Genomic DNA, 56,063 nt, shown 5'->3' with positions numbered 1-56,063 from the left:
CCAGGTGAAGTTCGACGGGGTCGCCGAGGCGGCCTGGGTCGGCCTGCCCGATTTCCACCTCGCCGCAGTCGGCGACCCGGTGGCCTGGGGCCTCGTGCCGATGTTCCTGCCCGTCGTGCTGGTGCTCATCGCCGAGAACGTCGGACACGTCCGTGGCGTCGCGACCATGACGAACGATCCGTCGATTAACACGCACACCGGCCGGGCCCTCGTCGCCGACGGCGTCGCGACTGCCCTCGCCGGCGGCTTCGGCGGCTCGGGGACGACGACCTACGGGGAGAACATCGGCGTGATGGCGGCGACCCGCGTCTACTCGACCGCGGCGTACTGGGTGGCCGGCATCGTCGCGATCCTGCTCGCCTTCTCGCCGAAGGTCGGCGTCATCTTCAACACGATCCCCGCCGGCGTGCTCGGCGGGGTGACCACCGCCCTGTACGGCCTGATCGGCGTCATCGGCATCAAGATCTGGGTGGACAACCGCGTCGACTTCTCGCGCCCGGTCAACCAGTACACGGTCGCCGTGTCGTTCGTCATCGCGATCGCCGGCTTCGCGATGAGCTGGGGCAGCTTCCAGCTCGGCGCGATCGTGCTCGGCACGGTCGCAGCCCTGCTGATCTACCACCTGGGCAACGCGATCGCTCGCTGGCGCAAGACCGGCGCCGATGACGGCGGCCCGATCCCGGCTGTGGGTCCTCTCGGCGGAGACCCGGCTTAAGGTTCGCAACGGCGACAGGGCCCCGGATGCCTTCGGCCGAGGCATCGGGAACTTCCCGTTCTCAGAACCCGGCTGAATCCGCGGCGCGGGGTCTCGGCTCGGCCCCTGGAACAGGTTTCTGCCCGGGGGCGAGCGGGAGCGGCTCGTGCGGTTGGGGCAGACCGTAGATCCGGTAGACCCATCGGCGGGATGCTTCCAGCGGGTAGGTGTGCCCGTAGACCGCGTACTTCACGATGATGCCCTCGAGCGTGGTGCGCAGCATGATCTCCTCGACGGCAGGGTCGTCGTCGCCGCGCTCCCGGAAGATCCCGCGCACGGTGTCCTCCGCCGTGTGCACCGCTGCAGCGTGCCGTTCCTCGGATTCGGCGAAGAGTCGATGCGTAGACGGCTGCTGCTGCATCGCGAGAACGGCGCGCTGCAGCGGCAACACGAAGGCCGTGGCCATCAGTGCGCCGTCGATCACGCCGGCCAACCGCGCATTCGCATCGCCTTCGACCTGGGAGAGCCCGAGGACCATCTCGAACCAGCGGTCGATCACGGCGGCGACCAGCTGCTCCTTGCCGCCGAAGTAGTAGTTGACCAGGCCCTGGGCGACGCCGGCTCTACGCGTGATCTCGGCGATGCTCGCCCCGTCGACGCCGCGTTCGCTGAACAGATCGATGGCCGCCGACAGAATGCTCTCGCGAGAACGTTCGCGCGCCAGACGATTCTGCTCTTCGGAGCGGACCATGCGGCATCCTCCTCTGCGAGTCGCCGGGGCTTCTGGAACGGGTTCCCTCCGTATAGATTACTCATTGAATAGCCATTCAATCTAAGCGCGAGTTCCGTCCTTCCCTCCCCAGGAGCACCATGCACCCCTTCGCACGCGTCGATTTCAACGACATCGGATCGATCATCGGCTGGCTCATCGGGCAGTGGTGGGTATGGGCCATCGTCGGTGTCGTCGTGCTGTTCTTCCTCGTGGTGTGGATCCTTCCTGATGCGAAGGTGAAGGGGTCCGAGGACTACTCGACCACTGACACAGAGGCGAACGAGATCGCCCTCGGCTTCCTGCAGATCACGAACCTGCCGTCCGGCCCCTGGAACGATCCGACCGCATCGGGGCTCAGCGACCGCGAGAAGAAAACCCTCGTCGATCAGTGGGGCGTCCAGACGCGTGCCGAGTGGCTGGAGGGCATCGAGCGCCTGACGACCGTGCGCCGTCGTCGCGAGGTGTGGTCGTTGTACCTCGCTGTGCGCGCCGAACTCGCCGAACGCCTCGGCCGGATTCCGAAGGCGAAGGAATGGCTCGCCGCGATCACCGCGGAAGGCGGAGACAAGCGCGACGCACGCTCTTTCGTGACCGCGATCGAGTACATCGAGCAGGAGACACGCAAGCACGTGGGGAAAGACGTCATCACGCCTTCGGTCTTCGTGAAGTCCCTCGACGGCTACGCGCTGGGCCAGGCCGTCGCGCTCACGACCTGGGGAGTGGCACTCGGCCATGCGGACACGGCAGAGGCCCGGTCGATCATCCGAGGCATCAACGCGGATGGCCGGCCCGGATTCTCGTCCTGGGCCGAGTTCGGTCTCAGCTACATCGCCGGTCGCGTCATGCACTGGAGCGACGGCAAGGTCGATGAGAAGTCCTACGAGAAGTACGGAGACGGCTGGTCGGACTTCAAGGCGGCGACCTCGGCGAAGCGCCTCGGCCCGTGGGCGACGCTGTCGTGGAGCCTGTAGCGTTCGATCTGGATCCCCTCCGCCGATCGGCCGGTTATCGGGACATCCTCGCGTACGAGCGCGCGTGCGGCATCCCTGTGCACCGGCGCTTCCTCACGGTCCTGATCGGGGTCCTGCTCTTCGCCGCAGCGATGCTGGTCGCGCTGTGGTGGCTGGGGCGTAGCGACATCCTCGCGGTCGCCCCGATTCTCGGCGTCTTCGTCCTGGGGTACCCGCTTCTCGCGGCGATCGGCTTCGTCTGGTTCGCCGTCGACCTGAGCCGGCGTGCGAAGGTCGCGGCCTTCGCCTGGCGCAACGGCTGGGCGTACGCCGACACTCTGGAGCACACGCGCCGCCCCGGGGCCGCGTTCACCCGCGTTCTGCATGGCCGTGAGCGAGCCGTCGTCGCCGGTGACGACCCGCGTATGCCGTTCGAACTCGGCAAGCACCACTCGATCGCGCGCGGACAGGACCGTGCGACCGTGCAACGGCCGTTCGCTTTCATCGAGCTGCCGCTGCCCACCTCCGTACCGCACATCGTGCTGGCGAACCGGAAGCGTAGCATCATCCCCACCCTCGGACTCGGCCGGGGCGCCGCCCGGATGGAGCTGGAAGGCGAATTCGCCCGGGTGTTCCGGCTGATCGTTCCTGAGGGCTATCAGCAGGACGCGCTCTACATCTTCACGCCCGATCTGATGGCCCGCGTCATCGACCTCGGATCCGGCGCCGAGATCGAACTCGTCTCCGATCGCCTCTACGTGTACCTGCCGTACAGCACCAGGTTCGACCGACCCGACACCATGGCGGCGGCACTCGTCCTCGCCGAGGAGTTCCACCGTCGCTTCGCCGCGCGCACCGAGCTCTATCGCGACGACAAGCCGGGAGCGGCCGCCATCCGAGCGGGTGTGTCGGTCGGACTGCGTGGACAGCGCCTGGCCGGAAGCGGCATCTCGGTGATGGCGGTCGCCGGCACCGCCGGTGTCGTCCTGCTGTCAGCCGGGGTCACGGCGTTCAGCCTGTTCGGCGGCGACATGCTCCGGCTGCTCGGCGGCTGACTCTCAGACCCACGATCGCGGACCCGCGAAGGGGAGCAGCGGGCCCGCGATCGTGTTCCTCTCAGCCGGCGCTCGAGCAGAATGAGATCATCGGACGATGACCCACTCTCCTGAACCGGATGAGCTGGCGATCCTGCGAGCGCGTGCATACGGGCGCAACGCCGATATCCACACCGACCCGCAGTCGCTGCGGCGGCTGCAAGAGCTGGAGGGAGACACGAAACGGACGCCGCCGGCGGATCCTGCGGTGGTCACCGCGCCGCCGCAGTCGCTGTCCGAGGCGATGGAACTGTTCGAGTCGATCGATCTGTTCGAACCTGCCGAACCCGCCGAACCCGCCGTTCAGACGACCCGGCCGCCACGCTCCGCTCGCGCGATCGCGCTCGCCTGGATCTCCACCGTGGTGGCAGCGGGCCTCCTGGGCGCATGGATCGGCTGGACCGCCGCGCGGCACGATCCGACGGTGATCGCCACGCTGACCGAATCGCGAGAACTCGATGTGCCCGCGGAATTCTCAGGCCCGCAGTTCCCTGATCCGGTCCGATACCAGGACTACCTCGGGGTGCAGGTCATCACCTACACGATGCCCGAAAGCGCCGACTTCCCGAGCCAGAATTGCATCGCGGTTCGCCTCGTGGCCGGCGAGGGGCGCGGCGGATGCAGCGAAGGAGGCTTCGATGCGGCGGCGACGTTCATCGTCGAGGTGGACAGCCCGGAACCACTCCGCGCTCGTCACCCTGTGGGTACCGTCATTCGGCTTCAGCAGGACGGGAACCGGATCGAGGTCCGATCGAGCGACGGCTGACCCGGCTTCGACGAGACGCAAGGAGGAAGATGTCGATCTCCGCACTCCGAGGCCGACATCTTCCTCCTCCCATCCCGCCGCGTCCACGAACGACGGCCCGCAGGCTCGTTGTCACGCCGAGGCGCGCACCACGAGCTCGGTCGGCAGGATCGTCGTGTGGGCCGGCTCGAGCCCGGCGAGGACGTCGAGCAGCACGGATGCCATGGTCTCGCCCTGCGCATACATGGGCTGCCGGATCGTGGTCAGCGGCGGATCGACCGCGACCGCGACCTGCGAGTCGTCGAAGCCGATGACGGCGATGTCGTCCGGGATGCGGATTCCTGCGCCGCGGAGCACCTGCAGCACGCCCCGCGCCATCAGGTCGCTGGCCACGAACAGCGCCTCGGGGAGGGCCGCGCCCGATGCCAGCATCCGGCGCGCGGCATCCGCGGCGGCCTCCTCGCTGAACCCGCCCTCGACCTCGACCACCGACTCGAGGCCGGCGGCGGCGAGTCCGTCCCGGAAGCCGTGAAGACGATCCACGGCCGCGGGCATCGTCAGGGGGCCGGTCACCGTGCCGATACGGCGGTATCCGCGGTCGATGAGGTATTGAGCCGCGTCGCGTCCGCCGAGCACGTTGTCGACGTCGACCACGTAGTCGCTCGCGCGTGCCGTGAACGGACGGCCGCCGAACACGACCGGAACCGATTCGGCGATGCGGTCCACGAAGGAGTCGCTGGTGTGGTGCGAGACGATGATCGCGCCGTCGACTCCGCCGTTGCGGACGAAGCTCGTCGTCTTCTCGCCCGGGTCATCGCTGGCGATGAGAAGGTTCAGCACGTAGTCCGACCGCGTCATCCGCGCACTGATCCCCGCGACGACGGCGGCGAAGAACGGATCGCCGAAGAAACGCGTCGTGTCCTCCGGGACGATCAGCGCGATCGCATGCGTCTGCCTGCTGGCGAGGGTCCGCGCCGCGCGGTTCGGTACGTAGTTCAGGCGCCGGATCGCCTCCTGCACGGCGCTGAGGGCCTCCGGACTCACAGCCGTCGAACCGTTCACGACCCGCGACACCGTGGAGCGCGACACTCCTGCGGTCGCGGCGACCTCTTCGATCGTCGCCCTCGTCATCAGCGTCCTCCTGTCGCGCAACTTCCCGGTCCACCTGCCGGAACGATCACGGCGGCTGATCGCCCGGGCTCACACGGCGCGCGCTGCGATGATCCGAGCGTACTCCCGGCCGCTGTCCTTCACGGTCCGCTCCTGGGTGTCGTACTCGACGCGCACGATGCCGAAGCGCTTCTCGTAGCCCCATGCCCACTCGTAGTTGTCCAGCAACGACCAGTAGAAGTAGCCGCGGACGTCGACGCCGGCGTCGATCGCGTCGGCGACCGCCTTCACATGCTCGACGAGGAATGTACGGCGTTCCGAATCCGGAACGGTGTCACCTTCCCGAACGTCGTCGTACGCGGCGCCGTTCTCGGTGACGTAGAGCGGGATGCCTTCGGCGTAGTCGTCCGAGACGCGCTGCAGGAGGCGGGAGAGGCCCTCCGGCTGCACCTCCCAGTCCATGGCGGTGCGAGGCAGTCCCCGTTCGACCCAGTGGATGCCGTCGGTCGACGGGAACGGCGACGCCGTCGCCCGTTCGGTGGGTGCGTCGCCGCCCGGCGCCTCCTCCTCAGGAGCGGTGCCGCTGAGCATCTCGCCGTGGTAGTAGTTGACGCCCAGGGCGTCGAGCGGGGTGGAGATCGCGTCGAGATCTCCCGGCTGCACGGCCTGCTCCCAGCGGGCGACGGCATCGCTGTCCACCTTGCGGAAGTCGCGGATGACGTCATCGGGGTAGACCCCGCGGAAGATCGGGTCGAGGAACCAGCGGTTGAACTGCCCGTCGATCCGCCGGGCGGCGTCGATGTCGGCCGGAGCGTCGGCATCGGCCGGATCGGCGACGGTGAGGTTCAGGGTGATTCCGAGCTCGAGCGACTCGTCGCGACGGCGCAGCTCCTGCACGGTCCTGCCGTGGGAGAGGAGCAGGTGATGCGCCGCCAGCATGCCGTCGCCGACGTCCATGCGCCCGGGGGCATGAACACCCGCGGTGTATGAGAGGAACGACGAGCACCATGGCTCGTTGAGGGTCGTCCAGTAGTGCACTCGGTCGCCCAGGGCGTCGTGCATGGTGCCCGCGTACTCGACGAACCGGTCGACGGTGTCGCGGTTCGTCCAGCCGCCCTGCTCCTCCAGCGCCTGCGGCATGTCCCAGTGATACAGGGTCAGCCACGGCACGATGTCGTTGTCGAGCAGCTCGTCGACGAGGCGCTTGTAGAAGTCGACGCCCGTCGCATTGACGGCCCCGCCGTCGGGACGCACTCGCGACCACGAGGTCGAGAAGCGGTACGTCTGCAGCCCCAGTTCCTTCATCAGAGCGACGTCCTGCGGATACCGGTGGTAGTGGTCGCAGGCCACGTCGCCGTTGTCGGCGTTGATCACCGCCCCGGGCACGCGGGCGAAGGCATCCCAGATCGACGCCGTGCGGCCGTCTTCGAACGCCGCGCCTTCGATCTGGTACGCGGCGGTCGCGGCACCGAAGAGGAATCTCTCTGGGAAGGTTCGGGTCATGGAGGTCATCCTTTCACTGCGCCCTGCATGATGCCACTGACCAGCTGCCGGCCGGCCACGACGAACAGCAGCAGCAGCGGAATGGTCGAGAGCAGCACGCCGGCGAGCACGATCGAGTAGTCGACGAAGTGGTTCGACTGGAGCAGCGAAAGGGCGACGGGGAGCGTCGGGTCCTGCCGGTCGAGCACGATGAAGGGCCAGAAGAAGTTGTTCCAGGCCGAGACGAACGTGAAGAGCCCGAGCATGGCGGCCGCGGGCCGCGCCGCGGGCACTCCGATCGTCCAGAAGGTGCGGAACGAGGATGCGCCGTCCATCCGCGCCGCCTCGATGAGCTCGTCGGGCACCGCCTGGCCGAGGTACTGGGTCATCCAGAACACGCCGAACGCGCTCGTCAGCGCCGGGATGATGATCGCCCCGGTGCTGCCTGTCCAGCCCAGTTCGCTGAACAGGACGTAGAGCGGCACGACGCCCAGCTGAGTCGGCACGGCCATCGTTCCGACGACGAAGGCCAGCAGCCAGCCGCGGCCCCGGAACTTCAGCTTCGCGAACGCCCAGCCGGCGAGGGTGGAGAAGAAGACGACGGATGCGGCGATCAGCGCCGACGTGTAGATCGAGTTCCACAGCGCTCGCCAGAAGTTCACCGCCGGGTCGTTCATGACGGCGAGGGCGTTCTGCCAGAAGTTGCCGCCGGGGATCCACGACATGTTCGGATCGCGGAGCGTGTACGCGTCGCCGGATCCGATGAGGAAAGACCAGTAGAAGGGGAACACGCTGCCCAGCAGCACGATGCCCAGCAGGGCGTAGACGACCCAGCCAGGACGCGAACCCCGCACGTGGCGGGTCTTCCGGCTGACGCGGCCCGCCGAAGCGGCCGGGGTCCTCCGGCCCGGGCGCGGATCCGTCCCGTCGACGGCGTCCGTCTTCTCGATCACGCTCATGACGGCATCCGTCCCTTGTTCTTGACCGGTCTGCGGACCGAGTTCGGAGCATCGCCGCGGACCAGCGCCCGCGTGACGACGAGATTGAGCATGCCGATCACCAGCACGATGAGGAAGAGGATCCAGGCGAGAGCCGCGGCACGGCCGAAGTTCCACTCGCCCCAGCCGATGTTGTACAGGTACAGCGTGATCGTCAGCCACTGGCTGTTCGCGCCGCCCGTGCCGTACTGGTCGTACATGCGCGGCTCGTCGAAGATCTGCAGCCCGCCGATGGTCGACGTGATGATCACGAAGATGAGCGTCGGCCGCAGGCTCGGCAGGGTGATCGCGAAGAACTGGCGCACTTTGCCGGCGCCGTCGACGGTGGCCGCCTCGTAGTAGTCCCGCGGGATGGCCTGCATCGCAGCGAGGAGGATGAGGGTGTTGTACCCGGTCCAGCGGAAGTTCACCATCGTGGCGATCGCGATATGACTGGCGAAGGCGTTGGAGTGCCACGGGATCGCGCCGATGCCGATGTCGGCCAGCAGCGAATTCACGATGCCGTACTTGTCGCCGAACATGTTGCTGAAGATGAGGGCCACCGCGACGGGTGCCATCACATAGGGCACCAGGACGCCCATCCGCCAGAAGGTCTTCCCGCGGATGTTCTGGTCGAGCACCGCGGCGATCGCGACCGCCGCGATCAGCTGCGGGATGCTGGAGAGCAGGAAGATGCTGAAGGTGTTGCGCAGCGCCACCCAGAACTTCGGCTGGCCGAGCACGTAGGCGTACTGGTCGAACCCGATGAACTCCCCGGAGCCCCTGACCTGGTCCCAGTCCATGAAGGAGATGATGGCCGTGTAGGCGATCGGGAACATCCCGATCACGATGAAGAGCAGGAAGAACGGCGAGATGTAGAGGTACGGCGAGAGCTTCAGGTCCCAGCGCGCACGGCGCCGGCTGAAGCCGGCTCGCCGGGGCGGGGCGGCTGTTGCGGTGGTCATGACTGCCTTCTCAGGTCAAGGTTCCTCCCCCGCATCCGGACGCATGTGCGCCCGGACGCGGGGAGAGGAGACGACGGATTACTTGATGGCCTCGACCTCGGAGACCCACTGGTCCCAGCTGGTCGTGGCATCCTGCGTGCCGTCCTCGACGCGAGTGAGCGCCTTCTGCATGGCGTCGTTGATCTGGAAGTAGAACTCGCCCTTGAACGGCGCGACCGTGACTGCCTTCGCACGCTCGGAGAGGATCTGTCCGACCGGTGCTCCGCCGAAGTACTCGTTGGTGCTGTCGAGCAGGGTCGAGTCGCTGAGGGCGTCGTTCTGGCTCGGGAACGTTCCCGCATTCGCGAACGCCTTGACCTGCTGCTCGGGTGCCGTCAGCCAGTCGGCGAGCTCCTGAGCAGCCGCCACGTTCTTGCCGTTGGACGGGACGGTCAGGTACGAGCCGCCCCAGTTGCCGCCGCCGTTCGGGAAGACATCCGCGATGTCCCAGGTGGTGACGTCCTTCGCGTTGCCCTCGATCACGCCGAGCATCCAGCCGGGGCAGAGCATCGTGGCGAACGCGCCGTTGGAGACGCCGGCGAACCAGTCGTCCGACCACTGACCGAGGTGCGCCGACTGGGTCTTGCTGGCGGCGAGCAGCTGGTCGTAGATGTCCTTGACCTCGCCGTTCTTCGTGGCGACGATGTCACCCGACTTCGGGTCTTCGTAGGCGGCCTCGATCTGGTTGACCATGCCCTGATAGGTGCCGCCCGCTGAGTCGAAGAAGGCCTTGCCGGTGGCGTCGGTGTACTTCTGGCCGACCTCGAAGTAGTTCGCCCAGTCGCCCTCGAGGAGAGCGGCGACTTCCTCGCGGTCAGTCGGCAGCCCGGCGGCGGCGAAGAGATCGGTGCGGTAGCAGACGCCCTCGGGGCCGATGTCGGTGCCATACCCGATGAGGTTGCCCTCGGCGTCGGTCGCCGCCTCGGTCTTCCAGTCCAGCCAGCGGTCCTTGAGGTCATCGCCGACCGGTGCGAGCAGATCGGAGTACTTCATGACCTCGGGGAGCCAGTCGACCTCGATCGCCTCGATGTCGGCGAGGCCGGTCTTGCCGAGCTTCTGGAAGTAGTTCTCGCGTGCGTCGTTGCTCGTCGCAGCGCGGTTGTGCACGATCTTCACGTTCGGGTGCTCGTCCATGTACTCCTGGAGGAGCTCATCGGTGTAGCCGAAGTCGTTGAACGTCGCGACGGTCAGCGTGACCTCGGCGTCCGGGTCGGTGCCGCCGCCTTCTGCGCCGGATGCGCAGCCGGCGAGGGCGAGTGCAGAGATGGAAGCGACGGCGGCCGTCGTGAGGATCCGCCGTTGGGCACGTGTGTTCACAGGTCACTCCTTTGTGTGTGGTGCGGGATGCAGTGGTGCAGGTCCATGAGACGCTCGCCGTGCGTGGGAGCGCTCCCATGAGGTGGAAGTCACTGTATGGGAGCGCTCCCACGAATGTCAAGCGCAGCGCTCGAGACCGGGTTCGTTTCCGCAGCGGGTAGCCTTGCCCGGTGTCCTCCGCCGAACTCTCGCCCGCTCTCCTCCACGCCGAATCGCTGATCCGGTCGGTGCCGGACTACCCGAAGCCGGGGATCGTCTTCCGCGACATCACTCCCCTGCTGGCGGATGCCGAGGCGCTCCGCGTCACGACCGAGGCCATCATCGAGCCCTTCACCGGCCGGTTCGACGTGGTCGCCGGAGTCGAGGCGCGCGGCTTCATCCTGGCCGGAGCCGCCGCCATCGCCGCGGGAGTCGGGCTCATCCCGATCCGCAAGGCCGGCAAGCTGCCCCGGCCCGCGGCATCCGTCGGCTACGCCCTGGAGTACGGCACCGCGACGATCGAGATGCACGACGATCTGCCGGCTGGTTCACGCGTGCTTCTCATCGACGACGTGCTCGCCACCGGCGGCACCCTCGCCGCCGGGCGCCAGATCCTCGAGCGCCTGGGCTGTCACGTCGCGGGCATCTCGGTCCTGTTCGAGATCGAGGGCCTCGGCGGTCGCGAGGTCATCGGCGACGTGCACACCGTCTTCCGCGCCTGACGCACTGCGAGGCTTTCCGGGCTCCACTCGATGCGCCGAGTGCACGGCAACGCGTCGGCTGAACGGCATCCACGCGTATGCACGCCGTGCACTCGGCGACATCCCGTGCACTCGGCGTCACGGCTGCGAGCATCCACCCCGCGTGGACGGATGCCACGGGCCGGTAGACTGAAGCCGCCAGCCCTCTCGTGACTCCTGGAGCGTTCATGCCCACCATCGTCGTCGACGTCATGCCCAAGCCCGAACTGCTCGACCCGCAGGGGAAGGCCGTCTCCGGCGCATTCGCCCGCCTGGGCGTCGAGGGCTTCTCCGATGTCCGCATCGGCAAGCGCTTCGAGCTCACCGTCGAGGGCGAGGTCACCGACGAGGTTCTCGCCGAGGCCAAGCGCATCGCAGACGAGGTGCTCTCCAACTCCGTGATCGAGGACGTCGTCGGCATCGAGGTCGCCGAGTGACCGTCCGCATCGGGGTCATCACGTTCCCGGGCTCGCTCGACGATCGTGACGCGCAGCGCGCCGTCCGCATCGCCGGCGCCGAGCCTGTCGCCCTGTGGCACGGCTCGCACGACCTCGAGGGCGTCGACGCCCTCGTGCTTCCCGGAGGCTTCAGCTACGGCGACTACCTGCGCGCCGGCGCGATCGCCGCGCTGTCGCCGATCATGGCCGAGGTGAAGGATGCCGCAGCCAAGGGCATGCCCGTCCTCGGCATCTGCAACGGATTCCAGATGCTCGTCGAGGCGCACCTGCTGCCCGGCGGCCTGATCCGCAACGGCCACCAGCACTTCGTGCGCCGCGACCAGAAGCTGACGGTCGAGAACTCCGACACCGCGTGGACGAACTCCTTCCGCACCGGCCAGGAGATCGTGATCCCGCTCAAGAACGCCGACGGCGGCTACATCGCCGACGAGCAGACCCTCGACCGCATCGAAGGCGAGGGCCTCGTCGCCTTCCGCTACGCCGGCGTCAACCCGAACGGCTCGCTCCGCGACATCGCCGGACTCACGAATGAAGCGGGCAACGTGGTCGGCCTGATGCCGCATCCCGAGCACGCCACCGAGGCCGGCTTCGGTCCCGACACGGCGGCCGCGATGCGATCCGGCGTCGACGGAATCGGTTTCTTCGCGAGCGCGATCGCCGCCGTGGCCCGCGTCGCCGCGTAACGGTCTCGGCGCAGCATCCGTCGCCGCGCGTTCCACTTGCAGGACGTAAGCGCGGATGCAGGACCGATCACCGCCGTTTCGTCCTGCAGTTGTGAATCAGTCCTGCAAGTGACACACGGGACGGCGGATGCCGAGGCTAGCCGAGAGCCGGCGGCCACACGCCGATGAGCACGGCCATGACCACGACGGTGACGAGTTCGTGCGCGATGTTCATCGTGGTCAGCGCCGTCGGGCGCCCCTCGAACGCGTCGTGCGTGATGAAGCGCGCCGCCGTGAACCCGGCCCACAGCGCGATCCCGGTGAACAACGCCGAGACGAAGAACGACCCCTCGTAGAAGTGCCAGGCGATCGCGGTCGCGCCGGCGAGCACCCACGCGGTGAGGAAACTCACGATCAGGGTGGTGATGATCGCCATCGTCGCGCTCGCCGCCGGCTTGTCCATGTCGACGTTCGCGAGCTTCGACCAGCGCGTGCCGAACACCTTCGGCGCGTACCAGATCGATCCGACGAGCATGCTCGAGGCCGTCGCCAGCAGCACCGCCCAGTAGTTGATCTCGGGAACCATGATCTCTCCTCGCCTCGATACCGCTCAAGACACGCACATCACTGACGCGATGTGCCCCCGACGCTACTCGCCGCGAGCACGCCGCAACAGATGACACGCATCCGGATGCCGCGACTACGCTCGAAGGGTGAGCATCGTCGTCACCGTCCCCCATGCCCGTCTCGCCGAGAACATCGGCTCCGTTCCGGAGGGCGCGGAGCTGCTGATCTGGGACATGCAGTCCCCGGCGCCCCGCGATCGCCTCGACATCGTCGTGCCCCCGTACATGGGCGGTTCCTCCGTCCTCGGCGCCCTTCGAGGGCTCGATGTGGGCCTGGTGCAGAGCCAGTCGATCGGCTATGACGGCGTCGCGGACAGCCTGCCCTCCGGCCTGCTCTTCGCCAACGCCGCCAGCGTGCACGAGACCTCGACCGCCGAACTCGCGATGGCCCTCATGCTCGCCTCGCAGCGGCAGTTCCCGCGGTTCGTCCTCGCGCAGGATCGCGCCGAGTGGTCGCCGGTGTTCGCCGAGAGCCTCGCCGACCGCCGGGTGCTCCTGGTCGGGTTCGGCGGCGTCGGCGAGGCGATCGCCGTGCGACTGCAGCCCTTCGAGGTCGAGCTCACCGTGGTCGCGCGCACCGCTCGCACGATCCGGCACGACAGGCTCGGCGAGTTGGCGGTGCACGGGATCGACGAGCTCGCCGCCCTCCTCCCGGACGCCGAGATCGTGGTGCTCACGCTGCCCGGCGGCGACGAGACCCGGCACCTCTTCGACGACGAGACCCTGTCGCTGATGCGCGACGGCGCGCTCCTGGTCAACGTCGGCCGCGGCACCCTCGTCGACACCGACGCACTCGTGCGGCAGGAGGGGCGCATCCGCGCGGCACTCGACGTCGTCGACCCCGAGCCGCTCCCGGAGGGGCATCCGCTCTGGAAGACCGAGGGAGTGCTGATCTCCCCGCACGTCGGCGGCGCATCCACCGCGATGAATCCACGGATCGCCCGCCTGATCCGCAGGCAGATCGAAAGGATGCTGAAGGGCGAAGAACCGCTCAACATCGTTCTCGGGAACTGATCGCTCGGCGCTCCGGCGTCCCAAGGCGAACCGATTCGATCCCGCGCCTACCAGTGCTGTAAGCGTTTGCACTACTCTGATCCCATGGCACAGCTTGAGCAGATCGCAGCCCCCGGTTCCGAGTGGTGGCGCAGTGCGGTCATCTACCAGATCTACCCCCGATCGTTCGCCGACGCTTCCGGCGACGGCATCGGCGATCTTCCCGGGATCACCTCGCGCCTCGACGACCTGCAGGACCTGGGCATCGACGCGATCTGGCTGAGTCCGTTCATGACGAGCCCGCAGAAGGACGCGGGCTACGACGTCGCCGACTACCGCGACGTCGACCCGATCTTCGGCACGCTCGCCGACTTCGACGAGATGCTCGCGCAGGCGCATGCCCGCGGCATCCGCGTCATCGTCGACCTCGTCCCCAACCACTCGTCCGACCAGCACGTCTGGTTCCAGGAGGCGCTGAAGGCCGCGCCCGGAAGCCGCGAACGCGGACGCTACGTGTTCCGCGACGGCCGCGGCGAGAACGGCGACCTCCCCCCGAACAACTGGGAGTCCGTCTTCGGCGGCGGCATGTGGGAGCGCGTGACCGAGCCCGACGGCACGCCCGGCCAGTGGTACCTGCACATCTTCGACCCGACCCAGCCCGACTTCGACTGGACGAACGCCGAGGTCCGCGAGGAGTTCCGGTCGATCCTGCGCTTCTGGCTCGACCGCGGAGTCGACGGCTTCCGCGTCGACGTCGCGCACGGCATGGTCAAGGAGGCCGGCCTTCCCGACTACGCCCCGGTGGAGGATGCCGACTCGATGGGCGGCGGCGAGGAGAACGTGCCCTACTGGGGCCAGGACGAGGTGCACGACATCTACCGCGACTGGCACGAGCTGCTTGCCGAGTACGACGGCGACCGGGCTCTCTGCGGCGAGGCCTGGCTGCCGACCCTCTCCAAGACGGCGCTCTGGGTGCGCCCCGACGAGATGCACCAGACCTTCAACTTCCCCTACCTGATGACCCCGTGGGACGCGAAGGCCCTCGGCGACGTCATCCGCGAGTCGCTCGACGAGTTCGGCAAGGTCGGCGCCCCCAGCACCTGGGTGCTCTCGAACCACGACGTCGTCCGTCACGCCTCGCGTCTGGCACTGACGTCCGAGAACCCGCAGGGCGAGGGCATCGGACCGGAGACGCCTGACAAGCCGGACACCGCAGTGGGCCTCGCCCGCGCCCGCGCGGCGACTACGCTGATGCTCGCGCTCCCCGGTTCCTCGTACCTGTATCAGGGTGAAGAGCTCGGGCTGCCTGAGGCGATGGAGATCCCGGACGAGTTCCGGCAGGACCCGACCTGGTTCCGCACGAACGGCGAGCGCTACGGCCGCGACGGCTGCCGCGTCCCGTTGCCGTGGGAGGCGGATGCTCCGGCATTCGGCTTCAACGACACCGGCGCCTCGTGGCTGCCGCAGCCCGCAGAGTGGGCGCAGTACGCCCGCGCGGTCGAGAGCACCAATCCCACTTCGACCCTGTCGCTGTACAAGGAGCTGCTCGCCGCTCGCCGTGAGCACGGATTCGGCACCGGATCTCTCGTGTGGGAGGACGCCGGAGCCGATGCAGTGGCATTCCGTCGCGGCGACGTCCATGTCGTGGCCAACCTCGGCACCGAGCCGATCGAGCTCGGCGACGACGTCACGTTCCTGCTGCAGAGCCGGCCGTTCGACGGCACGTCGCTTCCGGTCGACACCGCCGCCTGGTACACCAAGGCCTGAACGCCACCCCATGGCGAGCATCGATGAGGTCGCGCGACTGGCCGGCGTCTCCACGGCGACGGTCTCGCGCGCCCTCAGCGGGCGCGGGCACGTCTCGGAATCCGCCCGGGAACGGGTGCGGGTGGCCGCGCAGGAACTCGGCTACGTCGTCTCCTCGCGCGCGTCGAGTCTGGCGTCGGGGCGGACGAAGAACATCGGCGTCATCGTGCCCTTCCTCGATCGCTGGTTCTTCAGCGCCGTTCTCTCCGGGGTGTCCAGCGCCCTGATGCGCCAGGGCTACGACATCACGCTCTACAACATCACGCAGGACAGAGACGTCCGCAACGAGGTCTTCGACACCTTCCTGCGGCGCCAGCGGGTGGATGCCGTCATCGCCGTCTCCATCGAGCTCGACGAGAACGAGACGCGCCGGCTGCTTGAGCTCGGCCTTCCGGTCATCGCGATCGGCGGGCCCAACCCGAACCTCGACACGCTCACCGTCGACGACGTCGCCGTGGCGCAGTTGGCCACCGAGCATCTGATCGGCCTCGGTCATCGCGACATCGCGCACATCGGCGCGAATCCGGAGTTCGATCTCGACTTCCACATCCCCACCCACCGCCGCCTCGGGTTCGAGAAGGCACTCGTGAAGGCCGGGATCCCCCTGAACCACGCCTTCCTCGAACCCGCCGACTTCACCGTCGGCGGCGGCTACCGAGCGGCCAAGCAGCTGCTCGGACGACCTGGCCCCCGCCCGACGGCGGTGTTCGCGGCATCCGACGAGATGGCGATCGGTGCGATCCTCGCCGCACGGGACCTGGGCTTCCGTGTGCCGGAGGATCTCTCGGTCGTCGGCATCGACGGGCATGAACTGGGCGAGTTCTTCCAACTCACGACCGTCGACCAGTTCCCGCTCGGGCAGGGCGAACGTGCGGCCGATGCGGTGCTCGCCAAGCTCGCGGCGACGGATGCGGCGCCGGCGCGCGCGCCAGCGGCTCTGCCGTTCGAGTTGAACGTGCGGGGAACCACCGCGCGACTGTAATTCCCACGTCCTGCATGAGGGCGACACGGTCCTCGTCGTCGGCTCCACGGTGAACGTCGAGAAGTTCGCACAGCTGCGCTGAGGCCTCGGAGTGCTGTTCGTCAGCAAGCTGGGGCTGCGCACTCGTGTCGAAGCCGCGATGTGGGCGTACGACACCGGGCGTGCGATCAGCGGAACCTGAAGCTCCGCGGGTGATCGGCCAGGTCAGAGGGAGCGCAGCGCGTCGGCCGCGGCATCCAGCGCACCCTCGGTGAGCGCGAAGTAGGCCCATTTGCCACGCTGCTCGCGGGTGACGAATCCGGCATCGGCGAGCAGCTTCATGTGGTGTGAGACGGTGCCCTGCGAGAGACCGACCGGATCGATGAGATCGCAGATGCAGGCCTCACCGCCGTCGGAGGCGGCGATGAGCGAGAGCAGGCGAACGCGCGTCGGATCGCCGAGCGCCTTGAAGACATGCGCGATGCGCTCGGCGTCTTCGGCAGTGAGAGAAGACGTGAGCGGCGGCACGCAGCATGCCGGCGCTTCGATGGTCGTTGGCAGGCTCACATCTTCATTGTGCCACGTATTGACATTCTTCGATAGATGCGCGACAGTCGTCATATCGATGAATCTCAATCTGAGGAGATGTGATGTCTGAGCTTCCTGTCGTCGTCATCGGCGCCGGCCCGCAGGGCCTGGCCGCCGCCGCACACCTGGTCGAGCGCGATCTGGACGTCGTCGTCGTCGAACGCGGCACCGGCCCCGCTGCGGCGGTGTCGGAATGGGGGCACGTCCGCCTCTTCTCGGCCTGGCCGGAACTCACCGATGCCGCGGGCCGTCACCTTCTCGAGCCGACCGGATGGAGCGCCCCGGCATCCGGCTATCCGACGGGCGCCTCGTGGGTGGACGAGTACCTCGCACCACTTGCGGATGCACTCGGTGAGCGGGTCCGGTACGCGACCACCGTGACCGGCATCTCCCGCCAGGGCCGCGACAAGGTCGTCGAGGGCGGTCGCAAGAGCCAGCCGTTCGTCGTGCACACCATGGATGCGAACGGGGCCGACGCCCGCATCCTCGCCCGTGCTGTCATCGACGCGAGCGGTACTTGGTCGCTCCCTAACCCGGCCGGCGCCGACGGCTTCGCCGCCCTCGGCGAGTCCCGGGCTGCGGACCGAATCTCCTACCGCATCCCGGATGACGTGTCGAAGCTTGCCGGTCGGCACGTGGTCGTCGTGGGCGCCGGGCACTCCGCCACGCATGCCGTCCTGCGGCTCAGCGAACTCGCGCGCCGCGCGCCCGGCACGCGCGTGACCTGGCTGCTGCGCCGCGGCAGTGCGACGAACGTGTTCGGAGGGGGCGCCGGAGACGACCTCCCGGAGCGCGCTGCGCTCGGGTCACGCGCCCGCAAGGTGATCGAATCGGGCGTTGTGGAGCTGGTGACCGGCTTCCGCGTCGCCGCATTCCGGAAGGATGCCGATGCGCTCACGATCGTCGCGGAGGACGGCCGGGAGGTCGCCGACGTCGCGCATGTCTACGCCCTCACCGGTTTCCGGCCGGACACGAGCATCCTGCGCGAACTCCGCATCGACCTCGACCCGGTGCTCGACGCCGTCTCCGGCATCGCCGCCGACATCGACCCGAACATCCACTCCTGCGGCTCGGTCGCAGCGACGGGGGCACGTCAGCTCGCGCAGCCCGAGCCCGGCTTCTTCATCGTGGGCGTGAAGTCCTACGGCCGCGCGCCGACGTTCCTGGCGCTGACCGGGTACGAGCAGGTGCGCAGCGTGGTCGCCCACCTCGCCGGTGACCACGAGGCTGCAGCGCGCAACGAGCTGGCTCTTCCCGAGACGGGGGTCTGCGGCGGCTCCGGCGACTTCGACGATGCATCGAGCGGATGCTGCGCCGCCCCGGCGGTACAGCAGATCGGGCGGCCGGTGGGCGCTTCCGTGTGAGGCGCTGAGGCGCTCAGGCGTCTTCGTGCTCGAGCTCCTCGAGCACCTCGAACGGTGACTCGATGTCGCCGCGCCAGGCCTCGATGCCTTCCCGGACGGCAAGGAGTGCGACGACCAGGGCGGCTGCGGAGTCCGCCCACCACCAGCCGAGCACGGCGTTGAGGACGAGGCCGAGGAAGACGGCGCCGGAGAGGTAGACGCACAGGATGAGCTGCTTGGCGTCAGCCATCACGCTCTTCGATCCCAGCTCGCGGCCGGTGCGCATCTCGAACCAGGCCAGCAGCGGCATGACGATCAGGCTGAGCGCCGTGATCCCCAGGCCGAACGGGCTGTGCTCGGGGCCGTTCTGATCGATCAGGCTGAGAACGACGTCGATCGCCACGTACGCGGCCAGGAGGAAGAACGCGAGGCCGACGGCGCGGACGGTGGCCTTCTCCCAGTGCTCGGGGCTCTTCCGGGTGAACTGCCAGGCGATCGCGGCCGCGGAGAGCACCTCCACCGCCGAGTCGAGACCGAATCCGATGAGCGCCGCCGAGGAGGCGGCGACCCCCGCCCCCACCGCGATGATCCCCTCGATCACGTTGTAGGTGATCGTGAATGCGACGATGAAGCGGACCCGCCGGCGCAGCAGGGCACGCCGGTCGCCCGTCAGCGCGGTCATGCGTCGGTGCTCGTTCCGCAGCATCCGGGGATCGAGCACGTGGCATCCACGCAGGGGGCGTTCTCGTCGACGGCGAGTGTCACGTCGACGAGAGCCGTCAGGGCAGCGGCGAGATGAGGGTCGGCGATCTCGTAGCGTGTCTGCCGCCCCTCGGGTTCTGCGACCACGATGCCGCAGTCGCGCAGGCAGGTCAGGTGATTCGAGACGTTCGAGCGGGACAGTCCCAGCCCGCGCGACAGTACGGCGGGATAGCTCGGCCCGTCGATGAGCGTCATGAGGATGCGCGATCGCGTCGGATCGGCCATCGCGCGGCCGAGCCGGTTCATCACATCGAGGCGGGAGGCAATGGTCAGCATCCGATGAATATACAGTGATTGCTGACCATTCTTTGAATCCTCGACCAGCGATTCGATTCCGGCGCATCGCTCGAAGATGAACTGCTGGTGAAATAGACGCGCCCGCATTGCATCTTGAATCGATAGGCGTCAATATAGACACATGTCGATACAGAGAGAGACGCTCAGCCTCGCGGCAGATTGCAGCCCCGTCGCCACTCACGCGATCGGGCAGGATGCCGCGACATCCGTCGCCACGACGCTGAAGGCGCTCTCCGATCCGCTCCGACTGCGGATGCTGTCGGCCATCGCCTCCGACCCGCGGGGTGAATCCTGTGTCTGCGATCTGGCCGAACTCGCCGAAGTCTCGCAGCCAACGGTCTCGCACCACCTCAAGGTTCTCAAGGATGTCGGCGTCCTGGCATCCGAGCGGCGCGGCACCTGGGTCTGGTATCGCATCGAGGCCGACCGCCGGCGCGCCGTCACCACGCTCCTGGACTCGTTCGCACCGGCGACCGTGGCGGCCCCCTGGAGCGTCGGCTCACCTGACGAGGCGCAGCGCCCGAACCTCGACGCCCGGGTCACCCGTCTCGCAGAAGAGCTCGCCGCTGAGGTTCCCGAGCTCGAGGCGAGCGTGGTGCTGATGACCGTCCGCGAGTCGTACACGTCTCTCGCCCGGTCGGCCAGGGTGACATCAGCCCTGATCCCGCTCACCGAGCGCTTCGCCCGCCAGCGCCTGAGCGACCTCACCCGCGACCGCGACGCGAGCGTGCCTCAGGTGCTGTTCGTCTGCGTCGCGAACGCCGGCCGCTCCCAGCTCGCCGCGGCCCTCGTGAACCAGACGGCCGGCGGCAGGATCATCGCCCGCTCCGCAGGATCCAGCCCGGCCGACGTCATCCACCCCCACGTGCGCTCGATCCTCGCCGAGATCGAGGGAGACGCCGCATCCGAGCGCTTCCCCAAACCGCTCACCGATGATGCCGTCCGCGCGGCCGATGTCGTCATCACGATGGGGTGCGGCGACGTCTGTCCCGTCATCCCCGGCGTCCGCTACGAGGACTGGGCCGTCGGCGATCCTGCACTCGCGTCTGCAGAAGGCGTCGAAGCCATCCGTGACGACATCGCCGCCCGCATCCGCATCCTCATCGACGACCTGCTCACCCCACCCACCTCCAAGGAGTCCGCATGACCTCTGCAAAGCCGTCCGTCCTCTTCGTCTGCGTGCACAACGCGGGCCGCTCCCAGATGGCCGCCGGGTTCCTGCGCGACATCGGCGGCGACCGCGTCGAGGTGCGCTCCGCCGGCTCGATGCCCGCGGAGCAGATCAACCCGATCGCCGTCGAGGCGATGGCCGAACTCGGGATCGACATCACCGGCGAGCAGCCGAAGGTCCTCACGACCGAGGCCGTACAGGACTCCGACGTCGTCATCACGATGGGATGCGGCGACGCGTGCCCGTTCTTCCCCGGCAAACGCTACGAAGACTGGAAGCTCGACGACCCGGCAGGACAGGGCATCGATTCGGTCCGGCCGATCCGCGACGAGATCCGCGGCCGGATCGAGACGCTCGTAGGCGAGCTCCTCGGCTGATCAGGCCTCATGCCGGCACAGGCGGCATGTAACTGAGCCTGTCGAAGGCGAGGTGGATCTCGGTGATCTGCTCGCCGTCGACGCGGAACAGTTCACCGGCGAGCGTGGTGGCCGTGACGGCCGTCTGCGGGAAATACCAGAGTGCGACCCGATCGCCGTCCTCCATCCGGGTCAGTTCGGGCGTTCCGGTGAGCATCGGGACGAATCGCGCCAGGTACCGCCCCCAGTCGTCCTTCGTGGTGATCTCCGGGTCGGGCGCGGAGCACACGACGGACTCCGCGAGGTATGTCAGGGCGCGATCGACGTCGCCGCCGGTCCAGGCTCGGTGATAGGCCTCCACGACGCTGAGGGGCGTCGGTGTGTTCGTCATATCGTTCACTCCTTCGATCTCGGTCATTGCAACGGGGTCCAGGTATCGGGGGGAAGCGTCTGCCCGGTCGCTGCGAGGGCGAGCCGCGGAACGAAGTGCTCCCATCCGTTCACATGTCCGGGCACCTCGCTCTCGGGCAGGTCGGTGTGCACGACCTCGACCCGCGTGCCGCCACGGGTCGCGCTCAGCTCGAACGAGACGGTCGACGAGCCCGGGGGCAGCCGCGTGCTGCCCTCGAAGCCCCACGACACGGTCACCCGTCGAGGTCGGTCCACTTCGAGGAAGATCCCGCGGGCGCCGTAGCCGGCGATGTTCACGGAGAACTCGCCACCGGGGATCGGCTCGACCTGAGCCCAGTCGCCCATCCAGGCCGTGATCCCGTCCGGGGTCACGAGATACTCGAAGACCCGTTCCGGCGGCGCCGCGATATCGATGCTCGAGCGGTGCTCAGCCATCGCCGGCCACCTCCGCCGTCTCGACCGCGGCCTTGAGCCGCGTCAACCGTTCGGGCCAGAAATCGTCGAAGAACGCCTTGCTCTCGGCGAGTCCCTCCACCCGCACCGCGTACAGGTGCCGGGTCCCCGATCGCGTCCCCGACACCAGACCCGCTTCGCGAAGCACCTTCAGGTGGTGCGACACGATCTGCTGCGACAGGTCGAGTTCGCTCGCGATCTCACCGACCGGTCGACGCCCGGCGCGCACCAGAGCGAGGATCGCCCGCCGGTTGCCATCCGCGAGCGCGTGGAACGCGTGATCGAGACTCAGAGCTTCCATGAGCACCTCCGCGCTCATTCTGCTCCACAAGTTGTCATTTGTACAAGTACCGATTTGTGGATGTGAGACACGCGGACTCAGCGCGCGGCACGATGAGCGCCTCAGAGCTGATGCGCGAGCGAGTGAAATCCGCGGTTCAGGTACACGACGGGACGACCCTGCGGGCCGTGGATCACATCGAGCACCTCGGCGATGACGACCGTCGACGAGCCGACGGCCACCGTGTGCAGCGACCGGCAGCGAAGGGCGGCGCGCGCGGAGGCGAGAAACGGCTCGCCCGTGTCAAGGGCGCTCCAGCGCTGTTCAGGCGTGAAGCGGTCGGCGCTGCTTGTGGCGAAACTCTGCGCGAGAGCCGAGTGCTCGTCGTCGATGAGATGCACGACGAACGTGTCGGCGCCGAGGATCGCACCAGCCGAGCCTGTCGCACGCGTCACCGAGAAGACGATCGCGGCCGGGTCCACGGCGACCGAGGCGACGCTCGACGCCGTGAGGCCGACCGGACCCTCGCCCGTCATCGCCGAGATGATGGCGACGCCGGCCGGATGGGTGCGGAACGCCGCCTTGAGCCCTTCGCCGACGGGCGTCGGCACCGGGCCGGCGGCTGGCGGCTCTGCGGCATTCTTTCGGGTTCCTGTCACGTTCCCACGCTAAAACCTCAAGCGCTGTCGAGGTCAAATCCTTCGCAAGGAGAGGCGCACTAAGGTGAGGGCATGACGATCGACCTCGAGGCTCTGTACACCGATCTGCACCGGCATCCGGAACTCTCGTTCCAGGAGACCCGCACGGCCGGCATCGCCGCCGGGCACCTCCGCGATCTCGGCCTCGAGGTGGAGGAGGGCGTCGGGATCACCGGCGTCGTCGGCCTGCTGCGCAACGGCGACGGCCCTGTCGTCTGGCTCCGCGCCGACATGGACGGCCTGCCCGTCGAGGAGCAGACCGGTCTCGCCTACGCGAGCTCGGCGAAGGGCATCGACCCCACGGGCACCACCGTCCCCGTCATGCACGCCTGCGGTCACGACATGCACGTCACCGCCATGATCGGGGCCGTCGAGAAGCTCGTCGCCGCACGCCCCGACTGGTCGGGCACAGTGGTCGTGATCATCCAGCCTGCGGAGGAGTACGGCGCGGGCGCGCGGGCCATGCTCGACGACGGCATCCTGAACCGCTACCCGAAGCCCGATGTCGTGCTCGGCCAGCACGTCACGCCCCTGCCCGCCGGAGTCATCGGCGTCCGCCCCGGCACCCAGATGGCGGCATCCGACGGTCTCACCGTCACCCTTCACGGCCGGGGCGGACACGGCTCGCGTCCGCACGCCACGATCGACCCCGTGGTGATGGCGGCGGCGACCGTGATGCGCCTGCAGACCATCACCTCGCGCGAGATCGATCCGCAGGGCGTCGCCGTCGTCACCGTCGGATCCATCCACGCCGGCCTGAAGAACAACATCATCCCTGCCGAGGCGAAGCTCGAGCTCAGCCTTCGGTATCCGAACGAGGAGACCCGCGAGAAGGTGCTCGCGAGCGTCGAGCGCATCGTGCGGGCCGAAGCCGCGGCATCCGGCGCCGAGCGCGAACCCGAGATCCGCACCGACCACACCCTGCCCGCGACGATCAACGACGAGACCGCCACGGCACGCGTCACCGCCGCGCTGCAACGCGCCCTCGGTGACGCATCCGTCATCGACCCCGGCATGTTCACCGGCAGCGAGGACGTGTCGTGGTTCGCCCGCGACGCCGGTGCTCCCCTCGTGTTCTGGTTCTGGGGCGGTGCGGATCCGGTGAAGTTCGCCGAAGCGACCGCAGCAGGCCGGCAGGCCGAGGACATCCCCACCAACCACTCGCCGTTCTACGCACCGGAGATGCATCCGACGATCGAGGTGGGCGTCACGGCGCTGAACACGGCCGCGCGCGAGTTCCTGGGCTGAGCAGGGGCTACACCGAGATGACGCGCGGTGGCGCGAGTTCGCGCGGCCGCACGCCGTGGGCTTCGCGGTGCAGCCGCTCCATTCGCACGTCGAGCTCGCTCGCCGCATCCGCCGCTTCCGTGAGGCTGTCGACCAGGTGCCCGGGGATCTGACCCTGGAACTTGTAGTGGATCTTGTGCTCGAGGCTCGCCCAGAAATCCATGGCGATGGTGCGGAACTGCACCTCGACCGGCACCGCGATCGGCCCGGTGGACAGGAACACGGGTACCTCGATGATCGTGTGCAGACTCTTGTAGCCGTTCGGCTTGGGATCGGCGATGTAGTCCTTCACCTGACGGATCGTGACGTCGTCCTGCTGAGTGAGCAGGTCGAACAGGCGGTACACGTCTGCCACGAAACTGCACGTCACACGGACACCGGCGATGTCGGTGATCTCGGCACGAATGGTGTCGAAGTCAGGTTCGATCCCCTTGCGGGCGACCTTCTCCACGATGCTGTCCGGTGATTTGATCCGGCTCTTCACGTGCTCGATGGGGTTGTACGCGTGGTTGTGGGTGAACTCGTCGCGGAGGATCGAGATCTTCGTCTCGACCTCGCGCATCCCGAACTCGTACTCCCGGAGGAACCGCTGGAACTGATCGCGGAGATCCTTCGCCTCGGCGATGGCCTGCTCGTCGACGGAAACCGTGCTCATGCTCCTGACGTTACGCATCCGTGATCGGAATCGCCTGGGTGTTCGCCCGCAGCGGCCCGTCGACACGCTCAACCCCTCACACCCCGATCGTCAGCGCTGCCGTGTACCCCTCAGAGAGGCCGCCGGTCATCGTGGCGATCTGGTGGATGCCACCGTCATCGCTGAACACGAGGTCGCCGGCCAGGGTCACCCTGGATGCATTGCTCACGCTGTTCTCGTAGCCGCCGGTCGCGTACACCGCCGTGCTGCTCTCCTCGGGGAGGGCGATCTGCGAGGTCTTCACGATCGGTCCGGTCGCGACAGCCGTCGCGACATCCCCGTAGACCTCGAAGTGAATGTGCGGCCAACGGCCGTCATAGCAGCCCGGGTAGATCGAGGTGAAGCGCACAGTCCCGGTGTCGTCGGTCTCCTGCACGCCACGGAGGTAGTTCTCGTCCGAGGCGGCGTCCGAATAGAGCGAGTAGTTCCCCGCCCGGTCGCAGTGCCACAGATAGACGCCGGCGCCGACTATGGCACTGCCGGTCGCGGCGTCGCGCACGGTCAGCACGATCTCCAGCGGTATCCCCTCTGCGGTCGTCGTCGAGGATCCGAAGCTGGAACGGATGTCCCTGCGTACGATCCCGGAATCATCGAGGACGTTCACGCCGTTCGAACCGTCGGCGGGGTACGGCCCAGCGGTCTCGTCCGGCACCTCGCCCTCCACGGTCGCGCCGTCGCCCTCCGCCTGGGGCGCCCCGCCCGGTGTACCTGAACCGTTCGGCGCGCCAGAGGAACCGCCGTCGGATGACGCCACCGGAGCGCACGCCGCGAGCAGCGCCGTCGCGGCCACCCCGCCGAAGATGCCCAGCGCCCGCCGCCGGTTCACCATCGTGCGGATGTCGTGCACCAGGCCGCGGTGGTCCTCGTCGATCTCATTGCCGTGCTCGTCGATCCATCGCGGATCGGTCGTCGTCTCGCCCATGGTGTTCTCCTGTCGTCTGGATCCAGACAAGCAACGCTGGATGTGCTCCCGATATGACACCGCATGGGGGATGCTATGACGCAACGATGCGAATCCTGTGAGCGCGGTTGGTCGGAGGCGACACCTACGCTGGAGCGATGACGGATTCTCGAGGCGGAGATGCCTGGCCGATTCGCACTGCCAGGCTCGATGTCCGCAGATGCACCCCGGAAGATCTCGATGCCGTGTGGGAGTACCGACGGCTGCCCGAAGTCCACCGCTGGCTGGGCTCCGCTCCCTCGACCAGAGACGAGTTCCGCGAGCGGCTCCTTGCTCCGGAGCGCCTCGACGCGTTGTTCGTCATCGGCCTCCTGCCCGAATCCGACCGGGGAGCACCGACGATCATCGGCGATGTCATGGTGCGAGTCGAGGACGCATGGGCGCAGGAAGAGGTCGTCGACGACGCGAAGGCTGTACAGGCAGAGCTCGGTTGGGTTCTCGACCCGGCGCACACAGGCCGTGGCTACGCAACCGAGGCGATGCGCGCGGTGATCGGGGTCTGCTTCGGCGAACTGGGACTGCGCCGAGTACACGCCGGATGCTTCGCCGACAACGACGCATCCTGGCGACTGATGGAGCGGCTCGGGATGCGGCGCGAGGAGTTCAGCCGCAGAACGGCACTGCACCGTTCCGGTGTATGGCTCGATGGCATGAACTACGGCCTTCTCGCCGACGAGTGGCCGCCGCAAGGTACAGCGCCGTAAGGATTCCGTAAGGGGGCCCTCGTGCCCCGTAGGGATTCCGTAAGGATGCCGGGATCACGACCCCGCGGGGGCGTATCGTCGCCGCTCGTGGCAAATGAAACCCGGAGCCTGCCGGATACCCCTCAACTCGCGAAGCGCATCCTCATCGGAGACCCGCTGACGAACGAGCACCTCGAGGGACAGCTGCTCCCCAAGCGGATGGCGCTGCCGATCTTCGCCTCCGACGCGCTGAGCTCCGTGGCGTACGCTCCGCAGGAGCTCGTGATGATCCTGCTGATCGGCGGACTGACCTTCCTGTCGTTCACGCCCATCGTGGCCGTGTGCGTCATCGTGCTGCTGATCGTGGTCGTGCTCAGCTACCGTCAGCTCATCAAGGCGTACCCGTCGGGTGGGGGCGACTACGAGGTCGCGTCGAAGAACCTCGGCGAGATCCCCGGTGTCGTCGTCGCGGCGGCTCTCCTCGTCGACTACGTGCTGACGGTCGCCGTGTCGGTGGCGTCCGGCGTCGACAACATCATCTCGGCCGTGCCGGCGCTCGACCCGTTCCGGGTGTGGCTCGCCGTCGGGTTCGTCGTCCTGATCATCGTCGTGAACCTGCGCGGCGTGCGTGAAGCATCCCTCGTGTTCGCGATCCCGACCTATGTCTTCATCGCCTCGGTCGGGTTCATGATCGTCACCGGCCTGGTCCGCACGTTCCTCGGCGATGCGCCGGTCGCGTCCAGTGCCGAGTTCGCCGTGCACGCCGAAGACCTCAGTCAGGCGGCGGTCATCCTTCTCGTACTGCGCGCCTTCTCGAGCGGATGCTCCGCCCTCACCGGCGTCGAGGCGGTGTCGAACGGGGTACCCGCCTTCCGCGCGCCCAAGGTGCGCAACGCGCAGTCCACCCTCGTCCTGATGGGCTCGATCGCGATCGGCCTGTTCGCCGGCCTCACCGCGCTCGCCCTGATCACCGGGGTTCACTACGCGGAGAATCCCTGCGACCTGATCGGCTTCGACTGCACGAACCCGCAGCCGAGCCTCATGGCGCAGGTGGCGAGCGCCACGTTCGGCGGCGGCAGCATCCTCTTCTTCATCGTGCAGGCCGCTACCGCATGCGTGCTGCTGCTCGCCGCGAACACCGCGTTCAACGGCTTCCCGCTGCTCGGCTCCGTGCTCGCCCGCGACGGCTACGCCCCGAAGGCGCTGAACACCCGCGGCGACCGGCTGGTCTTCTCGAACGGCATGATCGCGCTGGGCATCGTCGCGATGATCGTGCTCGTGGTGTTCCAGGCGAAGCTGACGACGCTCATCCAGCTGTACATCATCGGCGTCTTCGTGTCGTTCTCGCTCGGCCAGCTCGGCATGGTCCGGCACTGGCGGCGCATCCTGCGCACGCCGGCGGAAGGGAAGACGGGTGCCTCCGATCTCCGATCCGCGCGCGTCGGCCTGATCATCAACTCCGTCGGCGCGACCCTCACGATCCTCGTTCTCCTCATCGTCACGATCACGAAGTTCACCCATGGCGCTTACCTGGTGTTCCTCGCCATCCCCGTGCTCGCGTTCCTGATGATGGGCGTGAAGCGCTACTACCGCGACGTCGAGCACGAGATCGCGATCGACGACACGACGCATTTCGGTGCGACGGGAGACCTCGCACTCGTGCTCGTCAACCGGCTGCAGAAACCCGTGGTGAAGGCTGTCGAGTACGCCGTCGCCGCGAAGCACGGCAAGACTCTGGCCGTGCACGTGGGGGTCGCCGCCGATGACGCGGCCGAGCTGCAGCAGGAGTGGGCCGATCACCTGATGCCGATCCCGCTGGTGATCATCGAATCGCCCTACCGGTCGTTCGCGCAACCGGTGGCGCAGTTCATCACGCAGTACCGCGAGAAGCACGGCTCGTCCGTGGTGACCGTCTACCTGCCGCAGTACATCGTCGGGCACTGGTGGGAGACCTTCCTGCACAACCGCCGGGCCCGCCGCATGGCGAACCAGCTGATGCTCGTGCACGGCGTCTCGATCACGCTCGTGCCGTGGCTGCTGGACTCCTCCGAGTTGATCTACGGACGCCGCTCCCGCCCGCTACCCGGACAGGAGCGGGCCGGTCGGCCTGTCGTCGTGAACGGCCGTCGCGCGCACCGGCCCGCTGGTCCACCGCAGAACTGACGCCCCCGCGTCACCCGGCGACGAGGGCCAGCACCAGAGTCGCCGCCGTGACCGTCGGCACCGCCACGACGAGCCCCCAGAGCATGAAGCGCGGCCAGCTGATCGACACGCCGAGGGCCACGATCCGGTGGTGCCACAGCAGCGTCGCAAGCGATGCCCACGGCGTGATGAGCGGGCCAAGGTTCACACCGATCAGCAAGGCCATCAACGCCACCGGGTCACCGGCGGCGGGCTCCAGGATCAGGTATGCCGGGAGGTTGTTCACGCCGTTGGCGGCGAGAGCACCGATCCCGGCCAGTTGCAGGAGCGCCGCCGGCCCGTGATCGCCGGGCGCCAGCTCGGTCAGGAGATCGAGGATGCCGTGGGCGTGCGCCGTCTCCACCAGCACGAACAGAGCGGCCGCGAGTCCGATCGCGGACCACGGCACCAGACCGAGCCGCAGCACGTGCCGACGCCGTACCGCGAACAGCACGAGAAGCAGCAGCGCTGCGGCGCCGGCGGGGATCCACACGTCGTGCGTCAGGGTGAGCAACGGCAGCAGCACGACGAGCACCGAGGCCGTTCCCCAGAAGAGCACGCGGTCGGACGGCGTCCCCGGCGGCGGCAGGCGGTAGGCGCCGAACAGGGTGCGCCGGTGCACGATCGTGAGGAGCGCGACCGGGATGAGCACGCCGATCAGCGTCGGCGCCCAGCTGAGCGCGATGAACGCTCCCGGATCCCCGCCGATCGCGGGAGCGGCGAGCAGGTTGGTGAGGTTCGAAACGGGCAGCGCGAGGGATGCCGTGTTCGCCAGCCACACTGTGGCGAGCGCGAACGGCAACGGAGAGACGCCGATGCTCTGCGCCAGCACCACGACAACGGGGGTCACGATCACGGCCGTGGTGTCGAGCGAGAGGAACACCGTGCTCACCACGGCGAGCGCGACGACCGATGCCCACAGCGCCAGCACACGGCCGCGACCCCAGCGGGCGAGCCTCTGGGCGAGCACATCGAAGACACCGGCATCGCGGGCGAGTTCGGCGACGATCGTGATGGCGATCACGAACCCCAGGACCGGCACGATGCGCACCCCGAGCGCACCGGCATCCGGAGCCGGAAGGAAGCCGGTGACGACGACGATCACGGCGACGAGCACCAACGCGAGGACGATGATCGTCCCCGTGCTGAGGGTTCGTCGCGCGGCAGTCACTCCGAGAGCATACGGCGCGTGACGCCGTGCCCCGCCGTGAGCAGGCCGCATGCGTCTCGACGAAGCGCGTAGGGGAACCGTGAGGATCCTCGTCGAGGCGCACCGGTCGGAGTTGTATCGACTCCGTGCTCGACATCCTCTACCTCGCGCTGACACTCGCGCTCTTCGCCCTCATCTCGCTGATCGCCCAGGGGGTGGAAGGGCTGTGATCGTGTTCGAGATCCTCGCCGCCGTCCTCGCGCTCGCCGCGATCGGCTACCTCGTGGTCGCCCTCGTCGCCCCGGAGCGGTTCTGATGAGCGCGGGCATCTGGTTCGGCATCCTGCAGGCCGCGACGCTCCTCACAGCTCTCGTGCTCCTGTACCGCCCGCTCGGCGACTACATCGCGCACGTCTACACCTCGGCCCGCGATCTGCGCGTCGAACGCGGCCTCTACCGCTTCATCGGCGTGGACCCGTCGTCCGAGCAGACCTGGCGCGCCTATGCCCGCAGCGTGCTCGTGTTCTCCGCGGTCGGGCTTCTCCTCGTCTACGGCCTGCAGCGGCTCCAGGCGTTCCTTCCTGAGTCGCTCGGCCTCCCGGCGGTCCCCGAGGGCCTCGCCTTCAACACGGCGGCATCCTTCGTCGCCAACACGAACTGGCAGTCCTACTCGCCCGAGCAGACGATGGGCTACACGGTCCAGCTCGCCGGCCTCACCGTGCAGAACTTCGTCTCCGCGGCCGTGGGACTGACGATCGCGATCGCGCTGATCCGCGGGCTCGCCCGCCGCGGCTCGGCGACGATCGGCAACTTCTGGGTCGACCTGGCCCGGGGGCTCGGCCGCCTCCTCCTGCCGATCGCCTTCATCGGCGCGATCGCCCTCATCATCGGCGGCGTCGTGCAGAACTTCGCCGGCTTCACCGAAGTGCAGACCATCGGCGGAACGGCGCAGTCGATTCCCGGCGGACCCGTCGCATCGCAGGAGGCGATCAAGCTGCTCGGCACGAACGGCGGCGGCTTCTTCAACGCGAACTCCGCGCACCCCTTCGAGAATCCGACCGGATGGACCAACCTGCTGCAGATCCTGCTCATCCTCGCCATTCCGTTCGCGCTCCCCCGCACCTTCGGCCGCATGATCGGCGACAACCGTCAGGGCTACGCGATCGCCGCGGTCATGGGCACGATCTTCCTGGTCTCGACCTTCGCGCTCTCGGCGCTGGAGCTTGCCGGGCGCGGCTCGGCGCCCGAGCTCGCCGGAGCGGCGATGGAGGGCAAGGAACAGCGCTTCGGCATCCTGGGATCCACCCTCTTCGGCAGCGCGAGCACGCTCACCTCGACCGGAGCGGTCAACTCGATGCACGATTCGTACACCGCACTCGGCGGCATGATGCCGATGCTCAACATGATGCTCGGCGAGGTCGCCCCCGGCGGCGTGGGCTCGGGACTGTACGGGATGCTCGTGCTCGCCGTCATCGCCGTCTTCGTCGGCGGGCTCCTCGTCGGACGCTCCCCGGAGTACCTCGGCAAGCGCATCGGCCCGCGCGAGATCAAGCTCGCGAGCCTCTACATCCTCGTCGTCCCCGCGCTCGTGCTGGGCGGCACGGCTCTGAGCTTCGCGATCCCCGGGATCCGAGAGGATGTCGAATCGACCAGCATCCTGAACCCCGGCGTGCACGGCATGAGCGAGGTGCTGTACGCGTTCACCTCGGCGGCCAACAACAACGGCTCCGCCTTCGCCGGGCTCACCGCCAACACCCCGTGGTTCAACACGGCCCTCGGCATCACGATGCTGCTCGGACGGTTCCTCCCGATCGTGCTCGTGCTCGCCCTCGCCGGCTCGTTCGCCGCCCAGGACCGCGTCCCGGCCACCGTCGGGACCCTCCCCACCCACCGGCCGCAGTTCGTCGGCCTGCTCCTCGCCGTGACGGTCATCGTCACCGCACTCACCTACTTCCCGGTCCTCACCCTCGGGCCGCTCGCCGAAGGACTCGTCTGACATGACCACCGTCACCTCCGCCCCCGAGACGCAGGATGCCGCGGCATCCGCATCCGCTTCACCCGAGACGTCGCCCCGCCCGTTCGGCTGGGCCCAGCTCGTGCAGGCGCTGCCCGGGGCCCTGCGCAAACTGAACCCGGCGTCTCTCGTGCGCAACCCGGTCATGCTCCTCGTCTGGGTCGGTGCCGCATTCACGACCGCCCTCGCGATCGCGGAACCGTTCCTCGGCGGCCCTGGGGAGTCCGGCGGCACCGCCGTGCCCCCGATGTTCACCTGGGGCATCGCCGTGTGGCTGTGGCTGACGGTTCTCTTCGCGAACGTCGCCGAATCCGTGGCGGAAGGTCGCGGCAAGGCCCAGGCCGCGAGCCTGCGCAAGACCCGCACCAGCACGCTCGCCACCCGGGTCGCCGGGTACGACGCGGTGCGGGATGCGGCCGCGGAGAGCACCGAGACCGCGCAGGTGTCGTCGGCCGACCTGCAGCGCGACGACATCGTGATCGTGAAGGCCGGAGAACTGATCCCCGGCGACGGCGACATCGTCTCAGGCATCGCGACCGTCGACGAGTCGGCGATCACGGGCGAGAGCGCCCCCGTCATCCGCGAGTCCGGCGGCGACCGCAGCGCCGTCACGGGCGGCACCCGCGTGCTCTCCGACCGGATCGTGATGCGCATCACCTCGAAACCGGGCGAGACCTTCGTCGACCGAATGATCGCACTCGTCGAGGGCGCCAGCCGCCAGCGCACGCCCAACGAGATCGCCCTCAACATCCTGCTGGCGAGCCTGTCGATCGTGTTCCTGATCGTGGTGCTCGCCCTCAACCCGATCGCCGCCTACGCCGCGTCACCCGTGAGCATCCCGGTGCTCATCGCCCTGCTCGTCTGCCTCATCCCGACGACCATCGGCGCCCTGCTGTCGGCCATCGGCATCGCCGGCATGGACCGGCTCGTGCAGCGCAACGTACTGGCGATGTCCGGGCGCGCGGTCGAGGCGGCCGGAGACGTGACCACCCTGCTGCTCGACAAGACCGGCACGATCACCTACGGCAACCGCCGCGCGCACGAGGTGCTCCCACTCCCGGGTGTCGACGCCGATGATCTGCTCCGCACGGCCGCGCTCTCCTCACTCGCCGACCCGACGCCGGAGGGCGCATCGATCGTCGAGCTGGCCGCCGGTCGCGGCATCCGGGTCGAGGAACCGGCCGACGCGATCGTCGTGCCGTTCACGGCGCAGACCCGGATGAGCGGGCTCGACCTCGCCGACGGCACGCAGATCCGCAAGGGCGCCGGCTCCGCGATCCGCGCCTGGTTGGGGATCGCCGACGACGGCGAGCTGACGAAGCGCGCCGACGCCGTCGCGCAGAGCGGCGGCACACCCCTCGTCGTCGCAGTGAAGGACGCGTCGACGGACTCGGGGCGTGTGCTCGGCGTCGTCCACCTCAAGGACATCGTGAAGGAGGGCCTGAAAGAGCGCTTCGAGGAGCTGCGCAGCATGGGCATCCGCACGGTCATGATCACCGGCGACAACCCGCTCACCGCGAAGGCGATCGCCGCCGAGGCCGGCGTCGACGACTTCCTCGCGGAGGCCACTCCCGAGGACAAGCTCGCGCTCATCCGCCGGGAGCAGGAGGGTGGCCGGCTCGTCGCGATGACCGGCGACGGCACCAACGATGCCCCGGCCCTCGCCCAGGCTGACGTCGGGGTGGCGATGAACACCGGCACCTCGGCCGCGAAGGAGGCCGGCAACATGGTCGACCTCGATTCCGATCCCACGAAGCTCATCGACATCGTGCGTATCGGCAAGCAGCTGCTGATCACCAGAGGAGCACTCACGACCTTCTCGCTGGCGAACGACATCGCGAAGTACTTCGCGATCATCCCGGCGATGTTCATGGGTGTCTTCCCCGGTCTCGCTGCACTCAACCTCATGCAGCTGCACTCCCCGGCATCCGCCGTGACGAGCGCGATCATCTTCAATGCCATCGTGATCGTCTTCCTCATCCCGCTCGCCCTGCGCGGCGTGAAGTACCGGCCGGCGAGCGCCTCGCAGATCCTGCAGCGCAACCTGCTCGTCTACGGTCTGGGCGGCGTGATCGCCCCGTTCATCGGGATCAAGCTGATCGACCTCGTCGTCAGCCTCATCCCCGGTTTCTGACCCCTCACGATCCGACAAGGAAGAGACATGTCCTCGCTCCGCACCACTGCCCGCACCACCGGAGTCGCCATCCGCGCGATGCTCGTCCTCACGCTGATCCTCGGCGTCGGGTACACCCTGGTCGTCACCGGCATCGGGCAGATCCTCGTCCCGTGGCAGGCGAACGGTTCTCCTCTCGCTGACGGAAAGGGCGCCGTCGTCGGCAGCGCCCTGATCGGGCAGTCGTTCACGGATGCCGACGGCGATGCGCTGCCGGAGTACTTCCAGTCACGCCCCTCGGCGGCAGGCGCCGGCTACGACGGGGCGAGCTCCGGCGGCAGCAATCTGGGTCCGGAGAACCCGGACCTCGTCGCAGCGATCGAGGAGCGTCGGATGACGATCGCGGAACGCGAAGGCATCTCGCCGTCCCAGGTTCCGGCCGACGCGGTCACGGCATCTGCATCAGGACTCGACCCGCATATCAGCGTGGCCTACGCACTGCTCCAGGCACCGCGCATCGCGGCAGAACGAGGACTCCCCGAATCGGAGGTCCGCGCGCTCGTCGAGTCTAGGATTCAAGGGCGGGATCTGGGATTCCTCGGCGAAGAGCGCATCAACGTCGTCGAGCTCAATCTCGCTCTCGATGAGCGGGGGAACGCATGACCGGAGAACGGACGCCGCGACGCGGCCGGCTCCGCGTGTTCCTCGGAGCCGCTCCCGGCGTCGGCAAGACCTTCGAGATGCTCGACGAGGGCCGGCGCCTCCTGGAAGAGGGCCGGGACGTCGTGATCGCGATCGTGGAGACGCATGACCGTGCGGCCACTCTCGCGCAGACCGTCGGCCTGCCCGAGGTACCCCGGCGGATCGACAGCCACCGCGGGATCGAACTCACCGAGCTCGACCTGGAGGCCGTCCTCGATCGGGCGCCGGAGATCGCACTCGTCGACGAACTCGCGCACACGAACATCCCCGGCTCCCGTCATGCGAAGCGCTGGGAAGACGTCGAAGACCTCCTCGAGGCGGGGATCGACGTCATCACCACGGTGAACGTGCAGCACATCGAGTCGCTGAACGCGGTCGTCGAGAAGATCACCGGCGTCGCGCAGCAGGAGACGATCCCGGATGCCGTGGTGCGCAGCGCCGACGACATCGAGGTCGTCGATCTCGCCCCGCAGACGCTGCGCGACCGGCTCGCCGCCGGGCTCGTGTACCCGGCGGAGCGCATCGACGCGGCACTGTCGAACTACTTCCGGCTCGGCAACCTGACCGCGCTCCGCGAGCTGGCACTGCTCTGGCTCGCCGACGAGGTCGACAGCGCGCTGCGCAGCTATCGGGCCGACCACGGGATCGAGGGCACCTGGCAGGCCAGGGAGCGGGTGGTCGTCGCTTTGACGGGCGGGCCGGAGGGCGAGACCCTGCTTCGGCGCGGCGCGAGGATCGCCGCACGCTCCGCGGGCGGGGAACTGCTCGCCGTGCATGTCTCGGCACAGGACGGATTGCGCAACGACTCTCCCGGTGCCCTGACCGCCCAGCGGGCTCTGGTGGAATCGCTCGGGGGCAGCTATCACCAGATCGTCGGCAACGACATCCCGGAGACCCTGGTGGAGTTCGCGCAGTCCGTCGACGCCACGCAGCTGGTGATCGGCGTGAGCCGGCGCGGACGTCTGGCCACGGCGCTCACCGGGCCAGGGATCGGCGCGGAGATCATCCGACATTCCGGCGACATCGATGTGCACATCGTCACGCACGCGGCCGCCGGCGGACGTGCGTCGCTCCCCAAGATCACCGGCGGAGCGCTCGGCTGGCGACGCCAGGTGCTCGGGTTCGCCGTCGCACTCGTGTTCGGGCCGCTGCTGTCCTGGTTGATGTTCACGTTCCGCAGCCCCGAGTCGATCACGGCCGAGGTCCTCGCGTATCAGCTGCTCGTCGTGGTCGTCGCTCTGATCGGAGGGCTGCGACCGGCGCTGTTCGCCGCGGTGCTCTCCGGCGTCACCCTGGATTTCCTCTTCGTCGCGCCGCTGTTCACCATCACGGTCGCCCATCCGCTCCACGTGCTCGCCCTCGCCCTCTACGTCACGATCGCGATCCTGGTGAGCATCATCGTCGATCAGGCCGCCCGTCGAGCACGCACCGCCAAACGGGCCACCGCTGAGGCCGAGCTTCTGGCTGCGGTCGCGGGCAACGTGCTCCGTGGCGACAACGCCGTCCTCGCTCTCGTCGGCCGAACCCGCGAGGCTTTCGGCCTGAGCGGAGTGCGCCTGCTCGGCGCCGACGGCGAAGTGCTCGCCCGCGACGGCGAACCGCTGCCGGACGGCAGGGCGACGACGATCCCGGTCGGATCCGGCGACACCCCGCGTGCGACCCTCGAGCTGCACGGCGGGCCGCTGGACGGCCCGGCCCGGCGCCTGCTCGACGCGATCGTCGCCCAGCTGGCGGCGGCGATCGAGCACACCGACCTGCGGGCGACCGCGCGCGAAGCGGCGACGCTGACCGAGACCGATCAGGTGCGCAGCGCCCTGCTCGCGGCCCTGAGCCACGACCTGCGACGCCCCCTGGCATCGGCCGTCGCCGCGATCGGGGGCCTGCGCGGGGCCGGCGGGCTCTCCGCTTCCGACCGTGAAGAACTCCTCGCCACCGCCGATGAGAGCCTTGTCGCCCTGTCGACGCTCCTCACCGACCTGCTCGACGTGAGCCGGGTGCAGGCCGGTGTTCTCGCGGTGTCCGCATCGCCGATGGATGCTGCGGGAAGCATCCTCGCCGCGATCGACGAACTCGCCCTCGGACCGTCCGACGTCGAACTCGCCCTCGACCCCGCACTGCCTCCTCTGCAGGCCGACCCCGTGCTGCTGCAGCGGGTGCTGGTGAACGTGCTCGCCAACGCCCACCGGCATTCTCCGACCGGCAGGCAGGTCATCGTGTCGACGAGCCGGCTGGGCGAGCGGGCGGAGATCCGCATCATCGACCGCGGAGAGGGCGTGCCCGCAGAACGCCGTGACAGCATGTTCCAGCCGTTCCAGCGCTTCGGCGACACCGACAACACGACCGGGCTCGGCCTGGGGCTCGCACTCTCCCGCGGTTTCACCGAGGGCATGGGCGGTAGCCTGACTCCTGAGGAAACGCCGGGCGGCGGCCTCACCATGGTCATCTCCCTGCCACTGGCTGCAGGACAGCCCGACACGGAGGAGTCGCAGTGAAGCTCCTCATCGCCGACGACGACCCCCAGCTGGTGCGTGCGCTGCGGATCACGCTCGCCGCGCACGGGTACGAGGTCGTCACCGCTCCCGACGGTGCCGCCGCGATCACGGCCGCCGCGCACACGCATCCCGACATCATCATGCTCGACCTGGGGATGCCGAAGATGAACGGCATCGAGGTCATCCATGCGCTGCGCGGCTGGACGAGCGCCCCCATCATCGTCGTCTCGGGGCGCACCGGCTCCGCCGACAAGGTCGACGCGCTCGACGCCGGAGCCGACGACTTCGTCACCAAGCCGTTCCAGGTCGACGAGCTGCTGGCGCGGTTGCGCGCGCTCGCCCGGCGCACGGCGCCCGCGAGCGGGGAGTCGACAGTGAGCTTCGGCGATGTCGTCGTCGATCTCGCGACGAAGGCCGTGACCCGCTCGGGCGCACGCGTGCATCTGACCCCGACCGAGTGGCGGATGCTGGAGCACCTGTGCCGGCATCCCGGTGCCCTCGTCACCCGGCAGGACCTGCTGAAGGAGATCTGGGGCAGCGAGCAGGTCTCCGATTCCGGTTACCTGCGCCTGTACATGTCGCAGTTGCGCAAGAAGCTCGAACAGGCGCCCGCGGCGCCCGTTCACCTGCTGACGGAGTCCGGGATGGGCTATCGCCTCGTGCTGTGAGTCGCGGCGTCGATCAGCACCTCGGCGGCGCTGCGCGCCTGCACCGCCACCTGAGGGTCGGCCGATATCGCGGCGGTGCTCTGCGCCCCCTCGGCGAGGATCGACAGCTGCGCCGCCAGCGATGCGGGCGCCCCTGCGGCGACCACGAGGTCGGCCATGTAGCGCTGGAACGACGCCTTGTGGTCGCGGACGATCGACGCGACTTCGGGGTTCGTGCCGCCGAGCTCCCCGAACGCGTTGATGAAGGCGCAGCCGCGGAAGCCGTCGGTGCAGAACCAGTCCTCGAGGTAGCCGTAGACGGCGAGCAGTCTCGTGCGCGGATCGCTGCCGGCTTCGCCGACCGCGGCGGTGAGCGATGTCTCCCACTCGTGGTGCTTGCGCTGCAGGACCGCGGCGACGATGTCGGTCTTGGCGGGGAACAGCGCATACAGCCGGCGTAGCGACACGCCGGCGGCGGCGCGCAACTCGTCCATGCCGACGGCCGCGTACCCCTTGCGGTAGTAGAGCTCCTCGGCGGCGGCGAGGATGCGTTCGCGGGCCTCTTCTTCGGTCATATCCGTAGTGTACTTGACAAGAGAACGTTCGTTCTCTAGATTGATGACATCAGGCGAGAACGACCGTTCTCCGGAATCAGGAAAGAAGCGATCATGGGCTACATCACCGTCGGCACCGAGAACAGCACTTCCATCGAGCTGTACTACGAGGACCAGGGCGCGGGCCAGCCCGTCGTGCTGATCCACGGCTACCCGCTGAACGGCCACAGCTGGGAGCGCCAGACCCGCGAGCTGCTCGCCCAGGGTTACCGGGTCATCACGTACGACCGCCGCGGGTTCGGCCAGTCGTCGAAGGTGAACGCCGGCTACGACTACGACACGTTCGCCGCCGACCTGAACACCGTGCTCGAGACCCTCGATCTTCGTGACGTCGTGCTCGTCGGCTTCTCGATGGGCACCGGAGAGCTCGCCCGCTACGTCGCCCGCTACGGCCACGACCGCGTCGCGAAGCTCGCCTTCCTCGCCTCGCTCGAGCCGTTCCTGGTGCAGCGTGACGACAACCCCGAAGGCGTCCCGCAGGAGGTCTTCGACGGCATCGCCGCAGCGGCGAAGGGCGACCGCTACGCGTGGTTCACGCAGTTCTACAACGACTTCTACAACCTCGACGAGAACCTCGGCTCGCGGATCAGCCAGGAGGTCGTCACGGCCAACTGGAACCTCTCGGTCACCAGCGCACCGGTCGCGGCCTACGCCGTCGTCCCCGCCTGGATCGAGGACTTCCGCGGCGACGTCGAGGCCGTCCGCGCCGCCGGCAAGCCGACGCTGATCCTGCACGGCACCAAGGACAACATCCTGCCGATCGACGCCACCGCCCGCCGCTTCCACCAGGCGGTGCCGGAGGCCGACTACGTCGAGGTCGAGGGAGCGCCGCACGGACTCCTGTGGACCCACGCCGACGAGGTCAACGCCGCTCTGAAGGAGTTCCTCACCAAGTAGCGGCTCGCCGCAGCATCCGCTCGTCTCCCCGGAGGCGGGCGGATGCCGCGTTCAGCCATGAGCCGTGCTCCGTGTCAGGAGAACCGCTCCGCGTCAGGAGAATCCGGGCAGAATCCTCCTGCGCACGGGACTCCTCCTGTGCACGGGATGGGTCTCGCCGTCCGGATCAGGCCCGCCGTGGCCGGGCCGCCAGCCGCCTCACGCGTCGCGTGAGCGCCAGAGCAGCCAGACGAAGTACGGCGCACCGAGCAGGGCGACGATGAGCCCGGCCGGCAGTTGCGCCGGCAGGATGATCGTGCGGCCGAGGGTGTCGGCGAGCGCGACGAGAACGGCGCCGAGCACCACGGACACCGGGATCACGCGGGAGTGGCGCGAGCCGACCAGCGCCCGAGCCGCGTGCGGGGCGACCAGCCCGACGAAGCCGATCACGCCGACAGCCGCAACGCTGAACGACGCGAGCACGGCTGCGAGCAGCAGCAGCCAGAGCCGGGTGCGTTCGAGGCTGATGCCGACCAGGCGCGGAGTGTCCTCGTCGAGCGACATGACGTCGAGCTCACGGCGGGCGGCGAAGATGAGCGGCAGCGCGATGGCGAGCACGATCACGACCGGGATCACCTGATCCCAGACCCGCCCGTACGTGGTGCCGGACAGCCAGGTGTAGATCTTCGGGGTGTCCCACGGGTTCGCCCGGAGCAGGAAGAAGGTCGTCAAGGCGGTGGTGCCGTAGGAGACGCCGATGCCGATGAGGATGAACCGATCGGCGTTCAGGCCTCGGCGCCAGGCCAGGCCGTAGACCAGCGCGAACGCGAGGAGCGAGCCGACCAGCGCGGCGGCGATCATGCCCGCCGTTGACGCGACGGCACTGGTCACGACGAGCACCGCACCGAGCCCGGCGCCGCCGGTGACGCCGAGGATGCCGGGGTCGGCGAGCGGGTTGCGGCTCACCGCCTGGAAGACGCCGCCCGACAGCGCGAGCGCTCCGCCCGCGACGGCCGCGGCGACCACGCGAGGAGCGCGCTCGTCGAGCGAGAACGAGATGAGCGGCGACGCGTCGCCGTGCATCCACAGCGCGATGTCTCCGGTGAGCAGCCAGGTGCTGCCCGCGAGCAGTCCAAGCAGCACGGCGCCCGCGAGCGCCGCCACGGCGATCACGAGGACGAGCCGGAACCGCCGTTCGCTGCGCACGCCGAAGCGCACCTTCGGAGGCTCCCGCGTCGGTCCGGAGTCGCGCAGCCGGCGCGCCATCAGCACGAGCACGACGGCGCCGAGCAGCGTCGTGGCGACACCGGTGGGCACCGCGATCGCCGCCTCCGCCCCGATGATCGCTCGCAGCAAGGCGTCGGAGAGGATCACGACGATCGCGCCGAGCAGTCCGGAGACCGGGATGAGCAGCACGTGGCGGTGCAGGCTCGGCACCACGCGGGCGAGCAGTCGCGCGAGCACGGGGGCGCACAGTCCGACGAATCCCATCGGGCCTGCGAGCGTCACCGAAACGGCGATCAGCACCACGGCGAGCAGGATGCCGACGACGCGGGTCGACCGGATCGGCACCCCGAGCGACGAAGCCGTGTCGTCGCCGAGCGCCAGCACGTCGAGGCGCCGGGAAAGGACGAGGGCGATGATCGTGACCACCACGACGACGGGCGCGGACTGCAGGAACGCGTCCAGACCCAGCTGCGAGAGGCTGCCGCTGCCCCAGGCGAAGAGACCCTTGGTCTCCTCGTCGAAGAGCACGAGAAGCGTCGACGTGCAGGCCTGGAAGGCCAGTGCCAGCGCGGACCCGGCGAGGATGAGCCGCGTCGTCGACGACCCCGCACCGCCCGCAAGTCCCAGGACGATACCGGCGGCGATGATGCCTCCGGCGAAGGCGACGGCGCCGGACGCCCACACCGGGACCGCGATCCCGAACGCGGCGACGGCGGTGACCGCCAGGTACGAGCCGGCCGTGACACCGAGCGTGTCGGGGGAGGCGAGTGCGTTCCGCGCGAGGGATTGCAGCAGCACGCCTGCGACGCCGAGCGCGACGCCCACCGCCGTTCCCGCCGCGAGACGCGGGATGCGGGAGCCGGCGAGGATCTCGGCGTTCGCGAAGACCGCGCCGCTGGTGCCCTGCGTCAGGTGCCAGCATCCGATCGCCACCAGCACGAATGCCAGGGCGAGCAGGACGCCGACTCCGCCGAGGCGGGAGCGCCCGGCCCCGTCGGCTTCTGCCTCCGGCGAGGTTTCAGGCGTCTGAACCCCGCGTTCGGCGGAAACGGACGGGAGCCGGGCGGCGGTCACTTCGAGAGGATTTCGAGGTACGCGTCGATGATCTGCTCGGTCGAGCGCGGCCCGCCGAACATCCAGATCCCCTCGGGGAACGCATGCACACGGTCGCTCTGCACGGCGGGCAGCGATGCCCAGACCGGGTTGCCCTCGACGGCGTCCATGAAGATGGAGCCGTCCTCCTCGCGGGTGCCCGAGTAGAACAGAGTCGCGTCGCCGACAGCGGTCATGCCCTCGATGTCGGTCTGGCCGAGGCCGTAGGCGGCATCGACCTCACCGGTCCAGGCGTTGGTCAGGCCGAGGCCCTCCCCGATCTCGCCTACCAGCGAGCCCTGTCCGTACGGGCGCAACGAGACGTTGCTGCCGTCGAGCCAGCCGTCGAAGAAGACGAAGCTGTCGGTCTCGGGCGCGAGGTCGGCGACCTCGGCCTTTGCGTCGGCCAGGTGCGACTCGAACTCCTCGGTCACCTCGGCGGCACGCTCCTCGCGACCGGTCGCCTGGGCGATGAGGTCGAAGGTGCTCAGCATCTGCGCGATCGGGTCGGCCGCGTCGGCGCCGAGCGTCGCGAGCACCGGCACGCCGTACTCCTCGAGCTGGGCGATGATCGCGTCGTCGCGCGTGTAGGCCTCGACGATGACGAGGTCGGGTTCGGCGGCGAACAGGGCGTCGAGGTTCGGTTCCTGGCGCGTGCCGACGTCGACGACGTCCTTCGGCAGTTCCTCGGCCTTGACCCACGTGTTGTATCCCTCGACGTCGGCGACGGCGATCGGGGTGACGCACAGCGTGAGCGCGTCTTCGATCTGCTGCCACTCGAGCACGGCGATCCGCTCTGCGGGCTTGTCGAGCTCGATGGTGCGGTCGAATGCGTCGGTGACGGTCACGGCATCCGTCGACGTCGCGGTGGTGTCGGCGGCGCATTCCTCGCTGGACGCTGCCGACGGCTTGTCCGTGCCGGTCGAGGTCGGCTGCGTGGTGCCGCACGCGGTGAGCGCGAGCAGCAGCGCGCCGCCGAGGGCGAGCGCGGTCAAGGGAGTCTTCTTCATGGTTCCTCTATCGGGGTCGGGGATGAGGGGGATCTAGCGGGATGCCGTCGCGACGAGGTGCCGCTCGTGATGGCGGCCGCGGGGGATGACACGGACGAGGCCGGTCTCGGCGTCCACGGCCGTGTCGATGCGCAGGCCGTACACGAAGGAGAGGTTCTCGCCGGTCAGCACATCGGCGGGAGCCCCGGCGGCGTGCACCCGGCCCTGATGCAGCAGCACGATCTCATCGGCGACGGATGCCGCGTGGCCGAGGTCGTGGAGCACGACGCCGAGGGCGGTGCCGTGGTCGTCGGCAAGATCGCGCACGAGGTCGAGCGTCTCGATCTGGTAGCGGAGGTCGAGGTGGTTGGTGGGCTCATCGAGCAGAAGCACCCCGGTGTCCTGCGCCAGCGCCGTCGCGAGCCACACGCGCTGCAGCTCGCCGCCGGAGAGCTGGTCGACCGGGCGATGCGCCATGTCGCTCAGGCCGGTGAGTGCCAGCGCGTGCGCGACGGCCGCGCGGTCGGCGTCGTTCGTTCCGGAGAACCGTCCGCGGTGCGGGTGGCGACCGTATGCGACCACGTCGGCGACCTCGATGCCCGAGGGATGCGGTCGTGACTGCGAGAGCATCGCGACGGTGCGAGCGAACTCCTTCGCGGAGAGGGTCGACACGTCGCGGGCGTCTGCACCCTCGCCGACCTGCACGGTTCCGCCACCGATGCGATGCAGCCGGGCGAGTGCGCGGAGCGCCGTCGACTTGCCGCTGCCGTTCGGGCCGATCAGTGCGGTCACGCGTCCCGGCGTGAGCCGGAGCGACACGTCGTGCACGACACGGGTCTTTCCATAGCTCAGCGCGAGCGCATCGCCGCGGAGCGCGACGGAGGCGGGAAGCTCGTTGGGGGTCACGTTAGGAGAGCCTAACCTATTGTGCCGCGCGGTGTGAATCCCGTGACACGATCCGCGTCAGCCGCGCATGGCGACGCCGCGGCGCCAGTAGCCCATGAAGGCCACCTGCGAGCGGTCGATGCCGAGGTCCTTGACGAGGTGACGACGCAACGTCGTGACGACGCCGCTCTCTCCGGCGATCCAGAAATAGCGCTCGGCCGGAGCATCCGCCGCCGCGATCTCGTCCCCGAGGCCGGAATGCTCCGGCGTCTCCCAGAGCGGATCCTCGCTGTCGATGTCCTCCACCTCGACGGCATCCGCCGCGTCCACGTCACCGAGGTGGCCGAGAACCGCCGGAATCAGCTCGAGTCCGTGCAACTGGCCCTCGGCACGGGGAAGCCACCGCACCTCGACGCCCGCCGGCGCGTCGATCGGCAGCACGTCGGCGGCAGAAGGCACCTCGATGAAGGCGACGCCGCGGAGGCCCCGAGGAGCATCACCGAGGATCCGCGCGATCGCCGGGGCCGCGGTCTCGTCTCCGGCGAGGATCACGGATGCGGCGTTCCTCGGCGCGTATTCCACGCCGCCGTGGTCGACGACGTCGCGGCGCGGACCGACGAGGAACAGCTCCTGCCCGACGGCGGCCGCGCTCGCCCAGCGCGACGCGGGCCCGGTGAGCCCCGGCTCCAGATGCAGCACGAAGTCGACGTCGACTTCGGTGCGCGACGCCTCCGACCCTCCGGAAGGATCCGTCACCCGCAGTTCACGGATCGAGTAGGTGCGCATCGATCCGCGCTCGTCCTCCGGCACCGCCAGGAACGCCCCCCACCAGTCGTCCCCCTCGTCATCCAGCGGGGGGAGAACGCCGGATGCCGCCGGGAAGATCAGCTTGATACGGGCGTCGAAGACGGCACCGGGAGTGCCGAAATCGGAGAGGTCCTCACCGCCGAATGTGACGCGCACGAAGTTCGGCGAGACGCGCTGGACTGCTGTGACCTCGGCGCGGGTGAGGATGTAGGACGGACGCTCGGTCGTGGTCGTCTCCGCGGACATGATGCCTCCCGTTTGTGTGACCATCGACGTGAATGGCGCGTAGGCTTTGGTAAGCCTGCCCTAACTTACCAGAGCCTCCGACGCAGTCGGTCGCGAGAGACGCAGGCGCGGGCGGGAATGCGAAAAGCCGGCCGCCGCCCGAAGGCAGCGACCGGCTTGAAGCGCTCGGAGATCAACTCGGAGCGATTCTCGCATTCAGAGCGGGCGAATGTTCGCAGCCTGCATGCCCTTGGGGCCACGCTCAGCGTCGAATTCGACCTTCTGGTTCTCGCGAAGCTCCTTGAAGCCAGAGCCGGAGATAGCCGAGAAGTGGGCGAAAAGATCGTCCGAGCCGTCATCGGGAGCGATGAAGCCGAAGCCCTTTTCCGAGTTGAACCATTTCACAGTGCCAGTGGCCATGTGTTTCTTCTTTCTGTTGATCGGGCCGTTTGCACGGCCTTGAGCGCCGCGCCGGAACCTCCGGCGGGCACGTGCGGGGACGCTCTCATGGAGAGAGGCCACGGAATGGGGGGCGCTGAGGACATGGCCTTCAGCGCCGGCGGGGCGGGCTGCGACGAACCCGCCGGTTGCGGATGCCGCGACGGCGGCCTCGGCGTCGTGCGCCGAGTCGTGATGACCGAGGTTCTGGCCGCGCGCGCCGAAGGCGGCGGCGCCGTCGAATTCGACGACGACATGGCCGGCGTATTCGCCGGCACTGGTGGCCACTCGGACGTCGACGTCGGCGTCGCGCCAGTGGAGTTCATGGCTGGGTGCGCATGCACCGCAGCCGACTGCGTTTGACAAGTGAAGAAGCTTTCGGTGGGATCCGTGCCGAACCGATCGGGGCACAGAGATTCGGATCCTGGTGTGAGGGCCACACACGTCGCACAATGCGTTCGCGGGCCGGTGATGAATGAAGCCTCCGGTAGGAGGGACGTTCCTACCGTAGCACGTCGAGCCGGAAATCCACCTGGCAGTTCTCCCGATGGTCATCGCGCGACGAGATCTCCGACGTCCTCGTGCCGCTGCGCGGCGAGCGCCGCTTCGGTGCGAGTACCCACTCCGAGCTTGCGGAGCACCGCCGATACGTGCACGCTCACGGTCTTCACGCTGATGTACAGGCGCTCGCCGATCTGACGGTTGCTGAGTCCCTCGGCGATGAGCGCGAGCACCTGCCGCTCCCTCGACGTGAGACGGTCTGCCTCCACCGCATCCACGCCCGTACCCGCATCCGCACGCAGGCCGGCAGCATCGGCGAACGCACCGACGGCAGCCTGGAGCTGCACATGGCCCAGCCCTTCGGCGATGGCAATCGCCTCGACGAGCGCCGCGGCGGCAGCCGCGCGATCGCCCGCGTGGACGAGCATCCGCGCGAGTTCCAGCCGGGTGACCGCCCGGAAGGTGACGGGCACGTCGTCGCCGTCCGCGAGGGACGTCGCCTGCTGCAGCGCCGGCAGGGTCGGCGAGAGGAGTGCGTCGAGGATCGTCGACCATGGGCCGGCTCTCAGCTGATCGGGCTGCCCGTGCCAGGCGGCGCGGACGGTGTCGATCGCCGCGGCCGTGTCGGCGCCATCGGCACGCAACCCGGCGATGATCCATCCGGCTTGCAGCAGCAGCCGTCGCTGGTGCAGCAGCACCGGCCCGTCATCGTCCAGCATCGAGAGGATGGCCGCGAGAGCGGAGGCGAGGTCGCCGCGGCTCTCGGCCACCGCGACCTTCATCACGACGGCGTCGTACCAGATCTGCCGCTCGACCTGCCCGGTCTCCTCGAACGCCGGCTGCAGCGCGCGCAGCAGTTCGGCAGCCTCTTCAGAGCGCCCTCGCCAGGCGAGCATCCGCACCTGGGACATGGTCGAGTACAGGCGGAACACCCGCAGTGTGCTCTTCTCGAGGTCGCGGGCGAGCAGCTGCTCCGCCCTGTCGACTTGTCCGAGCTCGAGAAGCGGTCCCATCATGTTCTGGGTGAGGATCGACCCCGATGTGCGCTCCACGCCGAGCGATCGCGCCCGGGCGAAGCCCTCCTCTGCGACCTGCACCGCCTCGCGATAGCGCCCGAGCAGGGTCAGCGTGTCGGAGTAGTTCACCCTGTACCGCAGTTCGGCGTTCGAGTCCACTGCGCGCACGCGCGCGATCTCGTACGCGGCGAAGCCGCCGATGAGGTCGCCGAGATGCACCAGGCTGCCCCCGCGGATGTTGGCCGCGACGGAGATCTCGTTCTCGGACCCGGCGCGTTCGGCGAACTCCTGCGCGCGTACCGCGGTGTCGATCGCCTTCTGCCTGTGGCCGGCGACCATGTAGCGGCTGCCGAGGTAATTCAGGACCGTGGCGCGGAGGCGATCGTCGTCGACCCCGGCGTCGAGCACGGCCAGTGCTTGGTTCAACAACTCGATCGGCCCCGGGCGACCCAGGTTGGTCAGATACTGCGCCTTGTCGCGCAGGAGACGCACATGCGTCCGAGGATCCACCGTGTCTCGATCGATCTCGCCGAGCGCGAGGTTGACCACCGCCAGCGCACGTTCGCCGTCGCCCGCGTTGCGCAGGACGGAGCCGAGCAGCGCGAGCAGGGGGATGCGTTCGATCCCCGCCGCTTCGGCAGCATCCGGAACCTGGGGCCAGAGATCGAGCGCCTGCTCGCCGAAGCGGGCGGCACTCCCGAACGCGTACCGCGCCTTGGCATGCCTCATCGCGGCGACGGATGCGGCGAGCGCCCGGCGATCGTCCTTCGCGAGTTGCCAGTGATAAGCGAGCGCAGCGGCGTCGCCGCTGCCCGTTCCCCCGCAGTGCTCCTCGAGCACTTCCGCGTATGCGCGGTGCAGTCGCGCGCGTTCCCCGGGGAGGAGGTCGCCGTGCACAGCCTCGCGCAGCAGCGCGTGGCGGAAGCGGTAGCCGTCGTCGAGCACGTTGAGGATTCCGCTGCGAGCGGCCTCGCGGAGCGCATCGTCGAGCCGGGTCTCCGAGAGGTCGACGAGCCAGGAGAGCAGCTGATGCGACAGCGGGCGCTCGGATCCGGACGCCACCTGCACGACACGCCGGGCGTCGTCGCTCAGCCGATCGAAGCGCCCGAGCAGGAGATCGCGAAGGCTGTCGGGCAGAGTGCCGCCCGAGCAGCAGGCGATCTCCTCGATGAAGAACGGCACGCCCTCGGCACGCTCCTGCATGCGCTCCAGCGCGCTGTCGGTGATCGCCCTGCCGGTGAGCTGCTCCGCGAGCCGGCGCACCGCGGCGGCATCGAGTCGCTTCAGCGCGACGCGCTCGAGCAGCCTCGCCCTGCTCGCCTCACCGATGAAGCCGCTGACGGCGTCGCCGCGGCGCACGTCATCCGTGCGGCAGCTGATCACCAGCAGGATGCGTCCGCGGGAGAGGGTGCGCAGCAGGAACGACAGCATCGCCAGCGTCGAGTCATCCGCCCAGTGCACGTCCTCGACGATCAGCACCTGCGGAGCCCGCTCGGCCGCGACCTCGATGAGCGTGGCGATCGCGTCGCGCAGCCGCTCCGGGCTCGTGTGCGCGCGGTCGGACGGATCGTCGACGAGTTCGGGGAGCAGCATCCCGAGCGCCTCGGCGCCGACGCCGACCGCCTTCCTCGTCTGCTCGATGCCGAGCAGGGCGACGAGTGAGCGCAGGATGCCCGTGAGGGGACCGTACGGCGTGCGGGACGACCCCAGGTCGAGGCACCAGCCGACGTGCACATCGGCGCGGTTCCTGATCTCCTCGCCGAACTCGCGCAGCAGCCGGGACTTGCCGATGCCCGCCTCGCCCTCGAGCAGGACGGCGGCGGGGGTACCCTCCGTGGTGCGCTCGAACATCCCGCGCAGCAGCGCGAGATCGGCGTCGCGGCCGACCATCGCCGCGTTGGGGACCGATGGGAGCATGAACACATCGTCCCACTCCCCGGGGACATCGGGGGCGCCCGCGGTCACGGCGCCCCCGGCATCGACGGCGGTCACCGGGCGGGAACGGCCTCGCACGGCACCGGGGTGCGGCGCGATCCGGATGCCGCATCCGATGACGCCCGACGGGTGACGGCATCCGGAGTCGTCCTCGACGGTGCGGCATCCGACGCGGCAACCGCTCGCGGGGCCCGCGGGGCCATGCCCAGCATCCGGCGGAACGTACGGCGCAGGGCGCTCTCCGGGCGGAGGACGATCTGGTCGGCGTGCTCCTCGAGGAAGCGACGACGGGCGATCGCACGCTCGAGCTGCTCGAGCTCGAGTTCGTTCGCGCGGTGGCTGAGATAGGGGTGCTCGTACATGAGGTTCTCCTGACGGTTCTCTGTACCCCTTACATTCCGCTCTGAGGTCCCCTCCCGACATCGGGCGGATGCCCTATCTTCGGCGCGGATGCGTCGCAGCATCCGTCTAGGGTGGCCTCATGCCCGTCAGCCGCAGCCGCCGTGCCCGCGTGGATCGCCGGCGCCGCCGACGGGTGGCCGCCGCCGACAACGACCTGACGCCCGCGGAGTGGGATGCCCTGCGGCGGGAGTGGGGCGGATGCGCATACTGCGGAGCATCCGGTGTCGCGCTGCAGAAGGACTGCGTGCAGCCGATCTCACGCGGCGGTCGCTACACACTCACGAACGTGGTCCCCGCGTGCGGTTCGTGCAACGCGAGCAAGTCGAACGGCGAGGTGACCAGCTGGCTGCGCCGACGTGGTCTCGACGAGAGCGCGTTCCTGCTGCGCCACCATGCCGTTCAGCTCTCGTTCGTGAGCGACGATCCCCTGGCCTGAACCGCGGGCGGGTCAGCGACCGAGAAGCGTGGCACGCAGGGACGGCCGCGACTGCGCAGGCACGACGATGGCGAGCATCCGCACGAGTGTCGTCATCCATACGAGCCCGAGTCCGATCACCATCGCCTCGAGTGCCGTGACCGAGTACAGACCGAACGGCACCCAGAGCACCACCGCCAGCACGACCATCACGGTGACCGCGATGGTGGTCACCACGAGAGCTCGCGGCGGAGCCGGCATCACGAGCGTGGTCGACACCGCCGCGATCCCGAACAGCGCGAGCGCTGCGAACGCCGCGATGTTGTGCGGGACCGGGACCGCGTGCAGGGGGAACAGCCCGACTCCCGCGAGCGCGACGCCGGTCGCCGCCCAGAGCACGACGACCCTGCCGATGCGCCGTAAGGACTCGTCGCCGAGCAGCCGATGCAGATCGCGGCCGATGTACGCACCGACGGTCGCCACCAGCAGCCCGGCGATGACGAGCGTCCCGTTGAACGCCCAGGCGCCGATGCCGATGCCCAGCTGTGAGAAGTTGCGTTCCCACCATCGGGGGTCGGCGGCGGTGAGCATCGCGAAGAGCGTGCCGACGATGAGGTACCCGAACAGCAGGCCGGCGAGGTCGCCGGTGCTCAGCCTGATCCCGGCGTCGAATGCGAACCGGCCGCCGATCGCACTCGCCACACCGGTGATCAGCCCGCCGCCGATTGCGGGCAGTTCGAGCCCCTGCAGCCCGACCCCGAGGATCTCGCCGGCGAGCAGCACGCCCATCGCGGTGACCCCAGCGAACGCGATGGTGAGCGCGATCGCGGACAGGTCGGACACCACCGCCTGCCAGCGCGGCATCTTTTTCGTCTCGCCGCGTCGGTGAAGGAGCGTGCTGGCGACGAACGCGGCCGCCGCGCAGATGGCGGCGACGCCCGCAGCACGGAAGACGACCGAACCGTCCCCGGCCAGCGGGCGAGGGACGCCCTGGAGCAGCAGCATCCCGGCGCCGGTGCCCACGATGAAGCACACCACCGCCGCCCAGATCGCCCTGGTCTCCTGCTGCAGCCGCCGAGCCTGGTCGTCCATGCCTCCATCGAAGCACGGGTCGCCGACGCGAAGGCCCGCCCCGCCGCGTCCTGTGCCGGCTCGCCGAATGCCCGATGCCCGGCTCGCCGAGTGCACGGGTCCGTACCGAGTGCATGGGTCGTTCGCGTGAAGAAGCCGTGCGCTCGGCGAGAAGCCGTGCACTCGGACCGAGAGGGCGCGCGTCGGCGATGATGCAACGCCACCGAGACCAGGGCTCAGAGCGCCGAGGCAGCCTGCGCCACCGACATGACGACGTTGTCGCGGCGCGCCTGCTCCGCGAGCCAGACCACCCGGTGGGTTGTGAGGCTCTCCTCCGGTCCGGACAGCAGGACCGAGCGATCCCCTGTACGCACGGCGTGCAGGAATGCGCGCACCAGCGCGTCATCAGCTCCGCCGTGTCCATCGGCAGCGCTCGCATTGCCGTATGACTCGGGAAAGACCTCGTACTTGTGATCTGTGGAGAACTCGTGGACGATCAGCGTCCGCCCATCACCCTCGATGCTTCCCGCCGTTCCGAACAGGCGGGTCTTGCGGAAGTCCAGCTCCGTGAAGGCGGTGACGGTGAAGGATGCGGTGACGCCGCCCTGGTATTCGATGTTCACGACCTGATGATCGACGACATCGTTCTGTCCGTCGAAGACGCAGCGGCCGTACGGGCCGTCCCGAAGAGCGCGATCGACGCCGGATGCCGTGACATCGGTGGTGAGCACGGCGAGCGGCCAGCGCTCGAACGTCGCGTCACCGAGGAAGCCTCGGTAGATCTTCGTCGCGGAGTAGGCGCAGGTGTTCTGCAGCGGGCAATCCAGGCAGCGTGCCGTCGCGTTGGCCGGCTTGCTCTCCGGCCGGAAGTGCAGGAGGCTCCCGAAGGACGAGACCCTCTCGACGGGAAGCCCCACGATGTACGACAGCCAGTCGATGTCGTGACTGCTCTTGGTGAGCAGCATCGGCCCGGAGTCCTCCTCGCGAGCCCAGTTGCCTCGCACGTACGAGTGGGCGAAATGCCACCAGCCGATCGGCTCGAGGTGCTCGACCGAGACCAGACGGCCGATCGTCCCCTCGTCGAGCAGTTTCTTGAGGGTCTGCGAGTAGCTCGAATACCGCATCACGTGGCAGACCGCGAGCATCACTCCGGCATCCTCGGCCGCCGCCACGATACGCGTCGATTCCTCCTCCGTCGGAGCCATAGGCTTCTCCAGCAGCAAGTGGTAGCCAGCGCGGGCGAGGCCGATCGCCGGCTCGGCATGCAGCCGGTCGGGGGTCGAGACGACGACCGCGTCCGCGATCCTCGTCGGCTGCGCGGCGATCTGCTGCCATGTGTCGTGGGCGATCACCGGCTGCTCGGAGAACTCCGCGAGGAATGCCCGCAACCGCGCGGCGTCCGGTTCGACGACGGCAGTGATCATCGCACCCTCGGCGACCGCGCGTCGCGCATACCCGGTTCCTCGTGAACCCGCCCCGATGATGACGAGACGCGTGGGGACGACGGCGGTCATTTGAGTGCTCCTTGCACGAGCCCAGCGACGAACTTTCGCTGGAAGATGAAATAGAGGACGACGATCGGCAGGATGACGATGAGCGTTCCGGCGGCGAGCAGAGGGATGTTCTCGCCGTACTGCTGGACGAAGGTGCCGAGTCCCGACGGCGCCGTGCGCCGTGCGGGATCACGGATCAGGATGAGGGCGAGCAGGAACTGGTTCCACGCCCACATGAACGTCAGCAGCGCGTAGGTGATGATGGCGGGCCTTGCCCCGGGGACGAGGATCTGCATGAGCGTGCGGAACCGCCCGGCGCCGTCGAGCTGCGCAGCCTCGATGATCTCCGTTGGCACGGATTCGAAGTGCGTCCGCATCCAGAAGATCCCGAACGGCATGAACGCACCGACCAGGGGAAGGATGACCGCCCAGTAGGTGTCGATGAGTCCAGTCGACCTCATCGCGAAGTAGAGCGGGATCACGATCGCCTCATAGGGAAGGGTGAGTCCGGCGATGAAGAAGGCGAACAGCGCCCCCTTCGCGGGCATCCGCATCGTGCCCATCGCGTAGCCGGCGAGCGTGGAGCAGATCACCGCGATCGGCACGACCACCACGGCGATGATCGCGCTGGATGCGAGGAGTGATCCGAAGCCGGCCATGCTCCATGCCGTGAGGAAGTTGCCCCACTGCGGGTCGGTGGGCCAGGTCAGCCTCGGAACCAGGGTGTCGGCGGGCTGCAGAGCGGCTGAGACCAGCGCGAGGAAGGGCAGCACGACGCTGAGTGCCGCGACCAGGAGGAACGCCGCGGACAGGACGCGGGAAGCGGGAGATCTCATGCGTTGCGCCTTCCGGCTCGGCCGATGAGAGCGACGAAGACGAGGATGATCGCGCTGAGGACGGTGGCCAGCGCGCACGCGAGTCCGACCTCGTTGGACGTGAAGACGAGCTTGTAGATGAGCACTCCGGGGACGATGGTCTGGTAGCCGGGCCCGCCGCCGGTGGTGACGTAGACGATGTCGAAGCTGGCGAGCGCGGAGATGAGGGTGACCGTGGCCGCGACGACGATCTCGGCCCGCACGCCTGGCACGGTCACGTGCCAGAACTGCCGGATCGGTCCGCAGCGGTCCAGGCGCGCGGCTTCGTAGAGGGACGGATCGATCTTCTGGATGCCGGCGAGCAGAAGCATCATGCAGAGCCCGGTCGTCACCCAGGTGCCGATCACGCCGACGGCGGGATAGGCCCAGGTGAAGTCGCCGAGCCACGCACGCGCCACCTCGCCGAGGCCGACCGCGGTCAGAGCCTGGTTGATGGGCCCGTCGGCCGCATAGAGGTACCGCCAGATGACGCCGACGGCGACGAGCGGCAGGATCTGCGGGAGGAAGAGGATGGTACGAACCAGTCCCGATCCCCGCCGAGGGCGGGCGGCGATCACCGCGGCGATGATCAGGCCCAGGATGACGGGGAACACCGTATAGAACACGATGAACCCGAGGCCGTTGCGGAGCGCGGTGAGCAGGCGCTCGTCGGTGACGACCTTGACGTAGTTCTCGATGCCGGCCCAGGTGGCCGCGCCGATGCCGTCCCAGTTCCAGAACGAGAGCCAGATGCTCTGCACCCAGGGCGCGATGGTGAAGGTCACGTAGAACAGAAGCGCGGGCAGGAGGTACAGCAGCGAGCTCCAGTTCCGGCGCGTCCTCCGGGAGGAGCCCGCCTTGCGGCTGGACTCCTCCCGTGTGCGGGGCATCGGGTTCGACATCGATCAGCCGGCGTGCGCGGCGGCCCAGTCGGCCTGAATCGACGCGATGAAGTCGTCCACGCCGGACTGTCCGGCGATGAGCTGCTGAGTGCCGGCCTTGAGGGCGTCGTTCATGGTGGCGGTCGCGTTGTTGTTGAAGGCGACGAGCCCGTCGGCCTCGGCGATCTTCGCCCACGCTGCGACGATGTCGCCCTGGAGGGTCCCATCGTCGGCGACCGCGACGGTCGGGTCGTTCGGCATGAACCCCTGGGCGAACTGCTGCTCACTCGCCTCCGGCGAGCGCAGGAAGTCCAGGAAGGCGGCGGCCTCGTTCGGGTGCTCGCTCTGCGAGGAGATCGCGTAGGCGACAGAGGTGCCGATGCCTGTCAGGTTCTCTCCCGGGAAGGGGAGGAAGCCCGCGGCATCGCCGAGGGCGTCGCCGATCTTGCCGGCATCCCAGATCCCGTCGACGAGGTACAGCCCCTTGCCGGCGATGAAGTTGTCCACCGCCCCCTGGAGATCCGTACCGTTCACCGTCGTGGGGTCGCCGAGATAACCGGCTTCCCGCCAGGCGATCAAGGTCTCGGCGGCCGAACGGTTCGCGTCGGTGTCGAAGCTCTCCTCCTCATGCCCGAATGCCCATGCATTGGCGGCATCCGCACCCGCCTCTCCCTGCCCGAGCAGCTGCACGATGAATGCGGCGTGCCCTTCAGCGTTGCCGAGCTGCACCGGCAGAGCGCCCGCATCGCTCGCCCTCTTCAGCGTCACCTCGAACTCGGGCATCGACGTCGGCACCTCGATGCCGAGCTGAGCCGCGATGTTCTTGTTGTAATACGCGCCGACGAGCGAGAACCCGGCGGGGGCGGCGTAGAGCGCTCCGCCTGCTCCGAGCGTGGTGCCGTTCTCGGCGACGCGCCACTGGTTGAGCTGGTTGGCGGGGAAGAAGTCGTCCCATCCGTAGAGGCCGGCGTAGTCATCGAGCGGCAGCACGAGCTTGTTCTTGACGGTGTTGGCGACGGCGTTCAGCAGCACGATGTCCGGGGACCGATCGCCGGACAGGTTCAGGTTGACGCTCTGGTTGTAGTCGTCGTAGTTCGTCTGCGAGTACTCGATGGCGATGTTCGGGTGTTCGGCTTCGAAAGCCGCGATCGTCGCCTCGGTGGCTGCGCCGGACTCGGGTGTGGACATCAGGGTGAGGGTGATCTCGTCGGTGGTCAGCTCGGTGCTGGCCTCGATGGCGGCTGCGCTGTCGTCGGTCGTCGCGCCGGGAGTGCAGGCAGTGAGAGCGATGCCGAGAAGCGTGCTCGCCGCGAGGGGCGCGAGCACGAGTCGGGTGCGTCGTTGCATGTGATTGTCGCTTTCCAGGTGAGGGGAGTCTTTATTTTGCAACTCTCCGTGGTAATTCCCCAAGATAGGTCACCGTCCGCAGGCTGTCAAGCCGCATCACGCACGGATGTGATAGTCAGGAGACGTGACATCCCCCGCGCTCGGAACCGACCTCGCAGCAATGCGGCGCCTCAACGACCAGGCCGTGCTGACCACGCTCTGGGACGCGACCGAACCGATGACGGCCACTCACCTGGCCGCATCGACAGGACTCTCCCGCACGACCGTCGAGGCAGTGCTCTCCGGAATGCTGGAGAACGAGCTGATCCGCGCCGAGCAGCTGCGACCGACAAGGGCGGGCCGACCCGCACGCGGATATCGGCTCGCCGCCGATCGCGGCATCGTCATCGGGATCGACATCGGTCCGCACGGCATCGCCGGCATCGCCGGCGATCTGCGCGGCACGGTCTGCGCTCCCCACCGCCGCGTCGAACAGGATCTATCCGGCGGTGAAGACGCTGTGACCGCGATCCTCGGCGTCGTGGGCGCACTGCTTGCGGAGGCCGGAAAGTCGGCCGACGATCTCGCCGCGCTCACTGTCGGAATCCCGGGCATCGTCGACGCCAGCGGCCGACCGGTGAAGACGACCGTCGTGCCCGATTGGCTCGCGATCGACATCGATGCGCACCTCCGGCGGGCCTACCCGCAGACGACGATCTTCTTCGACAACGACACCAAGCTCGCGGCGCTCGCCGAGATCGAGAACGGCACGATCGGCCCCGACGAGACCGCCGTGGTCCTGCGTATCGGCAATCGGATCTCGGCCGCATCCGTCGTGGACGGGCGGGTCGCCCGTGGCGCCCACGGCGCAGCCGGCGAGATCGGCGCCCTCGGCCGCGTGGCATGGCCGCAGGCTCAGGAACGACTTTCCGCCCGAGCCGAGGGAGGCATCGAGACCCTTTTCACCGGCGGCAACGATGACGCCGTGGCCGAGTTCGCCGCCGGGATCGCCGACGGCCTCGGAGCACTCGTGCTCGCGATAGACCCCCATGCCGTCGTGGTCAGCAGCAGCATCCCCGAAGGGTCCGGCCGTATCGCCGACGCCCTGCGGGTCGAGCTCTCGGAGCGCGCCCTGTTCGTGCCCGAGCTTCGCGCGTCGACGCTCGGTGCAGCGGCACCGTGCCTCGGAGCTCTCGCGGTGAGCAGCGCCTCCGGTCGCGAGCAGCTCTTCGCACACACGTCTTGACAATTACGTAAGAGTCCGGGTTAATTGTCCTCGTCGGACCGGCGCACCCTGCGACCCTCCGATTTATCGATCAATGTCGATCCTTGAGGAGCAAGATGATCCGCCGAACATTCCCCCG

At 68.6% G+C, this 56,063-nt stretch carries 56 protein-coding genes (2 of these 56 running past the window's edge); 26 read left to right on the top strand and 30 right to left on the bottom strand.

The window, feature by feature from the left end; translation table 11 throughout:
• Positions 1-715, top strand: the 3' portion of a protein-coding gene (locus CUR96_RS14205) for a uracil-xanthine permease family protein (RefSeq protein ID WP_102193919.1). It extends 626 nt beyond the left edge of the window; only the last 715 of its 1,341 coding nucleotides appear in the window; its start codon lies beyond the left edge, outside the window; the stop codon is at positions 713-715.
• Between the two features lie 61 nt (positions 716-776).
• Here the strand turns inward: CUR96_RS14205 and CUR96_RS14200 are convergent, their stop codons facing one another.
• Entirely contained in the window at positions 777-1,445 is a 669-nt protein-coding gene (locus CUR96_RS14200) for a TetR/AcrR family transcriptional regulator (protein WP_102193918.1), read from the bottom strand.
• A gap of 119 nt (positions 1,446-1,564) precedes the next feature.
• Between CUR96_RS14200 and CUR96_RS14195 the strand changes: the two genes are divergently transcribed.
• The 3 genes from CUR96_RS14195 (at position 1,565) to CUR96_RS14185 (ending at position 4,276) form a co-directional block, all read left to right on the top strand.
• Positions 1,565-2,437: a DUF1266 domain-containing protein gene (locus CUR96_RS14195; protein WP_102193917.1), complete on the top strand. Its 873-nt coding sequence runs from the start codon at positions 1,565-1,567 to the stop codon at positions 2,435-2,437.
• Positions 2,410-3,471 carry a hypothetical protein gene (locus CUR96_RS14190; RefSeq protein WP_102193916.1) on the top strand — a complete coding sequence of 354 codons (1,062 nt, stop codon included), beginning with the start codon at positions 2,410-2,412 and terminating at the stop codon, positions 3,469-3,471. Before CUR96_RS14195 ends, CUR96_RS14190 begins: the two co-directional genes overlap by 28 nt.
• 97 nt (positions 3,472-3,568) lie before the next feature.
• A complete protein-coding gene (locus CUR96_RS14185) occupies positions 3,569-4,276 on the top strand; it encodes a hypothetical protein (protein ID WP_102193915.1) in 708 nt (235 codons plus the stop codon).
• Between the two features lie 111 nt (positions 4,277-4,387).
• Here CUR96_RS14185 and CUR96_RS14180 read toward each other — a convergent pair whose 3' ends face one another.
• From CUR96_RS14180 to CUR96_RS14160, 5 genes are all read right to left on the bottom strand, one after another.
• Entirely contained in the window at positions 4,388-5,386 is a 999-nt protein-coding gene (locus CUR96_RS14180) for a LacI family DNA-binding transcriptional regulator (RefSeq protein WP_180969043.1), read from the bottom strand.
• A 69-nt stretch (positions 5,387-5,455) separates the two neighbouring features.
• Positions 5,456-6,868, bottom strand: a complete 1,413-nt coding sequence (locus tag CUR96_RS14175) for a GH1 family beta-glucosidase (RefSeq protein WP_432612427.1) — start codon at positions 6,866-6,868, stop codon at positions 5,456-5,458.
• A gap of 5 nt (positions 6,869-6,873) precedes the next feature.
• Positions 6,874-7,806, bottom strand: a complete 933-nt coding sequence (locus tag CUR96_RS14170; RefSeq protein ID WP_102193913.1) for a carbohydrate ABC transporter permease — start codon at positions 7,804-7,806, stop codon at positions 6,874-6,876.
• A complete protein-coding gene (locus tag CUR96_RS14165) occupies positions 7,803-8,789 on the bottom strand; it encodes a carbohydrate ABC transporter permease (protein WP_102193912.1) in 987 nt (328 codons plus the stop codon). The genes CUR96_RS14170 and CUR96_RS14165 overlap by 4 nt, the downstream gene beginning before the upstream one ends.
• Positions 8,790-8,867: 78 nt before the next feature.
• Entirely contained in the window at positions 8,868-10,145 is a 1,278-nt protein-coding gene (locus tag CUR96_RS14160; RefSeq protein WP_102193911.1) for an ABC transporter substrate-binding protein, read from the bottom strand.
• Between the two features lie 170 nt (positions 10,146-10,315).
• Here CUR96_RS14160 and CUR96_RS14155 point away from each other — a divergent pair, with 170 nt between their 5' ends.
• The 3 genes from CUR96_RS14155 (at position 10,316) to purQ (ending at position 12,005) form a co-directional block, all read left to right on the top strand.
• Positions 10,316-10,846: an adenine phosphoribosyltransferase gene (locus CUR96_RS14155; RefSeq protein ID WP_102193910.1), complete on the top strand. Its 531-nt coding sequence runs from the start codon at positions 10,316-10,318 to the stop codon at positions 10,844-10,846.
• Between the two features lie 206 nt (positions 10,847-11,052).
• Positions 11,053-11,301, top strand: coding sequence for a phosphoribosylformylglycinamidine synthase subunit PurS (purS, locus tag CUR96_RS14150; protein ID WP_045256886.1), 249 nt, complete (start codon positions 11,053-11,055; stop codon positions 11,299-11,301).
• Positions 11,298-12,005: a phosphoribosylformylglycinamidine synthase subunit PurQ gene (gene purQ, locus CUR96_RS14145; protein ID WP_102193909.1), complete on the top strand. Its 708-nt coding sequence runs from the start codon at positions 11,298-11,300 to the stop codon at positions 12,003-12,005. Before purS ends, purQ begins: the two co-directional genes overlap by 4 nt.
• Positions 12,006-12,141: 136 nt before the next feature.
• On the opposite strand, the gene CUR96_RS14140 is transcribed toward purQ, so the two are convergent.
• Positions 12,142-12,570, bottom strand: a complete 429-nt coding sequence (locus CUR96_RS14140; RefSeq protein WP_102193908.1) for a DUF1761 domain-containing protein — start codon at positions 12,568-12,570, stop codon at positions 12,142-12,144.
• Positions 12,571-12,697: 127 nt separating this feature from the next.
• Here CUR96_RS14140 and CUR96_RS14135 point away from each other — a divergent pair, with 127 nt between their 5' ends.
• From CUR96_RS14135 to CUR96_RS14125, 3 genes are all read left to right on the top strand, one after another.
• Positions 12,698-13,624 carry a 2-hydroxyacid dehydrogenase gene (locus tag CUR96_RS14135; protein WP_245861289.1) on the top strand — a complete coding sequence of 309 codons (927 nt, stop codon included), beginning with the start codon at positions 12,698-12,700 and terminating at the stop codon, positions 13,622-13,624.
• 84 nt (positions 13,625-13,708) lie between these two features.
• Positions 13,709-15,370, top strand: coding sequence for a glycoside hydrolase family 13 protein (locus tag CUR96_RS14130; protein WP_102193907.1), 1,662 nt, complete (start codon positions 13,709-13,711; stop codon positions 15,368-15,370).
• Between the two features lie 10 nt (positions 15,371-15,380).
• Complete coding sequence (locus CUR96_RS14125) at positions 15,381-16,391, top strand: LacI family DNA-binding transcriptional regulator (protein ID WP_102193906.1); 1,011 nt, start codon at positions 15,381-15,383, stop codon at positions 16,389-16,391.
• A gap of 204 nt (positions 16,392-16,595) precedes the next feature.
• Here CUR96_RS14125 and CUR96_RS14120 read toward each other — a convergent pair whose 3' ends face one another.
• Entirely contained in the window at positions 16,596-16,937 is a 342-nt protein-coding gene (locus CUR96_RS14120; RefSeq protein ID WP_245861287.1) for an ArsR/SmtB family transcription factor, read from the bottom strand.
• Between the two features lie 83 nt (positions 16,938-17,020).
• Here CUR96_RS14120 and CUR96_RS14115 point away from each other — a divergent pair, with 83 nt between their 5' ends.
• Positions 17,021-18,322 carry an FAD-dependent oxidoreductase gene (locus CUR96_RS14115; protein ID WP_102193904.1) on the top strand — a complete coding sequence of 434 codons (1,302 nt, stop codon included), beginning with the start codon at positions 17,021-17,023 and terminating at the stop codon, positions 18,320-18,322.
• 13 nt (positions 18,323-18,335) lie between these two features.
• Here the strand turns inward: CUR96_RS14115 and CUR96_RS14110 are convergent, their stop codons facing one another.
• Both CUR96_RS14110 and cmtR read right to left on the bottom strand, forming a co-directional pair.
• Positions 18,336-18,983: a cation transporter gene (locus tag CUR96_RS14110; RefSeq protein ID WP_102194034.1), complete on the bottom strand. Its 648-nt coding sequence runs from the start codon at positions 18,981-18,983 to the stop codon at positions 18,336-18,338.
• Positions 18,980-19,339, bottom strand: a complete 360-nt coding sequence (gene cmtR / locus CUR96_RS14105; protein WP_102193903.1) for a Cd(II)/Pb(II)-sensing metalloregulatory transcriptional regulator CmtR — start codon at positions 19,337-19,339, stop codon at positions 18,980-18,982. The genes CUR96_RS14110 and cmtR overlap by 4 nt, the downstream gene beginning before the upstream one ends.
• A gap of 142 nt (positions 19,340-19,481) precedes the next feature.
• On the opposite strand from cmtR, the gene CUR96_RS14100 reads away from it, so the two are divergent.
• The gene (locus tag CUR96_RS14100; protein WP_102193902.1) at positions 19,482-20,507 is read left to right on the top strand and encodes a metalloregulator ArsR/SmtB family transcription factor; all 1,026 of its coding nucleotides are present in this window, start codon (positions 19,482-19,484) and stop codon (positions 20,505-20,507) included.
• Positions 20,504-20,908: an arsenate reductase ArsC gene (locus CUR96_RS14095; RefSeq protein WP_102193901.1), complete on the top strand. Its 405-nt coding sequence runs from the start codon at positions 20,504-20,506 to the stop codon at positions 20,906-20,908. The genes CUR96_RS14100 and CUR96_RS14095 overlap by 4 nt, the downstream gene beginning before the upstream one ends.
• Before the next feature lie 7 nt (positions 20,909-20,915).
• Here CUR96_RS14095 and CUR96_RS14090 read toward each other — a convergent pair whose 3' ends face one another.
• From CUR96_RS14090 to CUR96_RS14075, 4 genes are all read right to left on the bottom strand, one after another.
• The gene (locus CUR96_RS14090; RefSeq protein ID WP_102194033.1) at positions 20,916-21,278 is read right to left on the bottom strand and encodes a nuclear transport factor 2 family protein; all 363 of its coding nucleotides are present in this window, start codon (positions 21,276-21,278) and stop codon (positions 20,916-20,918) included.
• A 23-nt stretch (positions 21,279-21,301) separates the two neighbouring features.
• A complete protein-coding gene (locus tag CUR96_RS14085; RefSeq protein WP_102193900.1) occupies positions 21,302-21,733 on the bottom strand; it encodes an SRPBCC family protein in 432 nt (143 codons plus the stop codon).
• Positions 21,726-22,052, bottom strand: coding sequence for an ArsR/SmtB family transcription factor (locus CUR96_RS14080; RefSeq protein ID WP_245861285.1), 327 nt, complete (start codon positions 22,050-22,052; stop codon positions 21,726-21,728). Before CUR96_RS14080 ends, CUR96_RS14085 begins: the two co-directional genes overlap by 8 nt.
• Positions 22,053-22,153: 101 nt before the next feature.
• Entirely contained in the window at positions 22,154-22,642 is a 489-nt protein-coding gene (locus CUR96_RS14075) for a flavin reductase family protein (protein ID WP_245861323.1), read from the bottom strand.
• Positions 22,643-22,762: 120 nt separating this feature from the next.
• Between CUR96_RS14075 and CUR96_RS14070 the strand changes: the two genes are divergently transcribed.
• Positions 22,763-23,977: an amidohydrolase gene (locus tag CUR96_RS14070; protein ID WP_102193897.1), complete on the top strand. Its 1,215-nt coding sequence runs from the start codon at positions 22,763-22,765 to the stop codon at positions 23,975-23,977.
• A gap of 7 nt (positions 23,978-23,984) precedes the next feature.
• On the opposite strand, the gene CUR96_RS14065 is transcribed toward CUR96_RS14070, so the two are convergent.
• Together CUR96_RS14065 and CUR96_RS14060 are read right to left on the bottom strand one after the other, a co-directional pair.
• Entirely contained in the window at positions 23,985-24,671 is a 687-nt protein-coding gene (locus CUR96_RS14065) for a GTP pyrophosphokinase (protein ID WP_102193896.1), read from the bottom strand.
• A 76-nt stretch (positions 24,672-24,747) separates the two neighbouring features.
• A complete protein-coding gene (locus tag CUR96_RS14060) occupies positions 24,748-25,632 on the bottom strand; it encodes an intradiol ring-cleavage dioxygenase (protein WP_102193895.1) in 885 nt (294 codons plus the stop codon).
• 137 nt (positions 25,633-25,769) lie between these two features.
• Here CUR96_RS14060 and CUR96_RS14055 point away from each other — a divergent pair, with 137 nt between their 5' ends.
• Positions 25,770-26,375, top strand: a complete 606-nt coding sequence (locus CUR96_RS14055; RefSeq protein WP_102193894.1) for a GNAT family N-acetyltransferase — start codon at positions 25,770-25,772, stop codon at positions 26,373-26,375.
• A 45-nt stretch (positions 26,376-26,420) separates the two neighbouring features.
• A complete protein-coding gene (locus tag CUR96_RS14050; protein ID WP_102193893.1) occupies positions 26,421-28,517 on the top strand; it encodes an APC family permease in 2,097 nt (698 codons plus the stop codon).
• A gap of 10 nt (positions 28,518-28,527) precedes the next feature.
• Here CUR96_RS14050 and CUR96_RS14045 read toward each other — a convergent pair whose 3' ends face one another.
• A complete protein-coding gene (locus CUR96_RS14045; protein ID WP_245861283.1) occupies positions 28,528-29,706 on the bottom strand; it encodes an SLC13 family permease in 1,179 nt (392 codons plus the stop codon).
• 205 nt (positions 29,707-29,911) lie between these two features.
• Here CUR96_RS14045 and CUR96_RS14040 point away from each other — a divergent pair, with 205 nt between their 5' ends.
• The 6 genes from CUR96_RS14040 to CUR96_RS14015 are packed head-to-tail and all read left to right on the top strand — an operon-like array spanning position 29,912 to position 37,673.
• Positions 29,912-30,001, top strand: a complete 90-nt coding sequence (locus CUR96_RS14040; protein ID WP_102193891.1) for a potassium-transporting ATPase subunit F — start codon at positions 29,912-29,914, stop codon at positions 29,999-30,001.
• Positions 30,001-31,680 (top strand): potassium-transporting ATPase subunit KdpA, encoded by a 1,680-nt coding sequence (gene kdpA, locus CUR96_RS14035; RefSeq protein ID WP_102193890.1) that lies wholly within the window; start codon positions 30,001-30,003, stop codon positions 31,678-31,680. Before CUR96_RS14040 ends, kdpA begins: the two co-directional genes overlap by 1 nt.
• Before the next feature lies 1 nt (position 31,681).
• Complete coding sequence (kdpB, locus tag CUR96_RS14030) at positions 31,682-33,832, top strand: potassium-transporting ATPase subunit KdpB (RefSeq protein ID WP_102193889.1); 2,151 nt, start codon at positions 31,682-31,684, stop codon at positions 33,830-33,832.
• A 27-nt stretch (positions 33,833-33,859) separates the two neighbouring features.
• Positions 33,860-34,474: a potassium-transporting ATPase subunit KdpC gene (gene kdpC / locus CUR96_RS14025; protein ID WP_102193888.1), complete on the top strand. Its 615-nt coding sequence runs from the start codon at positions 33,860-33,862 to the stop codon at positions 34,472-34,474.
• A complete protein-coding gene (locus CUR96_RS14020) occupies positions 34,471-37,005 on the top strand; it encodes an ATP-binding protein (protein ID WP_102193887.1) in 2,535 nt (844 codons plus the stop codon). Before kdpC ends, CUR96_RS14020 begins: the two co-directional genes overlap by 4 nt.
• A complete protein-coding gene (locus tag CUR96_RS14015) occupies positions 37,002-37,673 on the top strand; it encodes a response regulator (protein ID WP_102193886.1) in 672 nt (223 codons plus the stop codon). Before CUR96_RS14020 ends, CUR96_RS14015 begins: the two co-directional genes overlap by 4 nt.
• On the opposite strand, the gene CUR96_RS14010 is transcribed toward CUR96_RS14015, so the two are convergent.
• Complete coding sequence (locus CUR96_RS14010; protein ID WP_102193885.1) at positions 37,655-38,227, bottom strand: TetR/AcrR family transcriptional regulator; 573 nt, start codon at positions 38,225-38,227, stop codon at positions 37,655-37,657. The two genes, CUR96_RS14015 and CUR96_RS14010, sit on opposite strands and share 19 nt — an antisense overlap.
• A 93-nt stretch (positions 38,228-38,320) precedes the next feature.
• Here CUR96_RS14010 and CUR96_RS14005 point away from each other — a divergent pair, with 93 nt between their 5' ends.
• On the top strand, positions 38,321-39,163 hold the full coding sequence (locus tag CUR96_RS14005; protein WP_102193884.1) for an alpha/beta fold hydrolase: 843 nt from the start codon (positions 38,321-38,323) through the stop codon (positions 39,161-39,163).
• Between the two features lie 198 nt (positions 39,164-39,361).
• Here the strand turns inward: CUR96_RS14005 and CUR96_RS14000 are convergent, their stop codons facing one another.
• From CUR96_RS14000 to CUR96_RS18635, 7 genes are all read right to left on the bottom strand, one after another.
• Positions 39,362-41,443 (bottom strand): iron ABC transporter permease, encoded by a 2,082-nt coding sequence (locus tag CUR96_RS14000; protein ID WP_102193883.1) that lies wholly within the window; start codon positions 41,441-41,443, stop codon positions 39,362-39,364.
• Positions 41,440-42,471, bottom strand: coding sequence for an iron-siderophore ABC transporter substrate-binding protein (locus CUR96_RS13995; RefSeq protein ID WP_102193882.1), 1,032 nt, complete (start codon positions 42,469-42,471; stop codon positions 41,440-41,442). The genes CUR96_RS14000 and CUR96_RS13995 overlap by 4 nt, the downstream gene beginning before the upstream one ends.
• A 33-nt stretch (positions 42,472-42,504) precedes the next feature.
• Positions 42,505-43,356, bottom strand: coding sequence for an ABC transporter ATP-binding protein (locus tag CUR96_RS13990; RefSeq protein ID WP_102193881.1), 852 nt, complete (start codon positions 43,354-43,356; stop codon positions 42,505-42,507).
• 57 nt (positions 43,357-43,413) lie between these two features.
• Positions 43,414-44,388 (bottom strand): siderophore-interacting protein, encoded by a 975-nt coding sequence (locus tag CUR96_RS13985; protein ID WP_102193880.1) that lies wholly within the window; start codon positions 44,386-44,388, stop codon positions 43,414-43,416.
• A 195-nt stretch (positions 44,389-44,583) separates the two neighbouring features.
• Positions 44,584-44,787, bottom strand: coding sequence for a cold-shock protein (locus tag CUR96_RS13980; RefSeq protein ID WP_102193879.1), 204 nt, complete (start codon positions 44,785-44,787; stop codon positions 44,584-44,586).
• Between the two features lie 569 nt (positions 44,788-45,356).
• A complete protein-coding gene (locus tag CUR96_RS13970; RefSeq protein ID WP_180969041.1) occupies positions 45,357-48,314 on the bottom strand; it encodes a helix-turn-helix transcriptional regulator in 2,958 nt (985 codons plus the stop codon).
• Positions 48,311-48,619 (bottom strand): hypothetical protein, encoded by a 309-nt coding sequence (locus tag CUR96_RS18635; protein WP_180969040.1) that lies wholly within the window; start codon positions 48,617-48,619, stop codon positions 48,311-48,313. Before CUR96_RS18635 ends, CUR96_RS13970 begins: the two co-directional genes overlap by 4 nt.
• 119 nt (positions 48,620-48,738) lie before the next feature.
• On the opposite strand from CUR96_RS18635, the gene CUR96_RS13965 reads away from it, so the two are divergent.
• Positions 48,739-49,095, top strand: a complete 357-nt coding sequence (locus CUR96_RS13965) for an HNH endonuclease (RefSeq protein ID WP_102193876.1) — start codon at positions 48,739-48,741, stop codon at positions 49,093-49,095.
• 12 nt (positions 49,096-49,107) lie between these two features.
• Here the strand turns inward: CUR96_RS13965 and CUR96_RS13960 are convergent, their stop codons facing one another.
• The 5 genes from CUR96_RS13960 to CUR96_RS13940 all read right to left on the bottom strand — a co-directional run bounded on the left by CUR96_RS13960 (position 49,108) and on the right by CUR96_RS13940 (position 54,720).
• Entirely contained in the window at positions 49,108-50,166 is a 1,059-nt protein-coding gene (locus CUR96_RS13960; protein ID WP_245861281.1) for a DUF998 domain-containing protein, read from the bottom strand.
• 215 nt (positions 50,167-50,381) lie between these two features.
• Positions 50,382-51,659 (bottom strand): Gfo/Idh/MocA family protein, encoded by a 1,278-nt coding sequence (locus CUR96_RS13955; protein ID WP_102193875.1) that lies wholly within the window; start codon positions 51,657-51,659, stop codon positions 50,382-50,384.
• Positions 51,656-52,474, bottom strand: coding sequence for a carbohydrate ABC transporter permease (locus CUR96_RS13950; RefSeq protein ID WP_102193874.1), 819 nt, complete (start codon positions 52,472-52,474; stop codon positions 51,656-51,658). Before CUR96_RS13950 ends, CUR96_RS13955 begins: the two co-directional genes overlap by 4 nt.
• Entirely contained in the window at positions 52,471-53,382 is a 912-nt protein-coding gene (locus CUR96_RS13945; protein ID WP_219721995.1) for a carbohydrate ABC transporter permease, read from the bottom strand. The genes CUR96_RS13950 and CUR96_RS13945 overlap by 4 nt, the downstream gene beginning before the upstream one ends.
• A gap of 15 nt (positions 53,383-53,397) precedes the next feature.
• Complete coding sequence (locus CUR96_RS13940) at positions 53,398-54,720, bottom strand: ABC transporter substrate-binding protein (RefSeq protein ID WP_102193872.1); 1,323 nt, start codon at positions 54,718-54,720, stop codon at positions 53,398-53,400.
• 124 nt (positions 54,721-54,844) lie between these two features.
• Here CUR96_RS13940 and CUR96_RS13935 point away from each other — a divergent pair, with 124 nt between their 5' ends.
• Complete coding sequence (locus tag CUR96_RS13935) at positions 54,845-55,945, top strand: ROK family transcriptional regulator (RefSeq protein ID WP_102193871.1); 1,101 nt, start codon at positions 54,845-54,847, stop codon at positions 55,943-55,945.
• A 95-nt stretch (positions 55,946-56,040) separates the two neighbouring features.
• Positions 56,041-56,063, top strand: partial view of a glycoside hydrolase family 16 protein gene (locus tag CUR96_RS13930; protein WP_102193870.1) — the 5' end (the start) only. The gene runs 1,261 nt beyond the window's last position; 23 of the gene's 1,284 nt are visible here — the first part of the coding sequence; it begins with the start codon at positions 56,041-56,043; its stop codon lies beyond the right edge, outside the window.

This window comes from Microbacterium aurantiacum, assembly GCF_002872075.1.
In the GTDB taxonomy this organism is placed as follows: Bacteria; Actinomycetota; Actinomycetes; order Actinomycetales; family Microbacteriaceae; genus Microbacterium; species Microbacterium aurantiacum_A.
This window is presented reverse-complemented; position numbering and strand designations above follow the sequence as displayed.

Bases quoted from the DNA above. Each gene is read 5' to 3' on its own strand.
- CUR96_RS14200 (WP_102193918.1), bottom strand. From the start codon at position 1,445: ATGGTCCGCTCCGAAGAGCAGAATCGTCTGGCGCGCGAACGTTCTCGC.
- CUR96_RS14195 (WP_102193917.1), top strand. From the start codon at position 1,565: ATGCACCCCTTCGCACGCGTCGATTTCAACGACATCGGATCGATCATC.
- CUR96_RS14185 (WP_102193915.1), top strand. From the start codon at position 3,569: ATGACCCACTCTCCTGAACCGGATGAGCTGGCGATCCTGCGAGCGCGT.
- CUR96_RS14180 (WP_180969043.1), bottom strand. From the start codon at position 5,386: ATGACGAGGGCGACGATCGAAGAGGTCGCCGCGACCGCAGGAGTGTCG.
- CUR96_RS14175 (WP_432612427.1), bottom strand. From the start codon at position 6,868: ATGACCCGAACCTTCCCAGAGAGATTCCTCTTCGGTGCCGCGACCGCC.
- CUR96_RS14170 (WP_102193913.1), bottom strand. From the start codon at position 7,806: ATGAGCGTGATCGAGAAGACGGACGCCGTCGACGGGACGGATCCGCGC.
- CUR96_RS14165 (WP_102193912.1), bottom strand. From the start codon at position 8,789: ATGACCACCGCAACAGCCGCCCCGCCCCGGCGAGCCGGCTTCAGCCGG.
- purS (WP_045256886.1), top strand. From the start codon at position 11,053: ATGCCCACCATCGTCGTCGACGTCATGCCCAAGCCCGAACTGCTCGAC.
- CUR96_RS14140 (WP_102193908.1), bottom strand. From the start codon at position 12,570: ATGGTTCCCGAGATCAACTACTGGGCGGTGCTGCTGGCGACGGCCTCG.
- CUR96_RS14130 (WP_102193907.1), top strand. From the start codon at position 13,709: ATGGCACAGCTTGAGCAGATCGCAGCCCCCGGTTCCGAGTGGTGGCGC.
- CUR96_RS14125 (WP_102193906.1), top strand. From the start codon at position 15,381: ATGGCGAGCATCGATGAGGTCGCGCGACTGGCCGGCGTCTCCACGGCG.
- CUR96_RS14115 (WP_102193904.1), top strand. From the start codon at position 17,021: ATGTCTGAGCTTCCTGTCGTCGTCATCGGCGCCGGCCCGCAGGGCCTG.
- CUR96_RS14110 (WP_102194034.1), bottom strand. From the start codon at position 18,983: ATGACCGCGCTGACGGGCGACCGGCGTGCCCTGCTGCGCCGGCGGGTC.
- cmtR (WP_102193903.1), bottom strand. From the start codon at position 19,339: ATGCTGACCATTGCCTCCCGCCTCGATGTGATGAACCGGCTCGGCCGC.
- CUR96_RS14100 (WP_102193902.1), top strand. From the start codon at position 19,482: ATGTCGATACAGAGAGAGACGCTCAGCCTCGCGGCAGATTGCAGCCCC.
- CUR96_RS14095 (WP_102193901.1), top strand. From the start codon at position 20,504: ATGACCTCTGCAAAGCCGTCCGTCCTCTTCGTCTGCGTGCACAACGCG.
- CUR96_RS14090 (WP_102194033.1), bottom strand. From the start codon at position 21,278: ATGACGAACACACCGACGCCCCTCAGCGTCGTGGAGGCCTATCACCGA.
- CUR96_RS14085 (WP_102193900.1), bottom strand. From the start codon at position 21,733: ATGGCTGAGCACCGCTCGAGCATCGATATCGCGGCGCCGCCGGAACGG.
- CUR96_RS14080 (WP_245861285.1), bottom strand. From the start codon at position 22,052: ATGGAAGCTCTGAGTCTCGATCACGCGTTCCACGCGCTCGCGGATGGC.
- CUR96_RS14070 (WP_102193897.1), top strand. From the start codon at position 22,763: ATGACGATCGACCTCGAGGCTCTGTACACCGATCTGCACCGGCATCCG.
- CUR96_RS14065 (WP_102193896.1), bottom strand. From the start codon at position 24,671: ATGAGCACGGTTTCCGTCGACGAGCAGGCCATCGCCGAGGCGAAGGAT.
- CUR96_RS14060 (WP_102193895.1), bottom strand. From the start codon at position 25,632: ATGGGCGAGACGACGACCGATCCGCGATGGATCGACGAGCACGGCAAT.
- CUR96_RS14055 (WP_102193894.1), top strand. From the start codon at position 25,770: ATGACGGATTCTCGAGGCGGAGATGCCTGGCCGATTCGCACTGCCAGG.
- CUR96_RS14050 (WP_102193893.1), top strand. From the start codon at position 26,421: ATGCCGGGATCACGACCCCGCGGGGGCGTATCGTCGCCGCTCGTGGCA.
- kdpA (WP_102193890.1), top strand. From the start codon at position 30,001: ATGAGCGCGGGCATCTGGTTCGGCATCCTGCAGGCCGCGACGCTCCTC.
- kdpB (WP_102193889.1), top strand. From the start codon at position 31,682: ATGACCACCGTCACCTCCGCCCCCGAGACGCAGGATGCCGCGGCATCC.
- kdpC (WP_102193888.1), top strand. From the start codon at position 33,860: ATGTCCTCGCTCCGCACCACTGCCCGCACCACCGGAGTCGCCATCCGC.
- CUR96_RS14020 (WP_102193887.1), top strand. From the start codon at position 34,471: ATGACCGGAGAACGGACGCCGCGACGCGGCCGGCTCCGCGTGTTCCTC.
- CUR96_RS14010 (WP_102193885.1), bottom strand. From the start codon at position 38,227: ATGACCGAAGAAGAGGCCCGCGAACGCATCCTCGCCGCCGCCGAGGAG.
- CUR96_RS14005 (WP_102193884.1), top strand. From the start codon at position 38,321: ATGGGCTACATCACCGTCGGCACCGAGAACAGCACTTCCATCGAGCTG.
- CUR96_RS13995 (WP_102193882.1), bottom strand. From the start codon at position 42,471: ATGAAGAAGACTCCCTTGACCGCGCTCGCCCTCGGCGGCGCGCTGCTG.
- CUR96_RS13985 (WP_102193880.1), bottom strand. From the start codon at position 44,388: ATGTCCGCGGAGACGACCACGACCGAGCGTCCGTCCTACATCCTCACC.
- CUR96_RS13980 (WP_102193879.1), bottom strand. From the start codon at position 44,787: ATGGCCACTGGCACTGTGAAATGGTTCAACTCGGAAAAGGGCTTCGGC.
- CUR96_RS18635 (WP_180969040.1), bottom strand. From the start codon at position 48,619: ATGTACGAGCACCCCTATCTCAGCCACCGCGCGAACGAACTCGAGCTC.
- CUR96_RS13965 (WP_102193876.1), top strand. From the start codon at position 48,739: ATGCCCGTCAGCCGCAGCCGCCGTGCCCGCGTGGATCGCCGGCGCCGC.
- CUR96_RS13960 (WP_245861281.1), bottom strand. From the start codon at position 50,166: ATGGACGACCAGGCTCGGCGGCTGCAGCAGGAGACCAGGGCGATCTGG.
- CUR96_RS13955 (WP_102193875.1), bottom strand. From the start codon at position 51,659: ATGACCGCCGTCGTCCCCACGCGTCTCGTCATCATCGGGGCGGGTTCA.
- CUR96_RS13950 (WP_102193874.1), bottom strand. From the start codon at position 52,474: ATGAGATCTCCCGCTTCCCGCGTCCTGTCCGCGGCGTTCCTCCTGGTC.
- CUR96_RS13945 (WP_219721995.1), bottom strand. From the start codon at position 53,382: ATGCCCCGCACACGGGAGGAGTCCAGCCGCAAGGCGGGCTCCTCCCGG.
- CUR96_RS13940 (WP_102193872.1), bottom strand. From the start codon at position 54,720: ATGCAACGACGCACCCGACTCGTGCTCGCGCCCCTCGCGGCGAGCACG.